This is a genomic window from Amycolatopsis thermophila (genome assembly GCF_030814215.1).
GTDB lineage: Bacteria > Actinomycetota > Actinomycetes > Mycobacteriales > Pseudonocardiaceae > Amycolatopsis_E > Amycolatopsis_E thermophila.
In genome coordinates, this window is sequence record NZ_JAUSUT010000001.1 from 5298002 (window position 1) to 5354035 (window position 56034).

Annotated in this window: 58 protein-coding genes (2 of these 58 only partly in view); 28 read left to right on the forward strand and 30 right to left on the reverse strand. The window is 72.0% G+C overall.

The annotated features are described in order from the left end of the window. A protein-coding gene (locus FB470_RS25990; protein WP_306995709.1) for a TetR/AcrR family transcriptional regulator crosses the window boundary here: on the reverse strand, nt 1-157 show its 5' portion. Its footprint begins 419 nt before the window's first position; only the first 157 of its 576 coding nucleotides appear in the window; it begins with the start codon at nt 155-157; its stop codon lies beyond the left edge, outside the window. A 70-nt stretch (nt 158-227) separates the two neighbouring features. Beyond that, a complete protein-coding gene (locus FB470_RS25995; RefSeq protein ID WP_306995711.1) occupies nt 228-2198 on the reverse strand; it encodes an alpha-ketoacid dehydrogenase subunit alpha/beta in 1971 nt (656 codons plus the stop codon). Between the two features lie 116 nt (nt 2199-2314). Between FB470_RS25995 and FB470_RS26000 the strand changes: the two genes are divergently transcribed. Genes FB470_RS26000 through FB470_RS26010 form a run of 3 tightly spaced genes read left to right on the forward strand, consistent with a single transcriptional unit; the run spans nt 2315 to nt 5299 of the window. Then, entirely contained in the window at nt 2315-3367 is a 1053-nt protein-coding gene (locus tag FB470_RS26000; RefSeq protein WP_306995714.1) for an alcohol dehydrogenase catalytic domain-containing protein, read from the forward strand. A 1-nt stretch (nt 3368) separates the two neighbouring features. Continuing rightward, entirely contained in the window at nt 3369-4538 is a 1170-nt protein-coding gene (locus tag FB470_RS26005; protein WP_306995716.1) for an acyl-CoA dehydrogenase family protein, read from the forward strand. After that, nucleotides 4535-5299 (forward strand): crotonase/enoyl-CoA hydratase family protein, encoded by a 765-nt coding sequence (locus FB470_RS26010; protein WP_306995718.1) that lies wholly within the window; start codon nt 4535-4537, stop codon nt 5297-5299. Before FB470_RS26005 ends, FB470_RS26010 begins: the two co-directional genes overlap by 4 nt. Nucleotides 5300-5332: 33 nt before the next feature. Here the strand turns inward: FB470_RS26010 and FB470_RS26015 are convergent, their stop codons facing one another. Continuing rightward, nucleotides 5333-5854 (reverse strand): MarR family winged helix-turn-helix transcriptional regulator, encoded by a 522-nt coding sequence (locus tag FB470_RS26015; RefSeq protein ID WP_306995720.1) that lies wholly within the window; start codon nt 5852-5854, stop codon nt 5333-5335. On the opposite strand from FB470_RS26015, the gene FB470_RS26020 reads away from it, so the two are divergent. From FB470_RS26020 to FB470_RS26050, 7 genes are read left to right on the forward strand one after another with little or no spacing between them, the layout of a single operon-like run. Beyond that, a complete protein-coding gene (locus FB470_RS26020; protein ID WP_306995722.1) occupies nt 5841-6851 on the forward strand; it encodes an SDR family oxidoreductase in 1011 nt (336 codons plus the stop codon). The genes FB470_RS26015 and FB470_RS26020 overlap by 14 nt on opposite strands. A 22-nt stretch (nt 6852-6873) precedes the next feature. Beyond that, complete coding sequence (locus FB470_RS26025) at nt 6874-9912, forward strand: FAD-binding and (Fe-S)-binding domain-containing protein (RefSeq protein WP_370876567.1); 3039 nt, start codon at nt 6874-6876, stop codon at nt 9910-9912. Between the two features lie 37 nt (nt 9913-9949). Beyond that, the gene (locus tag FB470_RS26030) at nt 9950-11731 is read left to right on the forward strand and encodes a thiamine pyrophosphate-requiring protein (protein ID WP_306995724.1); all 1782 of its coding nucleotides are present in this window, start codon (nt 9950-9952) and stop codon (nt 11729-11731) included. After that, complete coding sequence (locus FB470_RS26035) at nt 11728-12843, forward strand: enolase C-terminal domain-like protein (RefSeq protein ID WP_306995726.1); 1116 nt, start codon at nt 11728-11730, stop codon at nt 12841-12843. Before FB470_RS26030 ends, FB470_RS26035 begins: the two co-directional genes overlap by 4 nt. Continuing rightward, nucleotides 12840-13181, forward strand: coding sequence for a DUF6292 family protein (locus FB470_RS26040; RefSeq protein WP_306995728.1), 342 nt, complete (start codon nt 12840-12842; stop codon nt 13179-13181). The genes FB470_RS26035 and FB470_RS26040 overlap by 4 nt, the downstream gene beginning before the upstream one ends. Next, nucleotides 13169-14227 carry a glucose 1-dehydrogenase gene (locus tag FB470_RS26045; protein ID WP_306995730.1) on the forward strand — a complete coding sequence of 353 codons (1059 nt, stop codon included), beginning with the start codon at nt 13169-13171 and terminating at the stop codon, nt 14225-14227. The genes FB470_RS26040 and FB470_RS26045 overlap by 13 nt, the downstream gene beginning before the upstream one ends. Further along, nucleotides 14227-16035: a glycoside hydrolase family 15 protein gene (locus tag FB470_RS26050; RefSeq protein WP_306995733.1), complete on the forward strand. Its 1809-nt coding sequence runs from the start codon at nt 14227-14229 to the stop codon at nt 16033-16035. The genes FB470_RS26045 and FB470_RS26050 overlap by 1 nt, the downstream gene beginning before the upstream one ends. Before the next feature lie 82 nt (nt 16036-16117). Here FB470_RS26050 and FB470_RS26055 read toward each other — a convergent pair whose 3' ends face one another. The 3 genes from FB470_RS26055 to FB470_RS26065 form a co-directional block, all read right to left on the reverse strand. Then, nucleotides 16118-16549: an Hsp20/alpha crystallin family protein gene (locus FB470_RS26055; RefSeq protein ID WP_306999484.1), complete on the reverse strand. Its 432-nt coding sequence runs from the start codon at nt 16547-16549 to the stop codon at nt 16118-16120. 460 nt (nt 16550-17009) lie between these two features. Continuing rightward, the gene (locus tag FB470_RS26060; RefSeq protein ID WP_306995735.1) at nt 17010-17273 is read right to left on the reverse strand and encodes a hypothetical protein; all 264 of its coding nucleotides are present in this window, start codon (nt 17271-17273) and stop codon (nt 17010-17012) included. 129 nt (nt 17274-17402) lie between these two features. Beyond that, nucleotides 17403-18674, reverse strand: a complete 1272-nt coding sequence (locus FB470_RS26065) for a LuxR C-terminal-related transcriptional regulator (protein ID WP_306995737.1) — start codon at nt 18672-18674, stop codon at nt 17403-17405. Nucleotides 18675-18814: 140 nt separating this feature from the next. Here FB470_RS26065 and FB470_RS26070 point away from each other — a divergent pair, with 140 nt between their 5' ends. Both FB470_RS26070 and FB470_RS26075 read left to right on the forward strand, forming a co-directional pair. Next, a complete protein-coding gene (locus FB470_RS26070; RefSeq protein WP_306995739.1) occupies nt 18815-19900 on the forward strand; it encodes an S-(hydroxymethyl)mycothiol dehydrogenase in 1086 nt (361 codons plus the stop codon). After that, complete coding sequence (locus tag FB470_RS26075) at nt 19897-20523, forward strand: MBL fold metallo-hydrolase (protein ID WP_306995741.1); 627 nt, start codon at nt 19897-19899, stop codon at nt 20521-20523. The genes FB470_RS26070 and FB470_RS26075 overlap by 4 nt, the downstream gene beginning before the upstream one ends. A 36-nt stretch (nt 20524-20559) precedes the next feature. On the opposite strand, the gene FB470_RS26080 is transcribed toward FB470_RS26075, so the two are convergent. From FB470_RS26080 to FB470_RS26105, 6 genes are all read right to left on the reverse strand, one after another. Beyond that, nucleotides 20560-20991: an ATP-binding protein gene (locus FB470_RS26080; protein ID WP_306995743.1), complete on the reverse strand. Its 432-nt coding sequence runs from the start codon at nt 20989-20991 to the stop codon at nt 20560-20562. Between the two features lie 72 nt (nt 20992-21063). Further along, nucleotides 21064-21429, reverse strand: coding sequence for an STAS domain-containing protein (locus FB470_RS26085; protein WP_306995746.1), 366 nt, complete (start codon nt 21427-21429; stop codon nt 21064-21066). Nucleotides 21430-21500: 71 nt separating this feature from the next. Further along, a complete protein-coding gene (locus FB470_RS26090) occupies nt 21501-21749 on the reverse strand; it encodes a hypothetical protein (protein WP_306995748.1) in 249 nt (82 codons plus the stop codon). Between the two features lie 88 nt (nt 21750-21837). Next, on the reverse strand, nt 21838-22212 hold the full coding sequence (locus FB470_RS26095) for a hypothetical protein (protein WP_306995750.1): 375 nt from the start codon (nt 22210-22212) through the stop codon (nt 21838-21840). A 149-nt stretch (nt 22213-22361) separates the two neighbouring features. Further along, nucleotides 22362-23456: a sensor histidine kinase gene (locus FB470_RS26100; RefSeq protein WP_306995752.1), complete on the reverse strand. Its 1095-nt coding sequence runs from the start codon at nt 23454-23456 to the stop codon at nt 22362-22364. Then, a complete protein-coding gene (locus FB470_RS26105) occupies nt 23449-24141 on the reverse strand; it encodes a response regulator transcription factor (protein WP_306995755.1) in 693 nt (230 codons plus the stop codon). The genes FB470_RS26100 and FB470_RS26105 overlap by 8 nt, the downstream gene beginning before the upstream one ends. A gap of 90 nt (nt 24142-24231) precedes the next feature. Between FB470_RS26105 and FB470_RS26110 the strand changes: the two genes are divergently transcribed. After that, nucleotides 24232-24813 carry a M15 family metallopeptidase gene (locus tag FB470_RS26110; RefSeq protein WP_306995757.1) on the forward strand — a complete coding sequence of 194 codons (582 nt, stop codon included), beginning with the start codon at nt 24232-24234 and terminating at the stop codon, nt 24811-24813. A gap of 56 nt (nt 24814-24869) precedes the next feature. On the opposite strand, the gene FB470_RS26115 is transcribed toward FB470_RS26110, so the two are convergent. After that, nucleotides 24870-26654, reverse strand: a complete 1785-nt coding sequence (locus FB470_RS26115; RefSeq protein ID WP_306995759.1) for a sigma-54-dependent Fis family transcriptional regulator — start codon at nt 26652-26654, stop codon at nt 24870-24872. A gap of 174 nt (nt 26655-26828) precedes the next feature. On the opposite strand from FB470_RS26115, the gene FB470_RS26120 reads away from it, so the two are divergent. From FB470_RS26120 to groL, 8 genes are all read left to right on the forward strand, one after another. Next, nucleotides 26829-28466: a ferritin family protein gene (locus tag FB470_RS26120; protein WP_306995761.1), complete on the forward strand. Its 1638-nt coding sequence runs from the start codon at nt 26829-26831 to the stop codon at nt 28464-28466. A gap of 85 nt (nt 28467-28551) precedes the next feature. Beyond that, nucleotides 28552-29598 (forward strand): 2Fe-2S iron-sulfur cluster-binding protein, encoded by a 1047-nt coding sequence (locus FB470_RS26125; protein WP_306995763.1) that lies wholly within the window; start codon nt 28552-28554, stop codon nt 29596-29598. Nucleotides 29599-29618: 20 nt separating this feature from the next. Continuing rightward, entirely contained in the window at nt 29619-30719 is a 1101-nt protein-coding gene (locus tag FB470_RS26130; RefSeq protein WP_306995765.1) for an aromatic/alkene monooxygenase hydroxylase subunit beta, read from the forward strand. Continuing rightward, entirely contained in the window at nt 30716-31066 is a 351-nt protein-coding gene (mimD, locus tag FB470_RS26135) for a propane 2-monooxygenase effector subunit MimD (RefSeq protein WP_370876569.1), read from the forward strand. The genes FB470_RS26130 and mimD overlap by 4 nt, the downstream gene beginning before the upstream one ends. A 106-nt stretch (nt 31067-31172) precedes the next feature. Continuing rightward, nucleotides 31173-32204, forward strand: coding sequence for an amidohydrolase family protein (locus tag FB470_RS26140; RefSeq protein ID WP_306995767.1), 1032 nt, complete (start codon nt 31173-31175; stop codon nt 32202-32204). Continuing rightward, nucleotides 32204-32941 (forward strand): iron-sulfur cluster assembly protein, encoded by a 738-nt coding sequence (locus tag FB470_RS26145; RefSeq protein WP_306995769.1) that lies wholly within the window; start codon nt 32204-32206, stop codon nt 32939-32941. The genes FB470_RS26140 and FB470_RS26145 overlap by 1 nt, the downstream gene beginning before the upstream one ends. Continuing rightward, nucleotides 32938-33963, forward strand: a complete 1026-nt coding sequence (locus tag FB470_RS26150; protein ID WP_306995772.1) for an NAD(P)-dependent alcohol dehydrogenase — start codon at nt 32938-32940, stop codon at nt 33961-33963. The genes FB470_RS26145 and FB470_RS26150 overlap by 4 nt, the downstream gene beginning before the upstream one ends. A 40-nt stretch (nt 33964-34003) precedes the next feature. After that, a complete protein-coding gene (groL, locus tag FB470_RS26155; protein ID WP_306995774.1) occupies nt 34004-35653 on the forward strand; it encodes a chaperonin GroEL in 1650 nt (549 codons plus the stop codon). A 605-nt stretch (nt 35654-36258) separates the two neighbouring features. Here groL and FB470_RS26165 read toward each other — a convergent pair. Further along, complete coding sequence (locus tag FB470_RS26165) at nt 36259-36822, reverse strand: enoyl-CoA hydratase/isomerase family protein (RefSeq protein WP_306995776.1); 564 nt, start codon at nt 36820-36822, stop codon at nt 36259-36261. A gap of 320 nt (nt 36823-37142) precedes the next feature. Here FB470_RS26165 and FB470_RS26170 point away from each other — a divergent pair, with 320 nt between their 5' ends. Then, nucleotides 37143-38015 carry an alpha/beta fold hydrolase gene (locus FB470_RS26170; RefSeq protein ID WP_306995778.1) on the forward strand — a complete coding sequence of 291 codons (873 nt, stop codon included), beginning with the start codon at nt 37143-37145 and terminating at the stop codon, nt 38013-38015. On the opposite strand, the gene FB470_RS26175 is transcribed toward FB470_RS26170, so the two are convergent. From FB470_RS26175 to FB470_RS26205, 7 genes are all read right to left on the reverse strand, one after another. Continuing rightward, complete coding sequence (locus FB470_RS26175; protein WP_306995780.1) at nt 38002-38754, reverse strand: SDR family NAD(P)-dependent oxidoreductase; 753 nt, start codon at nt 38752-38754, stop codon at nt 38002-38004. The genes FB470_RS26170 and FB470_RS26175 overlap by 14 nt on opposite strands. Nucleotides 38755-39001: 247 nt before the next feature. Further along, nucleotides 39002-39823 (reverse strand): sugar phosphate isomerase/epimerase family protein, encoded by an 822-nt coding sequence (locus FB470_RS26180; protein ID WP_306995782.1) that lies wholly within the window; start codon nt 39821-39823, stop codon nt 39002-39004. A gap of 11 nt (nt 39824-39834) precedes the next feature. Further along, nucleotides 39835-40476 (reverse strand): nuclear transport factor 2 family protein, encoded by a 642-nt coding sequence (locus tag FB470_RS26185; RefSeq protein ID WP_306995785.1) that lies wholly within the window; start codon nt 40474-40476, stop codon nt 39835-39837. Further along, nucleotides 40473-40673, reverse strand: coding sequence for an SDR family oxidoreductase (locus FB470_RS26190; protein WP_370876699.1), 201 nt, complete (start codon nt 40671-40673; stop codon nt 40473-40475). The genes FB470_RS26185 and FB470_RS26190 overlap by 4 nt, the downstream gene beginning before the upstream one ends. After that, a complete protein-coding gene (locus FB470_RS26195) occupies nt 40579-41226 on the reverse strand; it encodes an SDR family NAD(P)-dependent oxidoreductase (protein ID WP_370876570.1) in 648 nt (215 codons plus the stop codon). Before FB470_RS26195 ends, FB470_RS26190 begins: the two co-directional genes overlap by 95 nt. Continuing rightward, a complete protein-coding gene (locus FB470_RS26200; RefSeq protein WP_306995788.1) occupies nt 41223-41933 on the reverse strand; it encodes an alpha/beta fold hydrolase in 711 nt (236 codons plus the stop codon). Before FB470_RS26200 ends, FB470_RS26195 begins: the two co-directional genes overlap by 4 nt. Then, nucleotides 41930-43183 (reverse strand): MFS transporter, encoded by a 1254-nt coding sequence (locus tag FB470_RS26205; protein ID WP_306995789.1) that lies wholly within the window; start codon nt 43181-43183, stop codon nt 41930-41932. Before FB470_RS26205 ends, FB470_RS26200 begins: the two co-directional genes overlap by 4 nt. Nucleotides 43184-43357: 174 nt before the next feature. Here FB470_RS26205 and FB470_RS26210 point away from each other — a divergent pair, with 174 nt between their 5' ends. The 5 genes from FB470_RS26210 to FB470_RS26230 all read left to right on the forward strand — a co-directional run bounded on the left by FB470_RS26210 (nt 43358) and on the right by FB470_RS26230 (nt 47984). After that, complete coding sequence (locus FB470_RS26210) at nt 43358-44107, forward strand: IclR family transcriptional regulator (RefSeq protein ID WP_306995791.1); 750 nt, start codon at nt 43358-43360, stop codon at nt 44105-44107. A gap of 71 nt (nt 44108-44178) precedes the next feature. Beyond that, nucleotides 44179-45303, forward strand: a complete 1125-nt coding sequence (locus FB470_RS26215) for an ROK family transcriptional regulator (protein WP_306995793.1) — start codon at nt 44179-44181, stop codon at nt 45301-45303. Between the two features lie 71 nt (nt 45304-45374). Further along, the gene (locus tag FB470_RS26220) at nt 45375-46694 is read left to right on the forward strand and encodes a DUF1479 domain-containing protein (RefSeq protein WP_306995795.1); all 1320 of its coding nucleotides are present in this window, start codon (nt 45375-45377) and stop codon (nt 46692-46694) included. 37 nt (nt 46695-46731) lie between these two features. Beyond that, nucleotides 46732-47529: a thymidylate synthase gene (locus tag FB470_RS26225; protein WP_306995798.1), complete on the forward strand. Its 798-nt coding sequence runs from the start codon at nt 46732-46734 to the stop codon at nt 47527-47529. After that, nucleotides 47526-47984, forward strand: coding sequence for a dihydrofolate reductase (locus tag FB470_RS26230; RefSeq protein ID WP_306995800.1), 459 nt, complete (start codon nt 47526-47528; stop codon nt 47982-47984). Before FB470_RS26225 ends, FB470_RS26230 begins: the two co-directional genes overlap by 4 nt. 339 nt (nt 47985-48323) lie before the next feature. Here FB470_RS26230 and FB470_RS26235 read toward each other — a convergent pair whose 3' ends face one another. The 9 genes from FB470_RS26235 to FB470_RS26275 all read right to left on the reverse strand — a co-directional run bounded on the left by FB470_RS26235 (nt 48324) and on the right by FB470_RS26275 (nt 55213). After that, nucleotides 48324-48455, reverse strand: coding sequence for a mycothiol transferase (locus FB470_RS26235; protein WP_306995802.1), 132 nt, complete (start codon nt 48453-48455; stop codon nt 48324-48326). After that, nucleotides 48407-48814 carry a mycothiol transferase gene (locus FB470_RS26240; protein WP_306995804.1) on the reverse strand — a complete coding sequence of 136 codons (408 nt, stop codon included), beginning with the start codon at nt 48812-48814 and terminating at the stop codon, nt 48407-48409. The genes FB470_RS26235 and FB470_RS26240 overlap by 49 nt, the downstream gene beginning before the upstream one ends. Nucleotides 48815-48985: 171 nt before the next feature. Further along, nucleotides 48986-49417: an MmcQ/YjbR family DNA-binding protein gene (locus FB470_RS26245; RefSeq protein WP_306995806.1), complete on the reverse strand. Its 432-nt coding sequence runs from the start codon at nt 49415-49417 to the stop codon at nt 48986-48988. 88 nt (nt 49418-49505) lie between these two features. Continuing rightward, nucleotides 49506-50177, reverse strand: coding sequence for a hypothetical protein (locus tag FB470_RS26250; RefSeq protein ID WP_306995808.1), 672 nt, complete (start codon nt 50175-50177; stop codon nt 49506-49508). After that, on the reverse strand, nt 50174-51148 hold the full coding sequence (locus FB470_RS26255) for an alpha-ketoacid dehydrogenase subunit beta (RefSeq protein ID WP_306995810.1): 975 nt from the start codon (nt 51146-51148) through the stop codon (nt 50174-50176). The genes FB470_RS26250 and FB470_RS26255 overlap by 4 nt, the downstream gene beginning before the upstream one ends. Further along, nucleotides 51136-52200, reverse strand: a complete 1065-nt coding sequence (locus tag FB470_RS26260) for a thiamine pyrophosphate-dependent dehydrogenase E1 component subunit alpha (RefSeq protein WP_306995812.1) — start codon at nt 52198-52200, stop codon at nt 51136-51138. The genes FB470_RS26255 and FB470_RS26260 overlap by 13 nt, the downstream gene beginning before the upstream one ends. Next, a complete protein-coding gene (locus tag FB470_RS26265; RefSeq protein ID WP_306995814.1) occupies nt 52197-53582 on the reverse strand; it encodes a M24 family metallopeptidase in 1386 nt (461 codons plus the stop codon). The genes FB470_RS26260 and FB470_RS26265 overlap by 4 nt, the downstream gene beginning before the upstream one ends. 42 nt (nt 53583-53624) lie before the next feature. Continuing rightward, nucleotides 53625-54404: an SDR family NAD(P)-dependent oxidoreductase gene (locus FB470_RS26270; protein WP_306995815.1), complete on the reverse strand. Its 780-nt coding sequence runs from the start codon at nt 54402-54404 to the stop codon at nt 53625-53627. A gap of 17 nt (nt 54405-54421) precedes the next feature. Further along, complete coding sequence (locus tag FB470_RS26275) at nt 54422-55213, reverse strand: SDR family NAD(P)-dependent oxidoreductase (RefSeq protein WP_306995817.1); 792 nt, start codon at nt 55211-55213, stop codon at nt 54422-54424. A 275-nt stretch (nt 55214-55488) separates the two neighbouring features. Here FB470_RS26275 and FB470_RS26280 point away from each other — a divergent pair, with 275 nt between their 5' ends. Beyond that, on the forward strand, nt 55489-56034 hold the 5' portion of the coding sequence (locus FB470_RS26280; protein WP_306995819.1) for a cupin domain-containing protein. Its footprint extends 195 nt past the window's final position; the window shows 546 of its 741 coding nt (coding positions 1-546); it begins with the start codon at nt 55489-55491; its stop codon lies beyond the right edge, outside the window.

A 56034-nucleotide genomic window follows, 5' to 3' on the forward strand; every position in this document is an offset into this window, starting at 1 on the left:
GGCTGTAGAGCACGGGCTGGCTGTACTCGACGCGCTCCGCGAGCCGGCGCGTCGTCACCGCCTCCCAGCCTTCGGTCTCGGCCAGTTCGCGGGCGGCCGCGATGATCAGCCGGTGGCGCTGGGCCCGCTCCCGGGCACGGCGCTCCTTGACGGACATGACGGCATCCCAGCAATGCCAGACATCCTGTCGGAAGCAAACCGGCCCGCCCCGGCTCCGGCGACGCGCTCTACCCGCGAACGGATTTCCGCACGGCCGCGGCGATCTTCTCCTGATCGGGCAACCACGCCCGTTCGAGCGCGGGCGCGTAGGGCGCGGGCGTGTGGGCGGCGCCGACGCGCAGCACCGGCGCGTCCAGGGTCCAGAACCCGCGCTCGGCGGCGACGGCGGCGAGTTCGGCGCCCACGCCGAAGGATTCGACGGCCTGGTGGGCGATCACCAGGCGGTTCGTCTTGGCCAGGGACCGCAGCACCGTCTCGGTGTCCAGCGGGGCGATGGTCCGCAGGTCGACGACCTCGACGCTGATGCCCTCGCGCGCCAGGTCTTCGGCGACGGCGACGCAGTCGTGGACGACCTTGGAGTACGACACGAGCGTGACGTCCGTGCCCTCCCGGCGGATCGCGGCCTTGCCGAGCGGCACCAGGTGGTCCGGTCGCGGCCGCGGGCCCTTGCGCCCGTACAGCAGCCGGTTCTCGATGAACACGACCGGGTTGGGGTCGCGGATCGCGGCGCGGAGCAGGCCGTAGGTGTCCGCCGGGGTCGAGGGCATCACGACGGTGAGCCCGGGGATGTGTGCGAGCAGCGCCTCCAGGCTCTGCGAATGCTGGCTCCCGGAGGATTTCCCCGCGCCGAACTGGGTGCGCACCACCAGGGGCAGGCTCACGGCGCCGCCGGTCATGAACCGCAGCTTCGCCGCCTGGTTCATCAGCTGGTCCAGGCACACGCCGAGGAAGTCCAGGTACATCAGCTCCACGACGGGCCGCAGCCCGGCCATCGCCGATCCCACGGCCGTGCCGATGATCGCGCTCTCCGAGATCGGGGTGTCGCGCACCCGGCCGGGGTACTTCTCAGCCAGCCCCCGCATGAGCCCGAAGACGTTGCCGCCCGCCGCGACGTCGATGCCCGCCAGGAACACATCCGGGTCGGCGGCCAGCTCGTGATCGAGGGCCTCGTGCACGGCGTCCATGGTGCGGAAGACCTCGCCGTCGGGTTCGGGCGGCTCCGGCACCGGCTCGCGGGGCACGCCGACGAAGTGGTGCAGGGTCTCCGGCGCCGGCTCGCCGGCGGCCTGCGCTTCCTCGACCGCCCGGTCGATGATCGCCTCCACCTCCCGGTCGATCGCGGCCACGCGGCCGGCGTCCAGGTGGGCGGCGAGCAGGGTGAGCGGATCGCGCGTCTTCCACTCCTCGAGCTCGGCGGGCGTGCGGTAGCGCTCCGGGTCGCCTTCGTAGTGCCCGTGCCACCGGTAGGTCTCCGCCTCGAGCAGCACCGGACCGGCACCGCGGCGAAGGTCGCCGACCAGGTCTGCCGTCGTCCGGGCGACGGCGAGGACGTCGTTGCCGTCGACGTGGGTGTAGTCGATGCCGTATCCGCGCGCCCGGTCGGCCAGCGTGGCCCGGTGCTGGTCGCCGGCCGCGGAGAACTCGGCGTAGTGGTTGTTCTCGCAGCAGAAGATGATCGGCAGCCCCCAGACCGCGGCGAGGTTGACCGCCTCGTGGAACATGCCCTGCGCCACCGCGCCGTCGCCGAAGAACGCGAGCACCACACCGGCGGTGTCGCGCAGCTGCGCCGCCGCGGCGGCGCCGGTGGCGATGGGCAGTCCGGCGGCGACGATCCCGTTGGCACCGAAGACACCCTTGCGCGGGTCGGCGATGTGCATCGAACCGCCCCGCCCCTGGCACGTTCCGGTGCTGCGGCCCATCAGCTCGGCGAACATCCCGGTCACGTCGAGGCCCTTGGCGATGCAGTGTCCGTGCCCGCGGTGGGTGGAGGTGATGACGTCCCGGTCGTCGAGCGGCCAGCACGCGCCCACCGCCGAGGCCTCCTGCCCGATCGACAGGTGCAGGAAACCGGGGATCTGGTTGGTGCGGTACAGGCGGGACGCCCGGTCCTCGAACCCGCGGATGAGCCGCATCCGCCGGTACATCTCGGTCTGTGCGGTGACATCGACGCCGATGTCGCTCGCCTGAGTGGAAGTCATCGCGTTCGTGCCCTTGTCGTCCTGGGGTTTCGGCCCGCCCCCTTGACATCTGGCGGGGAACCACGATTCTTGTACCGATTGTTCGAAAAAACAACCCGGACGCGAAGGTGGGTCGGATGCGGGCGTTGCGCTGGCACGGCAGAGGGGATCTGCGGCTCGACGAGGTACCGGAACCGCCCGCACCCGGGCCCGGTGAGGCGGTCGTCGCCGTGTCCTACACCGGCATCTGCGGCACGGACCTGCACGAGTACACCTCGGGCCCCAACCTGATCCGGACCACGCCCCACCCATTGACCGGCGCCACGCCGCCGATCACCCTGGGGCACGAGTTCAGCGGACGGGTCGCCGCACTCGGCTCCCCGGTGCCGGGTATCGAGGTCGGCACCCGGGTGGCCGTCGACCCGTGCCTGCGGTGCGGCACCTGCCGCTGGTGCCGCCACGGCGAGTACCACATCTGCGCCAAGGGCGGCTCGGTCGGCCTCGCCTCACCGGGCGCGTTCGCGCCGCTGGTCACCGTTCCGGTGGCCGGTCTGGTGCCGGTGCCCGACGGCGTCACCGACGAGCTGGCGGCGCTGGCCGAACCCCTCGCGGTGGGGCTGCACGCCGTCCGCCGGGCCGGGGTGCAACCGGGCGACACCGCGTTGTTGCTCGGTGCCGGACCGATCGGCATCGCCGTGCTGATGGCCCTGAAACTGGCCGGTGCCGCGGGAATCCACGTCAGCGAGCCGGTGCCCGACCGGGCGAAGCGCGCCGCCGAACTGGGCGCGACCGAGGTCTACGACCCGGCCGTCACCGACGTGCGACGCGAGGTGTTCCTGCGCACCGGGCGGATCGGACCGGACGTCGTGGTGGAGGCCACCGGACGGCCGGAACTCGTCGAACTCGCGGTCTCCACGGTCCGGCGCGGCGGCCGGGTCGTGCTGGCGGGGATCAGCGGCGGGGCGGCGTCGCTGCCGCTGAAACAGATCGTGCCGTTCGAGCGGACCGTGCTCGGATCGCTCGGCTACAACTTCGACATCCCGCGCGTGCTCGACCTGATCGCCACCGCGCGGCTGGATCCCGCGCCGCTGCTGACCGGCGTGTACCCGCTCGCCCAGGGGCTCGACGCGTTCCGCGAACTGGGCTCGGGTGCCCACCTGAAGATCTTGCTCAACCCCGAGGAGCGCTGACATGGATTTCGACCTGCCCGCGGAAACCGTGGACCTGCAACGGATGTGCCGCGACTTCGCCGCCAGGGAGATCGCGCCGTACGCGGCCGAGTGGTCCGAACGGTGCCACTTCCCGGTCAAGGTGTTCCGCAGCCTCGGCGAGCTCGGGCTGATGGGCATGCTCGTCGAGGAGGCCTACGGCGGCGCCGACGCGGGGCTGGTGTCCTATGTGGCCGCGATGGAGGCGCTCGGCGAGGCCGACCAGTCCGTGGCCGCGGCGTGGAACGCCCACTCCACCATCGCGACGCTGCCACTGGCCCGGTTCGGCACCGACGACCAGAAGAAGCGGTGGCTGGTTCCCCTGGCGACCGGCGAGAAGCTGGGCGCGTTCGGGCTGACCGAGCCCACGGCGGGCTCGGACGCGGCGGGCATCCGCACCAGGGCCCGCCGCACCGAGGACGGCTGGGTGCTCAACGGCACCAAGATGTTCATCAGCAACGCCGGTACCGAGATGAGCCTCGGCGTGACCGTGCTGGCCGTCACCGGATCGGATGGCAACGGCAAGAACAGGTACGGGACGTTCTTCGTGCCGGACGGCACGCCCGGCTACGCGAAGGGACAACCGCTGCGCAAGCTCGGGTGGCACGCCCTGGACACGCGTGAGCTCGTGTTCACCGACTGCTGGATCCCCGAGGACCACCTGCTGGGGGAGGAGGGCAACGGGCTGCGCCAGTTCCTGGAGGTGCTGGACGCCGGACGGGTCAGCGTCGCGGCGCTGTCCCTGTCGCTCGCGCAGGCCGCCCTCGACCTCGCGATCCGGCACGCGGGGGACCGCGAGCAGTTCGGGCGTCCGCTGAACAAGTTCCAGGCGGTGGGGCACAAGCTCGCCGACATGGCCACCGAGGTGGAGGCCGCGCGCTGGCTGGTCTACCGCGCTGCGTGGCTGGGCGACCAGGGCCGGCCCTACGCCAAGGCCGCGGCGATGGCGAAGCTGTACGCCTCCGAGGTCGCCAACCGGGTCGCGAGCGCGAGCGTGCAGATCCACGGCGGGTACGGTTTCATCCGGGAATCGGCGATCTCCCGGTTCTACGCCGACGCGAAGATCCTCGAGATCGGTGAAGGCACGAGCGAGGTGCAGCGCAACGTCATCGCGCGAACCCTCGTTCCGTCGGGCAAGGGAGTGACGCGGTGACCGACCCCGTGCTGGTCGACGAGCGGGACCACGTTCTGGTCGTCACCCTCAACCGTCCGCAGGCGCGCAACGCGATCGACTCCGCCGTGGCCGCAGCCGTCAGCGCGGCGCTGGACCGGCTGGAAGAGCGCGAGGACCTGCTGTGCGCGATCCTCACCGGCGCGGGCGGCACGTTCTGCGCAGGCATGGACCTCAAGGCGTTCCTGCGGGGGGAGCGGGTCGTGATCCCCGGGCGGGGCCTGGCCGGCCTGACCGAGCGCAGGATGACCAAGCCGGTGATCGCCGCCGTGGAGGGATACGCCCTGGCCGGCGGGTGCGAACTCGCCCTGGCCTGCGACCTGATCGTGGCCGCCGAGGGCGCCCGCTTCGGGATTCCCGAGGTCAAACGCGGGCTCGTCGCCGCGGCCGGTGGGCTGCTGCGCCTGCCGCTGCGGATGCCCTACCAGCTGGCGATGGAGCACGCCCTGACGGGTGATCCGTTCGACGCGGAGGTGGCCCACCGCCACGGGCTGGTCAACCGGCTGGTGCCCCCGGGACGGGCCCTCGAGGAGGCTCTCGCGCTGGCCGGCCGCATCAACGCCAACGCGCCGCTGGCGGTCCGGGTCTCCAAGGCGGTCGTCAGCCGGGCCTTCGACTGGACCGCCGAGGAGTCCTTCCGGGAACAGCAGGCGCTGGTCCAGCCCGTCTTCGAGTCCGCGGACGCGCGCGAGGGAGCTCGCGCCTTCGCCGAGAAGCGGGACCCGGTGTGGCGCGGCAGGTGACCGGACCGTGGTCACAACGATTGCGTGACGCAATCACTCCGTAGCGGCTCGGTCGCCCGGCGCGAGGAGTCCGTCGGCGGCGGTGGCGAACGCGCTGAAGGTCGTCGCGACCGCTTCGCGGGCGGCCGGGTTCATCCGATCCAGGATGGCTGTGAGGACGTCCCTGCGGTCGTGGTCGACGCGCTCGACGAGCTGGCGCCCGGCGGCCGTCGGTGCGAGCAGGATCTCTCGCTTGTTCAACGGATTCGGAGCCTTCGCCAGCAGTTTCGCCGCGACGAGGCGTTCACACGCCCGAGTGACCGAGGACGGGTTCATCCCGAGTTCGGCGGCCACCCGTCCCATCGTGACGGGGGTGCGCGCGACCACCGTCCGCAGCGCGCGGAACTGGGTCAGCGTCAGGCCCGCCGTGCCCCGTTCGACCGTCGCGTCGGCGATGCCGACCATCGCGCGCAGCGCGGCCAGTGCCGCATCCGTCTCCGTCGTTCCCTTGCACATTTGCGCCACGCAATTATGGTAGGGGAGGGAGCGAGAGGAGCGGAAGATGTCTTCACGCACCGAACACCCCGTCGCCGTCGTGACCGGCGCCAGTGGCGGCGTCGGCCGGGCCACCGCGCGTGAGTTCGCGGCCCGCGGCTACCGGGTCGCCCTGCTCGCCCGCGGTGAGGACGGGCTGGCCGCCGCCGCGGAGGAGGTCCGCCGGGCGGGTGCCGAGGCGCTGCCGCTCAAGGTCGACGTCGCCGACCCGGACGCCGTCGAGCGGGCGGCCGAGGAGACCGAGACGGCGCTCGGGCCGATCGCGGTCTGGGTGAACGACGCGTTCACCTCGGTCTTCGCGCCGTTCACCGAGATCGAGCCGGCCGAGTTCCGGCGGGTCACCGAGGTCACCTACCTGGGGTACGTGCACGGCACGCAGGCGGCCCTGCGCCGGATGCGCCCGCGCAACCGGGGCGCCATCGTCCAGGTCGGCTCCGCACTGGCCTACCGCGGCATCCCGCTGCAATCGGCCTACTGCGGTGCCAAGCACGCGATCCAAGGCTTCACCGAGTCGCTGCGGTGCGAACTGCTGCACGAGCGCAGCGAGGTGCGCGTGACGATGGTGCAGCTGCCCGCCGTGAACACCCCGCAGTTCGGATGGGTGCTGTCCCGGCTGCGGCGGCACGCGCAACCGGTCCCGCCGATCTACCAGCCCGAGATCGCCGCCCGCGCCATCGTGCACGCGGCCGAGCACCCGCGGCGCCGCGAGTACTGGGTGGGCGGCAGCACGGTCGCCACGCTCGTCGGCAACGCCGTGGCGCCCGGCCTGCTCGACCGCTACCTGGCCCGCACGGGCTTCGGGGCGCAGCAGACCGACCGGCCGCGCGACCCGGACCGGCCGGTGAACCTGTGGTCGCCCGCCGACCAGCGGCCCGGTTCCGACGCGGGCGCGCACGGCGAGTTCGACCGGCAGGCGCACCACCGCGCCCTCCAGCCGTGGGCGTCCCGCCACCGCGGGAGCCTCGCCGCCGCCGGTGGCATCGCACTCGCGGCCGTGGGCTGGGCCCTGCGACGCTGACACATCCGACAGAGGAGACGGTGTGAGCACAACCGATCTGCCCGACCCGGTGGTCCATCCGCGACACTCCGAAGTGGACCGTGTGCGACTGGCCGCCGCTCTGCGTTCCCGCGTGGACGGCGAGGTGCGGTTCGACGCCGGAAGCCGCGCCGCCTACTCCACGGACGGCTCCAACTTCCGCCAGGTGCCGATCGGGGTCGTCGTCCCGCGCACGCCGGAGGCCGCGGCCGAGGCGGTGGCCGTCGCCCGCGAGTTCGGCGCGCCGCTGCTGTCCCGCGGCGGTGGCACGAGCCTGGCCGGCCAGTGCACGAACACCGCGGTGGTGCTCGATTTCTCGAAGTACTGCCACCGCCTGGAGAGCGTCGACCCCGATGCGGCGACCTGCGTGGTGCAGCCGGGCATCGTGCTCGACGACCTCAACCGGCAGCTGGCACCGACCGGGCTGCGCTTCGGGCCGGAACCGGCCACCCACCGCAACTGCACGATCGGCGGCATGATCGGCAACAACTCGTGCGGCGCCACCGCGCAGCGCACCGGCAAGGTCGTCGACAACATCGCCGCACTGGAGGTGCTCTGCTACGACGGCACCCGGTTCTGGTGCGGCCCCACCGACGACGACGAGTACGCCGCGATCGAACGCCACGGCAACCGGCAGGCCGCCCTCTACCGGCAGCTGAGGCGCCTGCGCGACACCTACGCCGACGCCATCCGGGAGCGCTTCCCCGACATCCCGCGCCGCGTGTCCGGCTACAACCTGGATTCCCTGCTGCCCGAGCACGGGTTCGACGTCGCCGGGCTGCTGGTCGGCAGCGAGTCCACTTTGGTCACCGTGCTGCGGGCCGAGCTGAAGCTGGTGCCCGTCGTCCGGCACCGCAGCCTGGTCGTCCTCGGCTACCCGAGCGTGGACCGGGCCGCCGGCGCGGTGCCGGACGTGCTGCCGCACGAGCCCATCGCGCTGGAGGGACTGGACGCCAAGCTCATCCGGGACGAGCGGATCAAGCACCTCAACCCCGACGCCCTGGGCGAGCTGCCCGAGGGCCGCGCGTTCCTGATGGCGCAGTTCGGCGGCGCCACCCCCGAGGAGGCCGGCGAGCGCGCCCGCAACCTCGTGGCCGCACTGCCCGGCACCTCGTCCGAGGTGCTGGAGGACCCGCGCCACCAGGCCGAACTGTGGCAGGTGCGCGAGGCCGGTCTCGGCGCGACCGCGCACGTGCCGGGCAAACCGGACACCTTCGAAGGCTGGGAGGACTCCGCGGTCCCGCCCGAGCGGCTCGGCGACTACCTGCGGCGGTTGTCGGCGCTGTACGCGGAGTTCGGCTACGAAAGCGACACCGGGCCCGCACTGTACGGCCACTTCGGCCAGGGTTGTGTGCACACCCGCATCCCGTTCGACCTCTACACCGCCGACGGGGTCGCCACCTACCGGCGCTTCCTGGAACGCGCCGCGCGCCTGGTCACCGAGTTCGGCGGATCGCTGTCCGGTGAGCACGGCGACGGGCAGACCCGCGGCGAGCTGCTGCCCGTCATGTTCGGCACCGAGGTGGTGCGCGCGTTCGGGCAGCTGAAGGCGATCTTCGACCCGGACGACCGGATGAACCCCGGCAAGGTCGTGGCGCCCTACCCGCTGGACGCGAACCTGCGCCTGGGCGGCGACTGGTCACCGGCCGCCCCGCAGGACCTGTACTTCCGGTTCCCGCACGACGGCGGCTCGTTCGCCGAGGCGGCCAACCGGTGCGTCGGGGTGGGCCGCTGCCGCCAGCACACCACCGAGGGCGGCCAGGTGATGTGCCCGTCCTACCAGGTCACCGGAGAGGAGGAGCATTCGACGCGGGGCCGGGCGCGGCTGCTGTTCGAGATGCTCGACGGCCACGGCGACGGCCCGATCACCGACGGCTGGCGCTCGGCGGAAGTGGCCGGCGCGCTCGACCTGTGCCTGGCGTGCAAGGGCTGCAAGACCGACTGCCCGGCCAACGTGGACATGGCCACCTACAAGGCCGAGTTCCTGGCCCACCACTACCGCCACCGCCCGTGGCGCCGCCCGCGGTCGCACTGGTCGATGGGCTGGCTGCCGGTGCTCGCGCAGGCGATCGGCCGGGCGCGCCTCGGCCCGCTGGTCAACGCGGCCACCCACACGCCGCCGCTGTCCCGTCTGGCGACCGCGGCCGCGGGCATCGAGCGCCGCGAGATCCCGCTCTTCGCGGGGCAGACGCTGCAGCAGTGGACGGCCCGCCGCGCCCCCCGGGGCACCGGTGTGCGCGGCGAGGTCCTGCTGTGGCCGGACACGTTCACCAACCACCTGCACCCGCACCTCGGCCGCGCGGCGGTCGAGCTGCTCGAGGACGCCGGATGGCGGGTCGTGGTGCCGGACGGGCCGGTGTGCTGCGGGCTGACCTGGATCTCCACCGGCCAGCTCGCCACCGCCAAGAAGGTCCTCGGCCGCACCGTGCGCCGGCTGGCGCCGCACCTGCGCCGCGGCGGGCTCGTGCTCGGCCTGGAACCCAGCTGCACCGCCGTGTTCCGCGCCGACGCGGCCGAGCTGTTCCCGGAGGACGAGGACGTGCGGCGGCTGCGCGACCAGACGGTCACCCTCGCCGAGCTGCTGACCCGCCACTCGCCCGGGTACCAGCCGCCCGCCCGGCCCGGCCGGGCGGTGGCGCAGGTGCACTGCCACCAGCACGCCGTCCTCGGCTGGGACGCCGACCGGGAACTGCTGGAGCGGGCCGGTGTCGAGGTGGAGCGGCTGGACTCCGGGTGCTGCGGCCTGGCCGGGAACTTCGGGTTCGAACGCGGCCACCTCGAGGTGAGCGAGGCCTGCGCGGAACGGGTCCTGCTGCCCGCGCTCCGCGAAAGCGACCCCGGCACCACCGTCCTGGCGGACGGGTTCAGCTGCCGGACCCAGATCCACCAGCTCGCCGGGCGGCAGGCCCGGCACCTCGCCGAGCTGCTCGCGGGGCAGGCCCCGGACCGCCCGCGCCGTCCCGGCGCCCCGGCGCGGGCGGCGGTCCTCGGTGCGGCCGGACTGGCACTGGCCGGCGCCGCGCGCCTGGCCCGGCGCCGCTGACCCGAGCGCGGGCACGTCCCGCGGGGAGGAGTACGACATGACCCAGACCGTCGCGGACCACCTGCTCGCCCGACTGCGCGAGTGGGGGGTCGAACAGGTCTTCGCCTACCCCGGCGACGGCATCAACGGCCTCGTCGCCGCCCTCGGCAAGGCCGACGACCAGCCGCGGTTCGTCCAGGCCCGGCACGAGGAGATGGCCGCGTTCGAAGCGGTGGGGTACGCCAAGTTCAGCGGGCACGTGGGGGTGTGCATGGCGACCTCGGGGCCGGGTGCGATCCACCTGCTCAACGGGTTGTACGACGCCAAGCTCGACCACGTGCCGGTGGTGGCGATCGTCGGGCAGACCGCGCGCAGCGCGATGGGCGGGTCCTACCAGCAGGAGGTGGACCTGCAGGCGCTGTACAAGGACGTCGCCGGCGAGTACCTGGTCGAGGTCAACGTGCCCGAGCAGCTGCCCAACGCCCTGGACCGCGCCATGCGGGTCGCGCTGTCCTCGCGGGCGCCGACCGCGCTCATCGTCCCGGCCGACGTGCAGGAGCTGCCCTACACCGCGCCGGAGCACGCGTTCAAACAAGTCCCGTCCAGCCCGCCGGGTCTGGCGCGCCCGGCCCCCACACCCCCGGAGAGCGAACTGGCCCGGGCGGCAGCGGTGATCAACGACGGCCGCAAGGTCGCCGTCCTGGCCGGGCAGGGCGCGCGCGGCGCCGCGGACGAGGTCCGCGAGCTCGCCGAACGCACCGGCGCCGGTGTCGCGAAAGCGTTGCTGGGCAAGGACGTCCTGTCCGACGAGCTGCCCTACGTCACCGGTGCGATCGGGCTGCTCGGCACGCGGCCCAGCTACGAGCTGATGCGCGACTGCGACACGCTGGTCATCGTCGGGTCGAACTTCCCGTACAGCCAGTTCCTGCCGGAGTTCGGTCAGGCGCGGGCGATCCAGATCGACCTCGACGGCCGGTTCATCGGCCTGCGCTACCCGACCGAGGTGAACCTGGTCGGCGACGCGGCCGCGACCCTGCGGGCCCTGCTGCCGCTGCTGGAGCCGCGGCCCGACCGGTCCTGGCGCGAGACGATCGAGGACAACGTGCGGTCGTGGTGGGACACGGTCGACGAGCAGGCGCGCGTGCCGGCCCGACCGGTGAACCCGATGCTCGTGGTGTCGGAACTGTCCGCGCGCATCCCGGACAACGCCATCGTGACCTCCGACTCCGGTTCCGCCGCCAACTGGTTCGCCCGCAACCTGCGCATCCGCGGCACGATGCGGGCGTCGCTGTCGGGCACGCTGGCCACGATGGGCCCCGGGGTGCCGTACGCGATCGGCGCGAAGTTCGCGCACCCGCACCGCCCGGTGATCGCGCTCGTCGGGGACGGCGCGATGCAGATGAACGGCATGGCGGAGCTGCTGACGATCCGCCGCTACGCCGGCCGGTGGGCCGACCCGCGGCTGGTCGTGTGCGTGTTCCACAACAACGACCTCAACCAGGTCACCTGGGAGCTGCGCGCGATGGGCGGTGCGCCCAAGTTCGAGGAGTCCCAGTCGCTGCCCGACGTCGACTACGCCGCGGTGGCGCGCGACCTCGGCCTCGACGCGATCGCCGTGGACGACCCCGGCGACGTCGGGCGCGCCTGGGACACCGCCCTGTCGGCCGCCCGGCCCACCGTGCTGGACGTGCGCTGCGACCCGGAGGTGCCGCCGATCCCGCCGCACGCCACCGCCGCGCAGGTCAAGTCCGTCACCGAGGCGGTCCTCAAGGGCGATCCGCAGGCGTGGCACCTGGTCGCCGAGGGGGTGCGCACCAAGGCGCAGGAGCTGCTGCCATGACCGGCCCGCTCGTCGGCGAGGTCCGGGCCCGGGCCTACCGCATCCCCACCCCCGCGCCGGAAGCCGACGCCACCCTGTCCTGGGACCACACCACGATGGTCGCGGTGTGGGTCCACGCGGGCGGGGTGACCGGGCTGGGCTGGACCTACGCCCACGAGGCGTGCGTGCCGCTGGCCGAAGGGCCGCTCGCGCGCGCGATCCTCGGCCGGCCGGTGCTCGACGTGCCGGGGCGGTGGGAGGCCATGCGGAGCGCGGTGCGCAACCTGGGCCGTCCCGGTCTCGTCTCCTGCGCGCTGTCCGCCGTGGACATCGCGCTGTGGGACGCGGCGGCACGGCTGCTGGACCTCGGCGTGTCGCGGCTGCTGGGACGGGTGCACGACGAGGTCGCCGTCTACGGCAGCGGCGGGTTCGTCAGCCAGCACCTGCACGAGCTGCACAGCCAGCTCGAGGACTGGACCGGCCGGGGCATCCCGCGCGTCAAGATCAAGATCGGCGAGGACGCCGGCCACCGGCTCGACCGCGACCTGGCCCGCGTGCGCGCGGCGCGCGACGTGATCGGACCGGGCACCGAACTGTACGTCGACGCCAACGGCGGCTACACCCGTGGGCAGGCCCGGCGCGTGGCGCCCGCGCTGGAGGAGCTGGGCGTCAGCTGGTTCGAGGAACCGGTGTCCAGCGACGACCTCGACGGCCTCGCCGCGCTGCGCGACGAGATCAGCGCGGACGTGACCGCCGGCGAGTACGGTTACGACCTGGCCTACTTCGCCCGGATGGTGCCGGCGGTGGACTGCCTGCAGATCGACGTCACCCGCTGCGGCGGCTACACCGAATGGCGCCGGATCGCGGCCGTGGCGCAAGCCGGCGGGCTGGACGTCTCCGCGCACTGCGCTCCCGCGTTGTCCGCCCACGCCGGGGTGGCCACCGCCAACATCCGGCATCTGGAGTGGTTCGCCGACCACGAGCGCATCGAGTCGGCCTTCGTCGACGGCGCGCTGGCGCCCGAGGGCGGGCGCGCCCGGCCCGACCCCTCGGCCCCCGGCCACGGCTTCACCCTCAAGGAGGCCGACCTCGAGCCGTACGCGGTGGGCGCCACGGTGGGGAGCGCGTCGTGAAACCCGACCCGGACCACGCCCGCCAGGTCGCGCTGCGGTCCTACGTGGAACGCGTGGCGCGCGCACTCGGGGTGGAGGCGAGCGCCACCTGGTGCGAATACGACGATCCGTCGGCCGCGTACGTGGCGCTGGCCGACCTCAGCGCGGAACACCCGGGCCGCGCGCTGATGCTCGACTGGACCAGCACCGGCGGCTGGCGCCTGGCGGTCGAGCCCACCGCCGGTGAGGACCCGATCGTGCTCGAGGCCTGGCCCGAGCCGGTCGCACCGGAACCCGCGCCGCTCGCCGCGCTCGTCCGGCACGCCCTGACCCCGAGGAGGAGACCATGCGCGCACTGACCGTGCGGCCCGGGGAACCGAAGTCGCTGCGGGTGGCCGAGCTGCCCGATCCCGAACCCCGCGCGGGCGAGCTGCTCGTGCGCGGGCTCGCGCTCGGGGTGTGCGGCACCGACAAGGAGATCGTCGCCGGGGACTACGGCTGGGCCCCGCCCGGCGAGGAGCGCCTGGTGCTCGGGCACGAGTCGCTGGGCCGCGTCCTGCGCGCGCCCGCCGGGTCCGGGTTCGGCGAGGGTGACCTCGTCGCCGGTGTGGTGCGCCGGCCCGACCCCGTGCCGTGCGGGGCGTGCGCGCACGGCGAGTTCGACATGTGCCGCAACGGCCGCTACACCGAGCGCGGCATCAAGGAACACCACGGCTACGGCAGCGAACTGTGGACGGTCGAGGCGGACTACGCCGCCCGGCTCGACCCGTCCCTGGAACGGGTGGGTGTGCTGCTGGAGCCGACGACGGTGGTGGCCAAGGCGTGGGAGCAGATCGAGCGCATCGGCGACCGCTCCTGGTTCGAGCCGCGCCGGGTCCTGGTCACCGGCGCCGGGCCGATCGGGTTGCTGGCCGCCCTGATCGGTTCCCAGCGCGGGCTGGACGTGCACGTGCTGGACCGGGTCACGCAGGGCCCGAAACCGCGGCTGGTCGCCGAGCTGGGCGCCACCTACCACCACGAGGCCGCCGACGTCGTCGCCGCCCGGGTCCAGCCGGACGTCGTGGTCGAGGCCACCGGGGCGGGCAGCGTCGTCTACGACGTCGTGGAGCACACCGCCGCCTACGGCATCGTGTGCCTGACCGGCGTGTCCGCGGCCGGGCGCCGGATCGCGGTCGACTTCGGCGCGGTCAACCGCGAGCTCGTGCTGGCCAACGACGTGGTGTTCGGGTCGGTCAACGCGAACCTGCGCCACTACCGCCTGGCCGCCGCCGCCCTCACCCGGGCCGATCCCGGGTGGCTGGAGCGGCTGATCACCCGTCGGGTCCCGCTGCAGCGGGCCGAGGAAGCTTTCACCGCCGGGGACGGGGACGTGAAGGTGGTCGTGACGCTGAGCGAGGACGGGTGATGATCCCGATCGAGGACTACGCCCTGCTGGGCGACCTGCACACCGCGGCACTGGTCTCGCGCGCCGGGGCGGTCGACTGGCTGTGCCTGCCGCGGTTCGATTCCGCGGCCGGGTTCGCCGCGCTCCTGCACGACGAGCACGCGGGCACGTGGCGGCTCGCGCCCGCGTCCGGTGGCCCCGCGACCCGGCGGTCCTACCGCGGCGACACCCTGGTGCTCAGCAGCGAATGGGACACCGCCGAGGGCACCGTGCGGGTGGTGGACTTCATGCCGCCACGGCGGGACGGTCCCGATCTGGTGCGGATCGTGGAGGGCGTGTCGGGGCGGGTGCCGATGCGGATGACGCTGCGGCCGCGCTTCGACTACGGCGACATCGTGCCGTGGTTGCGCACCGAGCAGGGACGGCACGTCGCCGTCGCCGGGCCGGACGCGTTGTGGCTGTCCGCACCGGTGCCCGTCGAGCACTCCGGCGGCGCCTTCCACGCCCGGTTCGGGGTCGCGCCGGGGGAGCGGGCGGAGTTCGTGCTGACCCACCGGCCTTCCCACCTGCCGCGGCCGCAACCACCCGAACCCGCGCGCGCCCTGGCCGAGACCGAGGCGTTCTGGACGGACTGGATCTCCCGCTGCCGGTACCGCGGCCCGTGGGAGGGCGCGGTGCGGCGGTCACTGATCACGTTGAAAGCGCTGACCTACGCGCCGACCGGCGGGATCGTCGCGGCCGCCACGACGTCGTTGCCCGAGGAGCTCGGCGGCAGCCGCAACTGGGACTACCGCTACTGCTGGCTGCGTGACGCGACGTTCACGCTGCAGGCGCTGCTCGGCACCGGCTACACCGGCGAGGCGCGCGCGTGGCGGGAATGGCTGGTGCGGGCGGTCGCCGGCGACCCGGCGGACCTGCAGATCATGTACGGGCTCGACGGCGCGCGGCGTCTGCCGGAGTCGGAGCTGCCGTGGCTGGACGGGTACGCGGGTTCGCGTCCGGTGCGGGTGGGCAACGCCGCGGTGGGCCAGTTCCAGCTGGACGTGTGGGGCGAGGTGCTCGACGGCCTGCACCTGGTGCGCGAGGCCGGCGTGCCGGTGGAGCTCGACGCGTGGGACCTCCAGCGGGCGCTGCTGGACTACCTGGAGGGCCACTGGGACGAGCCCGACAACAGCCTGTGGGAGGTGCGCGGCCCGCGCCGCCAGTTCACCCACTCGAAGGTGATGGCGTGGGCCGGGGTGGACCGGGCCGTGCACACGGTCGAGGACCACCACCTGGACGGGCCGGTCGAGCACTGGCGTGCGCTGCGCGAGCGCATCCACGCCGACGTGTGCGCGCACGGTTTCGACGCGCGGCGCGGCACGTTCACCCAGTCCTACGGTTCGTCCGAAGTGGACGCCGCGCTGCTGCTGATACCCCGCGTCGGGTTCCTGCCCTGGAACGACCCGCGCGTGCACGGGACCGTCGACGCCGTGCGGGCGCAGTTGTGCCGCGACGGCCTGCTCCTGCGCTACCGCCCCGGCGAGGTCGACGGGCTGACCGGGGACGAAGGTGCTTTCCTCGCGTGCAGCTTCTGGCTGGCCGACGCGCTGCACGGCACCGGGCGGGTGGACGAGGCGCGCGCCCTGTTCGAGCGGCTTCTCGCCCTGCGCAACGATGTCGGGCTGCTCAGCGAGGAGTACGACACGCGGCGCGGGTGCCAGCTGGGCAACACGCCGCAGGCGTTCAGCATGGTGGGGCTGGTCAACGCCGCCCGCCACCTGTCCGGTGCGACGACCGACACGAACGCGACCGGCTCGCAGCAGCACATGCCGGGCCGGCCGGTCTGACGAGGATCGGGCCCCGCCCGCCGGGCGGGGCCAGGGGATGGGCCGGGCCACGCGGGCCCGGTGCTCAGCAGCCGACCGGTGCTCAGGCGTCGATCTGCCTGGGTTCGCTGCTGCCGGAAATGGCGATCTTGCGGGGCTTGGCCTGCTCGGCGACCGGCACCCGCAGGGTCAGCACCCCGGCCTCGTAGTGCGCGGTGATGTGCTCGGTGTCCAGGGCCTCGCCCAGGAACAGCTGCCGGGAGAACGTGCCGCGCGGCCGTTCGGCCACCTGCACCTCGGCACCCTCGGGGAAGGCCGGGTTGCGTTCGGCCTTGACGGTGAGCACGTTGCGCTCGACGTCGAGGTCGATCGAGTCCGGCGCCACACCCGGCAGGTCGAACTGCACCACGTACTCGTGGCCGGACCGGAAGGCGTCCATCGGCATCGCCGCCGGGCGGGCGGGGGTGCCGTTGCCGCCGAAGAACTGCTGGGTCAGCCGGTCCAGCTCCCGGAACGGGTCGGTCCGCATCAACATGACCATGCGCCTCCAATCTCCTTCCACTCACCGCCACCCCGGCGCGTCCTGGTGGCGGCTCGTCATCCTGACGACACTCCTTCAAACGCCGGGAGCAGTAAATCTTTTCCCGAGACTACAGATTTACTCTTCTTGCTGGTGCATGTTGTGCGTGGTAGTCCGGCCCCGCCGCCGGGGCGGCGAGGCCGGGGTTCAGGAAGGGAATGCCTCGTCTCGTTGCCGCCGCCGCCCGCGCCCGGCACGCCCTGTGCTGCCGGATGCCGGCTCGCGCTCCGCTCGAGGCGATGCCACGGGGTGCGTCACGAGACGCGGGGCCGGGACCGGTGTCCGCTCGGCCGGATGCGCACCGCGAGCACGCTCGTGCGGCTAGCGCCGGGGGAGGGGCGTCTGTCCGGGCGGGGGCGTCACACCACCACCTTTCGCTGCGTTCTGGCCGTAATCCCACACGACAGTGCCCGTTTCAGCACGGCGGATCCCGCTGCCGGTGCCCCGCTCTCACCGCCGGTACCGGTGCTGGGCCGGCGCGGCCGGCCACCGTCCGCGGCGCACGGCCCGGCCGTCGCGGACCCGGATTCCCGTGCCGCCGCACCGGCGGCCACGGCGGGAAGTGGGCGAAGTTGGCGGTCATGATCGCGGCGAACTCCGCGTCCAGCCACGCCTGGTCGGCGCAGATCAGGTCGGCGAACCCGGTGCCCGCCGAGGCCTGGCGCGTGGTGTCCGTCATCGTCGATCACTCCCCGGCAACGTCGTCGTAGTCGCAACCAGGTCATGTACCGCAACTACTATTTCTATAGCTCGCACTGGAGATTCTGTCAAGCATTCGGTGTAGATAAATCTCGGGCCGCTCCCGGCGTCAGGGTGCGGCCGGCGCGCCGAGGCCGGCGCTGAGGGCCACTGCGGCCGCTTCGCCGCGGGAGGTGACTTCCAGCTTCTGGAGCACACCGGTGACGTGGAACTTGACGGTGCTTTCGGTGATGCCGAGTTCGCCGGCGATGGCCTTGTTGCGCTTGCCCTGCGCGAGCAGCGCCAGGACCTCGCGCTCGCGCCGGTTGAGCGTGGTCAGCCGCGTCCCGCCGGAGGGTTCGGCCGGCGGGTCGAGCGGCAGGTCGATCGTGACACGGCTGCCCCAGCCGGGCGCGGCGTCGAGGTCGAGCCCGGCTCCCAGGGTGCGCGCCCGGCCCTGGAGCTGGCGGCGCAGGGCGGCGGTGTCCAGCTCGCCCGAGCCCTGGTCGCGGACGTCGACGTGCAACGCGGCGTCGTCGCAGGTCCAGGCGATGCGCAGGCGGGCGAGCCGCGGCTGGGCGGCGAACGCCAGCACGGTCGTGCAGGTCATCGCGCGGGCGGCGTGGGCGATGTCGCCCGGCAGCGGCCGTCCGTCGCGCGACGGTGCGACGAACTCGATGCGCGCCTCGTGGTGGCGCAGCATCTGCCGGATTTCCGTGCGCAGCCGGGTGAACGCGGCGGGCGGGGGTTCTTCGGACAGCGCCCGGTCCGATTTCTGCGCCGACCGCAACGCCACGAGCGCGGCGGAGGCGGAATCGGCCGCGGCCAGCCGCGCCCGTCCGTCGTCGAGGCCGGTGGAGCGCAGGGTGGTCAGGATCGAGACGAGCACGGCCTCGTGCGCGGCGGCCATTTCGGCGAGCGTGCGTTCCCGTTCGCTCGAGGCGGCGCGGGACTCGGCGAGGTAGTCGGGGCTGGCCTGGGCCACCTGCTGCCGGATCGAGGTCGCGACCAGCCCGAAGATCGCGGCCAGCAGACGCGGTTCGGGCAGGCGCCGCCGCGACGTCCGGGGGACGAGGACCAGGAGCGTGTCGGCCACGTCCCGCACCACCCACACCGGCCGCTGCTCGCCGGCGACGAGCGCGGTCGTGGTCACCGGGAGCCCGGGCTCGACGGCGGAGGAGATCTCCTCCAGCTCCCCGATGGTGACCTTGTTGATCATCTCCAGGTCGCCCGCGACCTTGCGGGGGCGTCCGGTGCACTCGCGGGTGAAGATGACCAGTGCGGTGTGCGGCCACCGTTCGGCCAGGAACTTCGACAGGCGGCGGGCGATCTCGTGCAACGGGCCGTCGACCACGTCCCGCAGAGCCACGAGATCGGCCGCCGGGTCCCGCGCATCGGTCATGGCGGAACTCTAGCCTGCCGGGAAGTCGAGGTTTTACTGGTCCGACGACCAGGTCGCGTGCGCTCGCGGGGCCGGTTACCGTCGCGACAGGCCTGCCGGCACGTGCAGGCCTGTCCGCCGACGACGAAGGAACTGCCCCGATGCCACAGACGGTTCGCGGTGTGATCGCCCGCTCGAAGGGAGCTCCGGTCGAGCTCACCGATGTCGTGATTCCCGACCCCGGACCGGGTGAGGTCGTCGTCGCGATCGCGGCGTGCGGCGTCTGCCACACCGACCTGACCTACCGCGAAGGCGGCATCAACGACGACTTCCCGTTCCTGCTCGGCCACGAGGCGGCGGGCACCGTGGAATCCGTCGGTGCGGGCGTGGAGTCGGTGCGGCCGGGCGACTTCGTCGTCCTGAACTGGCGCGCGGTCTGCGGGCAGTGCCGGGCCTGCAAGCGGGGCCGGCCGCAGTACTGCTTCAACACCTTCAACGCGAGCCAGAAGATGACCCTGACCGACGGTACCGAGCTGACCCCGGCGCTGGGGATCGGCGCGTTCGCCGACAAGACCCTCGTGCACGCCGGGCAGTGCACCAAGGTCGACCCGGCCGCCGACCCGGCGGTCGCCGGTCTGCTCGGCTGCGGCGTCATGGCCGGCCTGGGTGCGGCGGTCAACACCGGTGCGGTGGGCCGCGGCGACTCGGTGGCGGTCATCGGCTGCGGTGGCGTCGGCGACGCGGCCATCGCGGGCGCGCGGCTGGCCGGGGCCGGCACCATCATCGCCGTGGACCGCGACCCGAAGAAGCTCGAGTGGGCCGTCGAGCTCGGCGCCACCCACACCGTCAACGCCACCGAAACCGACGTCGTCGAGGCCGTCGCCGAGCTGACCGGCGGGTTCGGCGCCGACGTGGTGATCGACGCGGTGGGCCGGCCGGAGACCTGGAAGCAGGCGTTCTACGCCCGCGACCTCGCGGGCACGGTCGTGCTCGTCGGGGTGCCCACCCCGGACATGCGCCTGGAGATGCCGCTGCTGGACTTCTTCTCGCGGGGCGGGTCCCTGAAGTCGTCGTGGTACGGCGACTGCCTGCCCGAGCGGGACTTCCCGGTGCTCGTCGACCTGCACCTGCAGGGCAGGCTGCCGCTGGAGAAGTTCGTGACCGAGCGCATCGCCCTGGAGGACGTCGAGAACGCGTTCCACACGATGCACGCCGGTGAGGTGCTGCGCTCGGTGGTGGTCTGGTGAGCTTGCGGATCGACCGGGTCGTCACCTCCGGTGTCTTCGCGCTCGACGGCGGCACGTGGGAGGTCGACAACAACGTCTGGCTGATCGGGGACGACGACGAGGTCGTGGTGGTGGACGCCGCGCACGACGCCGGGGCGATCACCGCGGCCGTGGGCGGCCGAACCGTGGTCGCGGTCGTGTGCACGCACGGCCACAACGATCACGTGACCTTCGCCCCGCAGCTGGGCAAGGAGCTCTACGCGCCGGTGCTGCTGCACCCCGGCGACCAGGAGCTGTGGGACATGACCCACGCCGGCCAGGCGTACTGGAAGACCTCCGACGGCCAGCGCATCGCCGTGGCCGGGACCGAACTGGAGATCATCCACACCCCGGGGCACTCGCCCGGCTCGGTGTGCGTGCACCTGCCGGAGGCGAAGGCGCTGTTCTCCGGCGACACGCTGTTCGCCGGCGGGCCGGGTGCCACCGGCCGGTCGTTCTCCGACTTCCCGACGATCATCGGCTCGATCCGCGACCGCCTGTTCACGCTGCCCGAGGACACCCGGGTGCACACCGGTCACGGCGACGGGACCACGATCGGCACCGAGGCGCCCCACCTCGCGGAGTGGATCGCCCGCGGACACTGACCCGGACTGCGGTGCCCGGTGGTGCCGGCCTGACGGTCAGGCGCACGGATCCCAGGGATAGGCGGCACAATCGATGGCGGCCCACACGGTCTTGCCGCCGTCCCGGGGCCGGCTGCCCCAGTCGTCGGTCAGCTTGGTGACCATCGCCAGGCCCCGGCCCCCGGGCTCGCCCGGGCCGGGGCGGGCCGGGACCGGGTGAACCGCGGAGTGGTCGTCGACCTCGATGCGGATCCGGCAGGGATCCGCGTCCCGCCGGAGTCGCAGCCGTCCGGCGCCGCCGCCGTGCGCGTAGGCGTTGGTGAGCAGCTCGGTGGCGACCAGCTGCACCGCGGCGAGGTGGTCCTCCCCGAGATCGGACAGGGCTCTCGCCGCCCAGTGGCGCACCGCCACCAGTGGCGGCAGGCTGCCGGGTCCGAGTTCCAGCGTCAGCGGTGGCTCAACCGTGTCCGTCATCGAGTGCGTCGTCATCCCCACTCCGTCCTGTCTGCTCAAGACGGTCGCTGGTGGCTACCCTGCTGGCCGCGCGCCAAAACCGCAACTTCATCCGGAACAGGGCAGGGCGTGCGCCAGATCGGGGAAGATCGGCAGGACGCGATCGAGCTCGCCGAGCTCGATCACCCGCCGGGGGAGCCCCGTGGCGACGATCCGGAGCTGGGACCTGCGACAACCGCGCTGGTGAGCCTGGAGCAGGACACGCAGTCCGCACGCGGCCAGGAACTCCACGCCGGACAGGTCGACGACCAGCACTCCGGGGGCCTGGTCGAGCGCCGCGGTGAGGGCGTCGTCCAGCACGGGCAGCGACTCGAGGTCGAGCTCGCCATCGACGCGCAGCACGACGGCCGGCCCCGACCGGTGCACCCGGACCAGGCAGGAAACCGGACGCGAAGGGTGAAGGTGCGTGTTCATCGTGACGTCATCATCCGCCGTAGGGCACACCTGAGCGCCGCACCGCCATCCCCATCACCCCATCGGAGCAATCAGGGAGCGGTGCGGCCCGTGAGGTCTTCGAATTCGGTGGCCAGTTTTTCGTGGCGGACCGCTTCGTCGAGGAAACCCGCGACGAACAACTGCCGGGCGAGATCGACGTGGATCCGGGCCATCTCCTGAGCCGATTCGTGCACCTGCTCGCGCACTTCCCGGAGTGCCCGGCTGGTGCGGAGCAGACTGCGCACACCGAGCCCGCCCGCGATGAGCAGAACACCGGCGGCCAGCAGGTTCACGGTCACCGAACCGGATCCCGGGAATCGTCGAGCGCGGCGGTTTCGGAATTCGAGTCCATGAGTTCCTGCTTGGTGCTCGGTTTCGCGGTGCCGGTCAACGACGCAGTGCGCGGATGATCAGGTGGCCGACGACGGCGTAGACCAGCGCAGCGAGGCCGTAGTTCATGATGACGCCGATCAGCGCGTCGTCCGGGGTGAACACATCTCCCAGGCCCAGCACCAGCGCCTTGGCGAGCACGTAGATGGCGTGGACGAAACCGTTGTGGTGGTTGGCGTCCAGAACGACGAACAGCACGTGCAGGGCGAACACGAGTGTCACCAGCCCGACAATGACGCGAATCAGATTCGCAATCGTGTCGGCGGTGCGTTCGTCGCGGCGGCCGCGGGCGCGGTATTCGTCGGGCTCCGGGTAGTGCTGCTGCGCGTATCGTGGGCGGCCGTCGTATTCACCGTGCGGCTGGTAACTCATGGCCGCGAAGTCTCGCAACCAACATCGAAAAAAACAACCCTTCTGGCGCAGCGTGGCGTGAGTTGATGACCGTACAAGTGCCGTCCGCAGGGATGACGCCGGACAGCGCCGCACGCACCGGGGCGGGTTTCTGTGTCCTCCCGCACAGCTCAACCGCCGGCGGGTGGTGCGGCGGGAAGTTGCACGGTGGCGAGGAGCCCGCCACCGGAGCGGGGGGCCAGGGTGAGGGTGCCGTCGTGCGCCCGGGTGATGCTCTTGACGATGGCCAGGCCGAGGCCGACACCCGCGTCGTCGGTGCGGACGCGCTGGGTCCCGCGCTGAAACGGCTCCACGAGCGTGGACACCACGTCCGCGGTGAGCTCCTCGCCGGTGTTCGCGACGGTGAGCGCCACGGCCCCGGGCAGAACGCTCGCGGTGACCCACACGGTGCCGCGTTCGGGCAGGTTGTGGACGATCGCGTTGTGCACCAGGTTCGTGGTCATCTGCAGCAGCAGCGCGTACGAGCCGAGGACCGGGGTCAGGTCACCGAAGGTCTGGATCGTGAGGCCGCGTTCCCCGGCGAGGGGGAGGAGCGTTTCGGTGGCCTCTTCGGCGATGAGGGACAGGTCGACGCGCTCCCGGGTGAAGGACCGCCGGCCGGCGCGGCTGAGCAGGAGCAGGGCTTCGGTGAGGTCGATCGCCCGGGTGTTGACGGCGCGGAGGCGGTCGATGAGTTCAGCGGTGTCGCGTCCGGGGTCGTGGCGGGCCACGTCGAGGAGCGTCTGCGTGATCGCCAGCGGGGTGCGCAGTTCGTGGGAGGCGTTGGCGGCGAACCTCTGCTGTTCGGCCACGTCGGCTTCCAGTCGCGCGAGCATCGCGTCGAAGGCGTCGGCGAGTTCGCGGAACTCGTCCGTGCGGCCCGGCAACCGGATCCGGTGGGACAGCGATCCGCCCGCGGCCCGGCGTGTGGCGTCGGTGATGCGGGACAGGGGAACGAGCATCCGTCCGGCGAGGATCCACCCGCCGAGGAAACCGAACACCAGCAGGAACCCCAGCGCGATACCCACGGCCGGGGCGAAGCTGCGCAGGAGGAACTCCTGGCCGGGAAAGTGTCCGCCGGGCGCCCTGATCCCGTTGCCGCCGGGGACGTAACGCAGCAGGACCATCCACACCACCGCGAACGTCAGGATCCCGGCCAGGATGAGGAATCCCGCGTAGCTGAGGGTGAGTTTGAGGCGAACACTCGGACCGGGTGCCCTATCCACGGTCCCCTCCCTCGGCTGGGGTGGCCGGCCGGGCGATGCGGTACCCGACGCCGGCCACGGTGGTGATGATCCACGGCTCGCCGAGGCGTTTGCGCAGTGCCGAGACCGTGATGCGCACCGCGTTGGTGAAGGGGTCGGCGTTCACGTCCCACGCCCGCTCCAGGAGCTCTTCGGCGCTGACGACACCGCCCTCGGCCGCGACGAGGACTTCGAGCACGGCGAATTGTTTCCGGGTGAGCGCCACGTAGCGTCCGTCGCGGTGGACCTCGCGGCGGAACGGGTCCACCCGCAGCCCCGCGATCTCCCGCACAGGCGGCCGGTTGTGGGCGCGCCTGCGGTCGAGCGCCCGGAGGCGGAGGACGAGTTCCCGGAGTTCGAAGGGTTTCGTGAGGTAGTCGTCGGCGCCCAGGGCGAACCCGGAGACCTTGTCGTCGAGCCGGTCGGCGGCGGTGAGCATGAGGATGGGCGTCCCGCTGCCGGAGGCGACGATGTGCTCGGCGATCTCGTCGCCGGACGGGCCGGGGATGTCGCGGTCGAGGACGGCGATGTCGTAGGCGTTGACGCCCAGCAGTTCCAAAGCGGTGTGACCGTCCCCGGCGATGTCGGCGGCGATCGCCTCCAGGCGCAGGCCATCGCGGATGGCGTCCGCCAGATACGGTTCGTCCTCGACGATCAGCACGCGCATATTCCCCCGATGGTAGGGATCAGGGCATATCGCCGGCGTATCGAAAACCGGATACGCGCCGGCAACACGGCGTTGCCTTGACTCGACGGCATGAGTCACAGCGCACGAGCAACGTCCCGCCGTGTCCGTTCGGCCGTCCTCGCTGCCCTCGCGGTCCTCGGCGCGGCGCTCATCGGTGTCCGCGTCCACCAGGCGCGGGTGCCCTCGTCCGTCGAGCGGACTGGACCGGGCGCGGCGGACGGCGTCGTCCCCGAGGGGGTGACGGTCTTCGACGACGAGTTTCCCGCCGTGGCCAACCTCGACCCCGGTCTGCTCGGCGCCCTGCGCCGCGCGGCGACCGACGCGGGCGTGGAGTTCGTCGTCAACAGCGGCTGGCGGTCCCCGGAGTACCAGGAACAACTCCGCCGCGAGGCGGTCTCGAAATACGGCTCGGAACGGGAAGCCGCCCGGTGGGTGGCCACCGCGGACACCTCCGCTCACGTGACGGGCGAGGCGGTCGACCTCGGGCCCGCGCAGGCGACGGCGTGGCTGGCCGAGCACGGCGCCGGATACGGGCTGTGCCAGGTCTACCGCAACGAACCCTGGCACTACGAACTCCGCCCCGACGCCGTCGACCACGGCTGCCCGCCCCCATATGCCGACGCCGCGCACGACCCCCGGATGCGCCGGTGAGCACCGGTGTGCCGGCGAGGTTCCGCCCACCCGGCCGGTCCCGCAGGCGATCCCGCTCAGAAGGCCGGCACGATGCCGAACGCGCGGATCTTCCGGTAGATCGTCGCGCGGGACATACCCAGGTCGGCGGCCGCCAGCTCCTTGTTGCCCTGGTGCGCGGCGAGGCTGCGGACGATCGCGTCGCGTTCCATGCTCTCCAGACGGCTGAGCCGGCGGCGGGTGACGGTGCGGCATTCGGCCGGCAGGTCGTCCACCTCGATCGTGCCCGTGCGGCGCCGCCGGGAGACCTGCGCCAGGACCTCGTCGAGCTGCCGGACGTTGCCCGTCCAGGGCACCCGCATCAGCTGGCGCATGCAGGCGTCGGACGCTTCGAGGTCGCGGTTGCCGGCGTGGCGCGCCAGCAGGGCGGGCACGAGGCGGTGCAGGTCCTCGATCCGGTGGCGCAGCGGCGGCACCTCGACCGTGTGCGCGAAGAACGGCATCAACCAGCCGTGCAGCTCCGAGCCGCGCGGGTCCTCACCGATCGTGACGGCCACCCAGGCCGGCGCCTGTTCCGGCGGCGCGGCCTGCCAGGCGGTGAACAACTCGGTCAGGCGCTGCATCCCTTCCTCGGTGAGCGCGTCGACGTGGCGCAGGATCACCGCCGGTGGATTGCCGCCGCTCACCTCGTCGGCCAGGCCCTGCGCCCACGCCTCGTAGTTGCCCACCGGCGCGCAGTCCAGCACCAGCTGGCGGCCGGGAGCGTGCCGGCGCGCGACGGCCTGGGCCAGCGCCGCCTTGCCGGTGCCGCGCTCGCCGGTCAGGACCAGCCAGTTGCGGCCGACGATGCTCGCCTCGGCGGCGGCGCACGCCTGCCGCCACCCCGGGCTGGTGCCGACGAGCCCGGGAAGGTGCAGGTCGGCGTGACCGGCGGTGCGCCGGGGCGCGGCCTGGTTCTTCACCCGGAACAGCCCGCCCACCAGGCTCGAGCCGTGGTGCACCGGGCGGTACTCCAGCCGGGCGACGACGCCGGACGGGAGATCGGCCAGGACCGTGGCGGGTGTGGTGGTGCCGGCGACGTCGGCCGTGTGGGTGATCAGCGCCGCCCGGTCGGCCGCGTCGTACAGCTCCTGGGCGTGGTTGTTGACCATGACCACGTCCTCGTTCACGGCCAGGATGGCGCCCGAGCCGCGCCGGCACGCGGCGAGGTACTCGCGGAACAGGGCCAGCTCGCGCGCACCGGCCCCGGCGAGCATGGCCTCCTCGATCCGCTTGGCTGTGGTGCGGGCGAGCGTGAGCAGCAGCGGGCCCGGCGCGCCCGTCCAGCTGGTGAGATCGAGTACGCCGACCAGGTGACCGCGGATCGGGTGGTGGATGGGCGCGCCCGCGCATTCGAACTCCGCGAGACCGCTGTTGAAGTGTTCGAACCCGGAGACGAGCACGGGTTGCTGGCATTCCAGCGTGGTGCCGATCCCGTTCGTCCCGATCGAGGACTCGGCGTAGCTGAAGCCGGGCGCGAGCGAGATGCGGTCCAGACCGGAGTGCAGCGCGCGGTCCGGGCTGGACCGGCTCACCACGAGCCCGTCGGCGTCGGTGAGCAGGATGGCGACCGGGTGATCGGACAGCTCGGTCGTCAGGTTGTCCAGGATCGGCTTGGCGGTGCGCGCCAGGAGGCTGTCCTCGTCGCGGTCGGTCACGAAGACGGGGTCCGGCTCGTCGGCGCTGATCCGGTGTTCGAGCGCGCGCCGCCACGACGCGGAGATGATTTCCCGCACGCCCGGCACATCGGGCACCCGGCGCGACAGGAACTCCTCCCGCAGCGCACTGACCTGCGATTCCGACCGGCGTCCTGGCCTCGTCACCACCGTCTCCTTCGACGTCACGTGCTGGGGGACTGCACTGTTCACCCATCGTGGCGGAGATCTCGCACCGCCTTGGTCTCACATTGAGACAGAACTCACCTGCGATGCGCAACACACTCTCCCCCGTCAGTGACGACGGCCGGCGGCGCGATCCCCGGTTTCGAGGAGGCTGAATTGAGCAGGCAGAGTCTCACCAAGGCGCACAACAAGATCACGGAGTTGTCCTGGGAGCCGACCTTCGCCACCCCGGCGACGCGCTTCGGGACCGACTACACCTTCGAAAAGGCCCCGAAGAAGGACCCGCTCAAGCAGATCATGCGGTCGTACTTCCCCATGGAGGAGGAAAAGGACAACCGCGTCTTCGGCGCGATGGACGGCGCGATCCGGGGCAACATGTTCCGGCAGGTGCAGCAGCGCTGGCTGGAGTGGCAGAAGCTGTTCCTGTCGATCATCCCGTTCCCGGAGATCTCGGCCGCCCGCGCGATGCCGATGGCCATCGACGCGGTGCCGAACCCGGAAATCCACAACGGACTCGCGGTGCAGATGATCGACGAGGTTCGCCACTCGACGATCCAGATGAACCTCAAGAAGCTGTACATGAACAACTACATCGACCCGGCCGGCTTCGACATCACCGAGAAGGCGTTCGCGAACAACTACGCGGGCACCATCGGCCGCCAGTTCGGCGAGGGGTTCATCACCGGTGACGCGATCACCGCGGCCAACATCTACCTGACGGTCGTGGCGGAGACCGCGTTCACCAACACGCTGTTCGTCGCGATGCCCGACGAGGCGGCCGCCAACGGCGACTACCTGCTGCCGACGGTGTTCCACTCGGTGCAGTCCGACGAGTCCCGGCACATCAGCAACGGCTACTCCATCCTGCTGATGGCCCTGGCCGACGAGCGCAACCGCCCGCTGCTGGAGCGCGACCTGCGCTACGCCTGGTGGAACAACCACTGCGTGGTGGACGCCGCGATCGGCACGTTCATCGAGTACGGCACCAAGGACCGCCGCAAGGACCGCGAGTCCTACGCGGAGATGTGGCGCCGCTGGATCTACGACGACTACTACCGCAGCTACCTGCTGCCGCTGGAGAAGTACGGCCTGGTCATCCCGCACGACCTGGTCGAGGAGGCGTGGAACCGGATCACCAACAAGTTCTACGTCCACCGCGTGGCCCAGTTCTTCGCCACCGGCTGGCCGGTGAACTACTGGCGCATCGACGGCATGACCGACGCCGACTTCGAGTGGTTCGAGGACAAGTACCCGGGCTGGTACAGCCAGTTCGGCAAGTGGTGGGAGGCCTACAACCGGCTGCGGTACCCGGGCCGGAACAAGCCGATCGCGTTCGAAGAGGTCGGCTACGAGTACCCGCACCGCTGCTGGACCTGCATGGTGCCCTGCCTGATCCGCGAGGACCTGGTGGTGGACAAGGTCGACGGCCAGTGGCGCACCTACTGCTCCGAGACCTGCGCCTGGACCGACAAGGTCGCCTTCCGGCCGGAGTACGAGGGCCGGGAGACGCCCAACATGGGCCGCCTCACCGGGCAGCGCGAGTGGGAGACCCTGCACCACGACCGCGATCTGGCCGACATCGTCGCCGACCTGGGCTACGTCCGCGACGACGGCAAGACGCTGATCCCGCAGCCGCACCTGGACCTGGACGACCCCAAGAAGCTGTGGACGCTCGACGACATCCGCGGCATCCGGTTCGCCAGCCCGAACGTGACGCTCAACCAGATGAGCGACCAGGAGCGCGAGGAGTGGGCGGCGGCCTACCGCGCCAACCCGAACGTCACGGTCGCCTGACGGCCTGAGGACCCGCGGGTGGCGGTGGCGCCCTGCCCCGGTGTGCCGCCACCGCCGCCCGCTTCCCCGGAGAATCGAGAGACCAATGGCCGACAAGCACCGCATCTCCTTCGAACCGGTCGACATCGAGATGGAGGTCGGCGAGGACGAGAAGATCCTCGACGCCGCGTTCCGCCAGGGCATCCACCTCATGCACGGCTGCCGCGAGGGCCAGTGCTCGGCGTGCAAGTCCTTCGTGCTGGACGGCGAGATCCAGATGGAGCGCTACTCGACGTTCGCCTGCAACGACGCCGAGGTCGAGGAAGGCTACGTGCTGCTGTGCCGGGCGCACGCCTTCAGCGACTGCACCATCGAGCTGCTCAACTTCGACGAGGAGGAGCTGCTCAACTCGGCCCCGCTGCAGCGGATCAGGACCGAGGTCCTCGAGGTCGTGCCGCACACGCACGACATCGTCGGGCTCAAGCTCAAGCCGGTCGACCCGCCCGCCTACGAGTTCAAGCCCGGCCAGTACGCCGACCTCACCATCCCCGGCACCGACGAGCACCGGTCGTTCTCGATGGCGACCATCCCGTCCACCGGGGACCACATCGAGTTCGTCATCAAGAAGTACCCGGGCGGCCGGTTCTCCGCGCTGCTCGACGACGGGATCGCGGTGGGCGACACCATCGAGCTGACCGGGCCGTACGGCAACTTCACGCTGAAGAACGGGCACGTGCTGCCCCTGGTGCTGATGGCCGGGGGTGCCGGCATGGCTCCGGTGCTCAGCCTGCTGCGGCACCTCAGCGAGACCGGCGACACCCGCCGGATCCGGTTCTACTACGGCGCCCGCACCCCCGCGGACCTGTTCTACCTGGACGAGATCCGCGCGCTGGGTGAACGGTTGCCGGACTTCGGGTTCGTCGTCGCGCTCTCGGAGTCCGCCGAGGGTGCCGACGCGCTCGGGGTCGCCGCGGAAACCGGGATGGTCACCGAGGTCGTGGAGGCCAGGGAGCCGGAGCTGCACCGCAGCGAGGTGTACCTGTGCGGCCCGCCGCCCATGGTGGACGCCGCGCTGGCACTGGCGGCCCGCCAGGGCGTGCCCGACGACCAGGTGTTCTACGACAAGTTCACCACGTCGGTTCGTGACGAGTAGACATCGCAAGGAGACAACACATGACGAGCAGTGCGAAGACGCGCAGCTTCCCGAAGGTGGAGTTCACCGACTCCGAGGCGGGGGCCCTGGAGTTCCCCAGCTCGAAGAGCCGGGCCTACAACTACTTCAAGCCGGCCAAGCTGCGCGCGACGGTGTACGAGGACGTGACCGTCGACGTGCAGCCGGACCCCGAGCGGCACCTGAGCCAGGGCTGGATCTACGGCTTCGCGGACGGCCCGGGCGGCTACCCGCAGGAGTGGACGGCCGCGAAGTCGTCGAACTGGCACGCCTTCCTCGACCCGAACGAGGAGTGGGAGCAGACCATCTACCGCAACAACTCCGCGGTGGTCCGGCAGGTCTCCCTGTGCCTGGAGAACGCCAAGCGCGCGGGCGCCTACGGCAACTGGAACACCGCCTGGCAGAAGTTCATCGCCCGCAACCTCGGCGCCTGGATGCACGCCGAGAACGGCATGGCGCTGCACGTGTTCACCTCGATCCAGCGGTCCGGCCCGACGAACATGATCAACACCGCGGTGGCCGTGAACGCCGCGCACAAGATGCGGTTCGCCCAGGACCTCGCGCTGTTCAACCTGGACCTGTCCGAGTCGCTGGACACCTTCGACGGCTCGGTGCACAAGGAGGTCTGGGCCTCGGCCGAGGAGTGGCAGCCCACCCGCAAGGTCGTCGAGGAGCTCACCGCCGTCGGCGACTGGGCCGAGCTGCTGTTCGGCACCAACGTCGTGTTCGAGCAGCTGGTCGGCCAGCTCTTCCGGTCGGAGCTGGTCATGCAGATCTCGGCCACGAACGGCGACTACATCACCCCGACGATCGTCGGCACCGGCGAACACGACTACAGCCGCGACCTCGGCTACACGCGCGCGCTGTTCCGGCTGCTCACCCGCGACGAGCGGTTCGGCGGGACCAACCGGGAGCTGTTCGGCCAGTGGCTCGCCAAGTGGGTACCGCCGTGCCTGGAGGCCGCCTACGCGCTGCAGCCGATCTGGTCGCAGCCGGCCGAGAAGGCCCGCACGTTCGCCGACTCGCTCGCCGCCACCAAGGAGAAGTTCACCCAGCTGCTCGAGGAGATCGGGCTGGACACCCCGAAGGAGTTGGACAAGTGAGCGAAACCATGCAGTTCGGCTCGCAGGCCGGATCGTCGAACATGTGCGGCGTCACGCTGATGAACACCCCGGTCGGACGCGTGGTCGCCGACGTGATGGGGGCCAAGGAGGGCGTCACGCTGGTCGAGTACCCGTCGATGATCCGCGTGGACGGCACCCGGCTGCTCGAGTTCGACTACGACGAGCTGACCGAGGCGCTCGGCGAGCCGTTCGACGGGTCGATCTTCGAGGAGATCAGCTCCACCCACTACGGCCGCATGGTGCACCTGGACGACCGCACCCTGCTGTTCGCCAACCCGGAGGACGCCGCCGAGTACATCGGCTTCGACCTCGCCGCGCACGGCTGACGACGGACAGCCCCCGCACCTCGTGGTGGCGGGACGGGCCGACGCGGCCGTCCCGCCACCACGGTTCCACCGAGCACCACCACAGCGAAGGGTGAGGACCTCTCCGATGTACGAGAAGGACGGCGAGAAGTACTACGTGGTCGACGGGCACGTCCACATCTGGGACGGCCGCGAGTCGAACCACAAGAACGTGCACGGCAAGCAGTTCATCGACTGCTTCTACGACTACCACAAGAACCTGAGCCCGGAGGAGGTCGTCTGGGACTACGACACCTACACCTACTACGGTGCCGAGCGGTTCATGAAGGATCTCTTCGGAGAGGGCTACGTCGACCACGCCATTTTCCAGGCCACCCTGCTCAGCGACTTCTACCGCACCGGGTTCGGCCAGACCGACGAGGCGTTCGGGCTCACCCGGCAGCACCCGGACAAGCTCACCTACAACCACGCCTACGACCCGCGCAACGGCGAGGCCGGCCTGGAACAGCTGCGCCGCGACGCGGAACGCTTCGGGCTCAAGGGAGTCAAGCTCTACACCGCCGAGTGGCACGGCGACTCGCGCGGGTACAAGCTCGACGAGCCCTGGTCGCGCCGCTACCTGGAGGAGTGCCTCGAGCTCGGCATCCGCAACATCCACGTCCACAAGGGACCGACGATCCGCCCGCTGGACCGGGACGCGTTCGACGTCGCCGACATCGACAAGGTCGCCACCGACTACCTCGACCTCAACTTCGTCGTCGAGCACGTCGGGCTGCCGCGGCTGGAGGACTTCTGCTGGATCGCCACGCAGGAGTCCAACGTCTACGGCGGGCTGGCGGTGGCGATGCCGTTCATCCACTCGCGGCCCCGCTACTTCGCCCAGATCATCGGGGAGCTGCTCTACTGGATCGGCGAGGACAAGATCCTCTTCGGCAGCGACTACGCCCTGTGGACGCCGAAGTGGCTCGTGGAGAAGTTCGTCGACTTCCAGATCCCCGAGGACATGCCGGAGTACCCGGCGATCACGACGGACCAGAAGAAGAAGATCCTCGGTCTCAACGCGGCCGCGCTGTACGACCTGGACGTGCCGCGGCACCTGCGCCTGCCGACCCAGGCCGGCGACGCGGACGCCGAGGTCGCCGCGGGAGCTGGTGCCTGATGACCCAGACCGCCGTGTCCGTGGAGGCCGAGGTCCTCGCGGCACTGTCCACGGTGCTCGATCCCGAGCTGGACGAACCGGTGACCGAGCTGGGTTTCGTCCGTTCCGTGGCGATCGACGACGAGGGAGTGGAGGTGCACCTGCGGCTGCCCACGTCGTTCTGCGCGCCCAACTTCGCCTACCTGATGGTCGCCGACGCCTACGACGCGCTGTCGGCCGTGTCCGGGCTGGGCCGGGTCCGGGTGCTGCTCGACGACCACCACGACTCGGACAAGATCAACAGCGGTACCGCCGCCGGGCTCGGCTACGTCGGCACCTTCGGCGTGGAGGCGGAGGACAGCCTCGACGAGCTGCGCCGGACGTTCCAGCGCAAGGCGCACCTGGCGGCGATGGAACGGTGCTGCCGGTCCGCGCTGGCCAGCGGTGCCTGGACGGTCGAAGAGCTGCCCCTGCTGGAGCTGTTCGACCTGCCCGAAGGCCGTCTGAAGTCGGCCCTGCTGCGCCGGCGCGAGGCCATCGGGCTGCCCGTCCACTCGCACGCGCGGGTGATGGTGGACCACGAGGGCAACCCCGTCACGCGCTCCGACGTGGCGCTGCGGTTGCGGCTGGCCACCACCACCCGCGTGTCCATCGAGGGCAACGCCCACTTCTGCCGGGGCCTGCTCGCCACCCGGTACGCCGGCGTCGATCCCGCCGGCTCCGCCCCGGTCGTCACCAACACCAGGAGCCACCCATGAAAGCCGCACAGGTCACCGGCTACCACTCCGCCCTCGAACTGCGCGACGTCGACGAGCCCAAGATCACCGGTCCGCTGGACGTCGTGGTCCGGGTCGGCGCGGCGGGCGTCTGCCGGACCGACATCCACATCCTGGAAGGGCAGTGGGCGGAGAAGTCCGGCGTCACCCTGCCCTACACGATCGGGCACGAGAACGCCGGCTGGGTGCACGCCGTCGGGGACGCGGTGACGAACGTGGCGGTGGGGGACAAGGTCATCCTCCACCCGCTGATCACGTGCGGGCTGTGCCGGGCCTGCCGGCTCGGCGACGACGTGCACTGCGAGAACTCGCGGTTCCCCGGCATCGACACCAACGGCGGGTACGCCGAGTACCTGCTCACCTCGGCCCGGTCGTGCGTCAAGCTCGACGACAGCCTCGAGCCGGCCGACGTGGCGGCGCTCGCCGACGCGGGGCTGACCGCCCAGCACGCCGCGGCGAAGGCCGCGAAGGTGCTGCGGCCGGGCGAGGTGTGCGTCATCATCGGCGCCGGCGGTCTCGGTCACATCGGCATCCAGTGCCTGAAGGCGATGAGCGCGGCCACGCTGGTCGTCGTGGACCGCAACCCCGCGGCGCTCGACCTGGCCGAGGAGGTCGGCGCCGACGTCACCGTGGTGGCCGACGGCAACCACGTGAACGAGGTGCTGGAACTCACCGGCGGCCACGGGGCCGAGGCGGTCCTGGACTTCGTCGGCGAGGGCGGCTCGACGTCGGAGGGCGTGCGGATGCTGCGCCGCGCGGGGAACTACTACGTCGTCGGCTACGGCGAGAACATCGACGTGCCGACGATCGACATCATCTCCACCGAGATCAACTTCATCGGCAACCTCGTGGGCTCCTACACCGACCTGCAGGACCTGATGGTGCTCGCCGCGCAGGGCAGGGTGAAGCTGCACACCGCCCGCTACCGGCTCGAGGAGTTCCAGCGGGCCATCGACGACCTGAGCGCGGGCCGGGTCCGCGGCCGGGCCATCCTCATCCCCTGAACCGGAGTTCTTCCCCTGGCACGGAAAGGAAGTGGGAATCATGGCGAAGCAGCTGCGGTTCAGCGTCGAGGCGCGGCGCCGGCTCGAGCTCGGCGTGAACACGCTGGCCGACGCGGTGAAGGTCACCCTGGGGCCCAAGGGCCGCAACGCGGTGCTGGAGAAGCTGACCGGCCCGCCGACCATCACCAACGACGGCGTGACGATCGCCAGGGAGGTGCAGCTGGCGGAACCCTTCGCCAACATGGGCGCCCAGCTGGTCAAGGAAGTCGCGATGAAGACCAACGGGGCCGTCGGCGACGGCACCACCACCGCGACGGTGCTCGCCCAGGCCATGGTGCGGGAGGGGCTGGCCGCCCTGGGCGAGGGAGCGAACCCGATGCGGGTGCGCCGCGGCATCGAGGAGACCGTCGAAGCCGTCGTGGAGTACCTGCGCAAGTCCGCCACCCAGGTGTCCGGTGAGGCCGAGCTGGAGCGGATCGCCACGCTCGCGGCCAGCGACGACGAGCGCATCGGACGCGTGATCGCGCAGGCGCTCGCGGCCGTCGGGCGGGAAGGGGTGGTCGAGGTCGAGGAGTCCGACGAGCCCGGCCTGGGGGTCGAGCTCGTGGACGGGATCGAATTCGACCACGGCTACACCTCGCCGTACATGGTCACCGACCGGGAGCGGATGGAGGCCTCCTACGACGAACCGGCCATCCTGCTGACCAACAAGAAGATCAGCCAGGTGCAGGAGCTGATGCCGACGCTGGAGGCGGCCCGCCGCCTCGACCGGCCGCTGGTGATCCTCGCCGAGAACGTGGACGGGCCCGCGTTGCAGATGATCCTCAACGGCAACGTGCACGGCACCTACCGGGCGGTGGTCGTGCGCGCGCCCGGTTTCGGGCACCGGCGGGTGGCCGAGCTGGAGGACCTCGCCGCCGCGCTGGGCGGCCGGGTGGTCAGCGAGGACTCCGGGCTCGCCCTGGCCGACGTCACCGAGGCCGACCTCGGCCGCTGCGAGCACATCACGATCACCGAGGACACGACCACGATCATCGGCGGCGCCGGTGACGAAGCGGCCGTGCGGGCGCGGATCGGCCAGCTGGACAAGCAGCTCAAGCGGGCCCGGATCGAGCACGACCAGGACAGCCTGAAACTCCGCATCGCCCGGCTGGCCGGCCGCATCGCGGTGGTCCGGGTCGGCGCGGCGACCAGTGTCGAGCTCAAGGAGCGGATGCTGCGGGTGGAGGACTCGCTGGCGGCGGCCAGGGCGGCGCTGGAGGAGGGGGTCGTGGCCGGCGGCGGCGCGTCGCTGGCGCAGGCCGCGCGGTGCGTGGACCTGGTCGGCCTCGACGGGGACGCGGCGCAGGGCCGGGAGATCGTCCGGCGGGCGCTGGGGGAGCCGCTGCGGTGGATCGCCGCCAACGCCGGCTACGACGGCGAGGAGGTGCTCGCGCGGGTGTCCGAAATGGACACCGGCGGCGGGTTCGACGCGCTCACCGGCTCCTACACCGACCTGTTCGCCGCCGGGGTCGTCGACCCGCTCAAGGTGACCCGGTCGGCGCTGGAGAGCGCGGCGTCCATCGCGGCCCTGCTGATCACCACGGAGACCGCGATCGTCGAAGAGGTGCTGGTGAACCCCGGCGCGATCATCGCCCCCGGGACCGGTGACCTCGCCGAGGGCATGGTCCGCCCGTCGAACATCTACTGACCGGCACGGCGCGAGGCCCCACGCACGCCGGTGCGTGGGGCCTCGTCCCGGTCCTTCACCCTCCACGGCGAGCGTGCAGCCCGCTTTCGGCTGCCGGGGTGCACCCGGCGGTCGTGGATGTGGTCGAGTCCGATGAGGCCGGGCAGGTGCTGGTGGCCGCGGTGCGGGTCCGGCGGCGGGAACGTGACCGGTGCGGGATGCGCGCGCGGCGATGGCCCCGACGCGGTCCGGAACCGGCGGCGGTGGCGTGCAGTGGACCTGGAACTGTGCAGGCGTTCGTCGAGTCTGACGCACCCCGGGTGCGGTGTCGTGTGCATGGGGTAGTGGTCAGCCGGGCATACCCGGGCCTTCGACGACACCGTCGCCTGCTTGCGACCACGGCGCAGAATCGGGATCGACGGGACCAGCTACAAGAAGAACCACAAATACCTCATGGTGGTCGACCACGACACCGGCCGGGCGGGTGTGGGCGGCGGCCGGCGACAAACCGACGCCGGCCGCGTTCTTCGAGCTACGCGGGCCGCAGCGGTGCGCGCGGATCACGCATGTCCGGGCGGACGCGGCCGCCTGGATCGCCCAGACCGGTCACTGCCCAGTCCCGTGTGTCATCCGGCCAGCGCGGTGCGCGCCGTGGCGTGACCGACGGCCAGCCGGATCAGCGCGTCCGGGGCGCAGTGGACGTCGGCCAGCCCGGCCGCCACCGCCGCGCGGGCGCCGTAGCGGATTCCCCGCGGCGGCGCGGGGTGGACCACCCCGCCGGAGATGATCCGCAGGTCCGCGGCTTCGGCCAGGCGGTACCCGGCGCCGACCGCGTCACCGTTGACGGCGGCCACCACGGGAAGCGGATGGGCGCGCAGCGCGTCCAGCACCAGGGGCAACCGCTCCAGTGCCGCGGCGCGCGCCGGGACGCCCACGGGCTCGACGTCGGGAGCGAACACGTCGTGAGCACCGGTCAGGACGACCGGGTGGCCGGGGCCGATGTAGGTGAGGGCCGCGGCGAGCCCGTCGAGCAGCTCGGCGCTCAGGGCCCCCGGCGCCGTCCGGATGCGGACCACCACCGCTCCCGACTGGTAGTGCAGGTCGAGCATCATCGCCTCCTGAGCAGCGCTTCCGGGCAGGAACCGTCCTGTGGGGACGATACCGATGCGGCTCGCCTTCCCCTGTCTCACATTGAGACCTCCGTGCGGCGGCCGCTGTGGTGTGCTTCGATCCGTGGCCGGCCCGGACGTCGAAGGGATGGTGGTCCCGGTGCCATCGGGAATGGCGATCCAGTCGCACGATCACGAGCACGCCGGGTGCCTGGACCGGGCGCGCGAGAGCCTGGCCCGCTCCGGCTGGCGGATCGAGACCCCGGCGGGAAACGGGCGGACCCGCCCCGACACGGCTTTGCCGGCTCCGGCTCTTGCCACTGAGCGGCAACACCTCCTGTGAGCCCCGCCGCGGCGGCGGCAGTGTGGACGGTGGAACACCGACACCACAAGGGACAGACATGCCTCGGGACACCGTGCGCCTGGGTGACGTCGAGCTGGCCTACCGCATCGCCGGTGACGGGCCGGAACTGGTCGTGCTGGTGCACGGGTGGCCGCAGACCGGGGCGTGCCGGCGCCGGGTGATCGAGCCGCTGGCGGAGGGCCGCACCGTCGTCGCCCCGGACCTGCGCGGCTACGGGGACTCGGGGCCGGCCGGGACGGGGTACGACAAGCGCGCCACCGCGGCCGATCTCAGCGGCCTGATCCGCCACCTCGGGCACACCTCGGCGGTGGTGATCGGGCACGACCGTGGCGCCCGGGTCGCCCACCGGTGGGCGCTGGACCGTCCCGGGGAGGTGGATGCGCTGGTGCTGCTGGACATCCTGCCGACCCGGGTCGTCATGGACACGTTCGACCGCGACTCGGCGAGTGCGATGTGGCACTGGTTCTTCCACCGCAACGCCGAGCTCGCCGAGACACTGGTCGCGGGCAACGTCGAGGCCTACCTGGGCCACTTCTTCGCGCGGGTCCGTGCCTCCGGCGCGGTCGACGAGGAGACGTTCCGCCACTACGTCGCCGCGTTCAGCGAGCCCGGTCACCTGCGCGCGTCCTTCGCGGACTACCAGGCCGGTTTCACCACGGACCTCGACCTCGACGAGGCCGACCACGCCCGCGGCGTGCGGTTGGCGGCCCCGCTGCTCGTCCTGTGGGGCGCCGAGGGTGGTCTCGCCGGACGCGACGTCGTGCGCGTCTGGCAAGACCACCACCGCGATCCCTCCGCGGTGACCGGGCACGCGGTGCCCGGAGGGCACTACGTCCCCGAGGAAGCGCCCGAGGAGCTGGTGCGGGCGGTCGGCGCGTTCCTCGCCCGGACGCGGGTCACACCGCGGTGAGGCCGCCGTCGACGAGGATCTCGACACCGGTGATGTAGGAGGATTCGTCGCCGGCCAGGAACAGCACGGTGTCGGCGACCTCGCGCACGTCCCCGGCCCGCTTCATCGGCACGCCGTCGATCTGCCTGGCCCGCCACACCGGATCGGCCGAGCCGCGGGAGGTGCGCATCGGCGGGAGCATACCGGGAGCGACCGCGTTGACGCGGATCCCATCGCCGGCGTGCTGCACCGCGGCGGTCCGCGTCATCGACCGGACGGCGGCCTTGGACGCGCCGTAGCCCAGGTGGACGCCGAGCTGGCCGATCGAGGCCGAGATGGAGGACAGGTTGACGATGGAGCCGCCGCCGGAGCGGGCCATGGCGGCGGCGCCGTGCTTGATCCCGAGGAACACGCCCTTCGCGTTGACCAGCATGAGCTGGTCGAAGAACGCGGTGCTGGTGAGGTCGGGGTCGAACGTGCCGCTGATCCCGGCGTTGTTGACCAGGACGTCGAGCCGTCCGAACTCCTCGACGACCTCGTCGATCGTGGCGGCCCACGCGGCCTCGTCGGTGACGTCGAGGTGCACGTAGTGCGCGGTCCCGCCGGCGGCCCGGATCTCCTTGACGGTCGTGGCGCCGTCGTCGTCGGTGATGTCGGCGACGACGACTGTCGCGCCTTCGCGGGCGAACGCCTCGGCGGTGGCCCGGCCCATCCCGCTCGCCGCGCCGGTGATCAGCGCGATCTTGTCCTTCAGGCGCATGGGGTTCCTTTCCGTGGTCAGACGCCGATGCGTGTGCGTCGTTCGTCCGTTGTGGACGGGTTTCGTCCCTCGGTGGTGCCGGCGCCACCAGGGCGAGCATGACGGCCGCGCACGCCATCGTGACGGCCACGGTTGGGGTGGCGGCCGGTGGCCGCGAGCAGGCGCCCGGCCGGGCCGCCGGGTCCGGCGTGCCGGGCGAAGCTCGCGGTGACCGCCTCGGCCCCGGTCTCCTCCGGGAAACCGGTGATCACCGGGCCTGCTCCAGGTTCGTGCGCCAGGGCGGGACCGGGTAACCGGCGCGGTCGAGCACCTCCGCACCCGCGCCGTACGCGAGCCGGGCGGCGTCCGCCGTCGGCAGTGCGTCGAGCTCGTCGGAGAAGACCTCGACCGACACCGGCGCGGTGACCCCGTGCTCGCGCAGGGCCCGCAGCACGCCGGCCGTGTCGCCGGCGCCCCGGCCGGGCAGCAGACGCCGGTGGCGGGCCTCCTCGGTCAGGTCGGGGCCGGGTTCGGGGAGCACGTCGCACAGCTGGACGGTGACGATCTTCGACGCGGGAACACCGGCCAGATCCTCCGGCCGCCCGCCGGACCGGAGCCAGTGCCACAGGTCGAACGTGACGCCGCCGTTGCGCCGGTCCGCGGCGGCGACGACCTCCCACACCTCGGGAAGCGTCCGGACGTGGCTGTAGGGCAGGAACTCGAACCCGACCAGCACACCGTGTTCCGCGGCGCGGTCGCACAGCGCGGCGAACGGCTCCACCAGCTCGGACAGGGGGTGCTCGGAGAACATCGGGACGTTGAGGTGACGCACCCCGATCTCCGCGGCGAGGCGGAACATCGCCTCCTCCGCCGGGTCCACGCCCGCGGCCCAGTCCCAGGTGTGCTCCAGTTCGAAGACCCGTACGCCGTGGTGGTCGAGCAGATCGCGGATGTCCGCATCGGACAGTCCGGCCCCGAGGTAGTCGCCCACGCGCAGGCCGATGCCGGTGAACCCGGCGGCGGCCGCGGCGGCGACCCGGGTGGGCAGGTCGGCGAACCGCAGGGTGTTCGCGCTGCAGTTGAGGAACATCGAACGCCCTTTCAGTGCGGGTCGCCGGGCGTGGCCGAGCCGGCCAGCCACTGGGCGCCTTCGTCGTAGAGCCGGCCGACCGCGTCCCCGGTGAGCCCGGGCAGTCCCGTCCGCACGGTGAAGCCGGCCTTGGTCTGCACGTAGCCGAGGTGGCGGTACCCGGCGGGGAAGCGGGCCAGCAGGTCGCGGTCCAGCTCGAGCCGGGCCGACGGGTCCACCGGGTCCAGGCGGTCCTTCTCGTAGATGGGCTGGCGCCGCACGATCTTCCACTCCCCGTCCAGCCGCAGGCAGAAGTCGTAGAAGCGGCCGGTGCACACCACGTCGACCTCGATCCCGTCGACGCTCGCGCGCTGGTTGATCGTCATCTTCGTCTGGGCCACCGCCCGGTCGACGGCGACGTCCGCGGTGTGCCCGCCGAGGAAGTGCAGGATGCTCACCCCGCGGTCGAACCCGGCCTTGCTGGCCGCGATGAACTCGGCCGCCGGGCCCTGGAACCAGGTCGCGGACATCCAGCCCTGCTCCGGGTGCCACACCGTGGCGAACCGGTCCCAGTCGCCGGCGTCGCGCCACAGCGCCCAGTTCTCGGTGAGTTCCCGCAGTGCGAGCTTCTCGGCCCGGTCGGTCGGCACGGTGTCCTCCTGGTGAGTGGTCATGGGATGTGCGGCGCGAGGTGCGTCCCGGCCGTCACGTGCAGGGTTTCGCCGGTGATGGCCCCGGCGCGGGCGGAGAGCAGGAACGCCACGGCGTGTGCGATGTCAGCCGGTTCCACGAGCCTGCCCAGCGGTGAGGCGGCGGCGAACCGGCGCGCGTAGGCCTCGACGAACTCCGCGTCGCCCTTCTCCGCGTTCAACGGGGTGCGCACGAAGCTCGGCGCCACCACGTTTGATCGTGACCCCGAGCGCCCCCAGTTCCCGGCACGCGGTGCGGGTCAGGCCGACGAGACCGGCCTTCGACGCGGCGTAGGAGGGGGCGGTGGCGCCGCCGAGCCACACGCGCGAGCCGATCGACACCACGCGGCCGCCCCCGAGGCGGCGCCAGTGCGGGATGCAGTGCTTGATCATCAGCGCCGGGCCGGTGAGGTTGACGGCCTGGGTGGCCTGCCAGGCGGCCGGGTCGAGGCCGGCCAGCGAGTGCTGGGGTTCGATGCCGGCGTTGTTGACCAACGCGTCGACCCGCCCCCAGGTCGCGTCGACCTGGCCGACGGCGGCCCGCACGGACTCCTCGTCGGTGACATCGGCTTCGACGCCCAGCACGCGGGACGGCTCGCCGAAGTGGTCCGTGGCCTCCGGCGCGCCGCGGCGGTCCAGCAGCGCGACCCGGAACCCGTCACCGAGGAGGACTTCCGCGATCGCGGTGCCGAGCCCGCCGGCGCCGCCGGTCACGATCGCGACGGGCGCGCTCATCCGCACACCTTCCTCGCGAACCCGGTGATCTCGTCCGCCACCACCGCCGGCATCGACAGCATCGGTGAGTGGCTGGCCTCCAGTTCGCTGGTGGAATCGACGCGGGCGGCCATCATCCGCTGCACCCGCGGTGTGCACGCGCGGTCCAGCGTGCACACCACGAAGTGCGACGGCACGGTCCGCCACGCGGCCCGCGACACGATCGTCGACCGGGTGCTGGTGTGTTCGGGCGTCAGCCGCGCGGCCGCGCTCGCGGCATCGGCGGGGGAGCAGTCGTGGTAGAACGCGTGCCGCGCGACGGCGGGGTCGATGACGAGGTGGTCGCCGACCTGGCGGATGTCGTTCACCCCCGCCTGCGATCCGGCCGCGGCGTCGTTGACCGACGCCACCGATTCCCCCGGCTCCAGGCAGAACGCGCTCACGAACACCAGTCCGCGCACGTTCGGCGCGTCCCCGACCTCGCCCAGCAGCGCGCCGGAGTAGGAATGGCCGACGAGCACGACGTCACCCGGGATCCCGGCCTGGACGCCCGCGAGGTGGTCGCAGTGCCCGGGGAAGGTCGGGTCGCCCGGCGCGCGGTCCTCGCCGGGCAAGGTCACCGGGACGGACCGGTAGCCGTCCTCGTGCAGCAGAGTCGCCACACGCTCCCACGCCCAGCCTCCGTGCCACATGCCGTGCACGAGGACGATGGTCGGTGCGGTGCTCATCGAAGTGCTCCTTCCGTCGTGGGGACCGTCCGGTCCGCCGCGCCCTTCTGCTTGTCCCGCAGGCAATGGGTGAGCCCGATGCCCGCCACGTAGATCCCCGAGATGACCCAGATCGTGCCCTCGATCCCGAGCGGCCCGGTCAGCCCGGCGACCACCGGTCCCAGGAACTGGCTCACGCCCGCGCCCAGGTTGAGGATCGCCACGGCGCCGCCGATGTGCTGCGGCGCCAGCGACGGCAGAATCGCCGACAGGGGCACGAATCCGGCCAGCGCCGCCCCGTAGACCACGGCCACGCCGAGCACCGCCCAGAAGTTGGGGCCCAGCCACTCCGGCACGTAGTAGAACGCGGGCACGGTGACCGCGCAGGCCAGGCCGCCGAACCACGCCACGGTCCGCACCCGGCCCACGCGGTCGGCGACGTAGCCGAACACCGCGTTGGCCAGGACGTTGACCAGCAGCATCGTGCCCCACACGGTCTGCCATTCCGCAGTGGACAGTCCCACGTCGCGCACCATGTGGGTGGTCAGGAACACGACGAAGGCGTAGAAGCCCAGGGTGTTGATGATCCGCACGACGCCGCCGATGCCCACCTTGGGGCGCCGCGCGACGATGGTGAACGCGCCGACCATCGAGCGCAGGCTCGCGCCGAGGTCGGCCCGTTCCCGCCGGCGCGCGCGGACGCCGAGGACCAGGATGATCCCACCGGCACCGATGAACGCCAGCGACGAGGCGAGCGTGGCGAACTCGCCGATGAGCGGGATGGCCAGGCCCGCGTAGTAGGACCCCAGCACGCCGAGGCCGAGCATGGAGAAGAACCAGTACCAGCCGACCGCCTTGCCCATCACCGCCTCGGGGGTGTCGAGCGCGACCCACACGAGGAAACCGTAGGCGAACAGCGGGTATCCCAGACCGCGGACGCCGAAGCCGGCCAGCATCAGCGTGAAGTCGCCCTGGGCCAGCGCGAACAGGAACGCGACCTCGAAGGTGACCCAGATGGCGAACCCGGCCAGCATGACCCGGCGGGGGCCGAACGCCTCGGCGAGCGCACCCGAGAGCCACGCGGCCACGGCGACCACGAACCCGTAGACGCCCCACAGCAGCGAGACCTGGCCGGCGCCGAACCCGCGTTCGTCGAGGAAAGGCGACAGGAACCCGGCTTCGATGCCGTCGCCGACCATGAAGAGGGTCAGTGCCGCGAAACCCCAGCGGAGGTTCGGGACGATGCCCTGCCGCGCCCAGAATCCGGTCATCGCGGCGACCACGCAGTGGCAGGACGCGTGCCCGCGTCGTGGATGTCGTTCACCGTCAGAACCTCCTCGTTCCGTCCTTCGCGTGTCGCGGTGGTGCAGCGATCCTCAGGCGCGGACGACGTGGCGGACCAGCCTTCGTTGCCACTCAGTGGCAACCGCGGGTAGGTTCGCGAGGTGGCCGGCCGAACGAACTCACCCGGGGAAAGCGTCTCCCGCAGGTTGCTCACCGTCCTGGACTGCTTCGACGTGGCCCATCCCGCGCTGACGCTGACCGAGATCGCGCGGCGCAGCGGGCTGCCGATCTCCACCGCCCGCCGGCTGATCACCGAACTCCGGGACTGGGGCGGGCTGGAACGCCTCGACGACGGCCGGTACCGCATCGGCATGCGGTTGTGGACGATCGGCACGCTCGCGCCGCAGCAGCGCGGACTGCGCGAGGCCGCGCTGCCCTACATGCACGACCTGTTCCAGGCCACCCAGGAGAACATCCAGCTGACCGTGCTGGAGGGGCACCAGGCCCTGTGCATCGAGAAGATCTCCAGCACCAAGGCCGTTCCGACGCTGACGCAGGTGGGCGGCCGGCTGCCCCTGCACGCGACCGGTGTCGGGAAGTGCATCCTGGCCTTCTCGGGCAAGGAGCTGCTGAAGTCCCTCGCCGAGGCCGGCCTGCCGCGGATGACGCCGCACACGATCACGCAACCCGGCCGGCTCGCGACCGCGCTCGCCGAGGTCCGCAAGACCGGCGTCGCCTACTCCTACCAGGAGATGACGCTGGGCGCGGTGTCGGTCGCCGCGCCGATCCTCGCCCTCGACGGCCGGGTGCGCGCGGCCCTGGGCATCGTGGCGCACTCCCGCGCCGCCGTGGACCGGCTCGCGCCCGCGGTGCGCACGGCGGCGCTGGGGATCGCGCGCTCGACCCGGTGAGGCTGCCGCCGCGCGAGCGCGGGCCCGCTGTCGCGCCGCGTCGGTAGCTCTCCTTACTAAACTCGCCGGGTGTGGCCACCGCGAAGCCTTCGCTCGATCTGTTGCGCACCCTGACCGACGAGCACGTGCTGCGCGCGCTCATGGACCATCGGCGCCTGACCCGCGCCGAGCTCGCGAAGATCACCGGCATTTCCAAGCCGACGGTGTCGGAGAGCGTGCGGCGCCTGTCGGAGGCGGGGGTGCTCCGCGACACCGGTGAGCGCACGACCGGGCGGGGACGGGTCGGGTCGTACTACGCCCTGGCCGAGGATGCCGGGCTCGCCTTGGTCGCGAGCATGGCCCCGGAAGGTGTGGTGGCCGAGTGCGTGGACGGCCACGGCGATGTGGTCGCACGGGCCTCGCGTGCGGTGTCCCGGCCCGCGACGCCGGCCGAGGTGACGGCGGCGCTGCGGAAGACGGTGACCCAGGTGGCGAAGGAGGCCCGCGGGCCGCTGGTGCTCAGCGCGGTGAGCGCGGCCGACCCGGTGGACCGGCGTACGGGCCGGCTGGTGCACCTGCCCGACGCGCCGTTCCTGATCGGCGAACTGTCGCCCGTCGACGTGCTCGGTCCGCTGGTGGCCGGGCCGGTGCGGGTGGACAACGACGTGAACTGGGCGGCCCGGGCCGAGCGGGAGGCCGGCGCGGCCGCCGGTCTGGACGACTTCGCCTACCTGCACCTGGGCGCCGGCCTCGGGTGCGCGGTGGTGAGTGACGGTGAAGTGCGGCGCGGGGCCTGCGGGCTGGCGGGGGAGATCGCGCACCTGGTCACCGAGGGGCCGGACGGCCGGGCCGTGGCCTTCACCGAGGTGTTCGAGGTGCTCGGGCTGCGACAGCAGGGCACCGCGGCGATCGACGTCGCGGCGCTGCTCGAGGCGCTCGCCGGGGACGTGCTGGACGCCCTCGCCGCGGCGATCGGCGGAGTCCTCGCGGCTCTGCTGGCGCTCGGCGATCCCGGCGTCGTGGTGCTCGGCGGGGAGTGGGGCAGCCATCCGGCGCTGATCGACGCCGTGGAACGCCGCCTGCGCGAGAAGCCCCGGCGCGTTCCGCTCCGGCCGGCCGAGGTGGTCACCGAACCCGCCCTGGCCGGCGCGCGGTCCCATGCCCTGGTCGAGCTGAGGTCCCGCCTCGCGGCGCCCCCGCCGGGCGCGGATCGGTGAGGACTCTTGCCCGGGCCGGACGGGATCGCTAGCCTCACCTCTAGTTAGGATTCCTTACCAAAGGAGGCGGAGTGACCACCGCACCGCTCACCGCGCCGGAGCTGCCGCACTGGGAGTCCGTGCCGGAGGACCTGCCCGGGGCGATCCGGGAGGTCAAGGCCGCGCTGCGCGCGCGCATCGAAGCCTCCGGCCGCACGGTCGAGGAGGTGTTCGCCGTCGTCGAGCGCCGCGTCGCCGAGCGGATCGCCGGGATCCGGGCGGACCAGCGGCGGGGAGAGGGCGTGTGGCCGGTCATCGACTACACCGACATCGCCGCCGGCACGGTCAGCGAGGCCCAGCGGGCGAAGGTGCGGCGGCGTGGCTGCCTGGTCGTGCGCGGGCACTTCGAGCGCGAGCAGGCGCTGGACTGGGACGCGGACATCGTCGGGTACGTCGAGCGGAACAGGTTCTTCGAGAACTACCGTGGCCCGGGCGACGACTTCTTCGGCAGCGTCGGGTCCACGCCCGAGATCTACCCGATCTACTGGTCGCAGGCGCAGATGCAGGCGCGGCAGAGCGACCGGATGGCGCGGGTCCAGGCGTTCCTCAACTCGTTCTGGACGCACGAGTCCGGCGGCGTGCGGTGGTTCGACCCGGAGCGGGACGCGCTGTACCCGGACCGCATCCGGCGCCGACCGCCGGGCGCCGACTCGGCCGGGCTGGGCGCGCACTGCGACCCGGGGACGCTGGACCTGTGGATGACCAGTGCCTACCAGAAGGCGTTCCGGCACCTGTTCGACGGATCGGTGGAGCAGTACGACCCGTGGGACGCGGCCCACCGCACCTCCGGCCCGCAGTACCCCGGCTCGACGATGTGCTCGGTGTTCCGCACCTTCCAGGGCTGGACCGCACTGTCCGATATGGACCACGACCAGGGGGTGCTGCACACGGTTCCCGTCCCGGAGGCGATGGCCTACCTGATGCTGCGGCCGCTGCTGCCCGACGTGCCCGAGGACGACATGTGCGGCGTCACCGTCAACCAGGTCTTCCCGGCCGGGCACAAGTGGCACGCGGACCTGGTGGACGCCCTGACCGGAATCCCGGACGTGCGGGCCGGGGATTCGGTGTGGTGGCACTGCGACATGATCCACAGCGTCGCGCCGGTCACCGGCCAGAAGGGCTGGGGCAACGTCATGTACATCCCGGCCGCGCCGTGGTGCCCGCGCAACGAGGAGTACGCCGCCGGTGTCCGGGAGGCCTTCCTGAGCGGGTCCAGCCCCGCGGACTTCCCCGCCGAGCACTACGAACGGACCTGGACGGGCCGGTTCACCTACGACCAGCTGAACGACACCGGCCGCCGCGGTCTCGGCTTCGCCGAGGGCGTGTCCGCCGAAGACGCGGAGAAGCCGTAGCGCCGAGGCCGCAACGGCGTCGTCTAGGCTCGCGGGCATGCCGGACACGCAGTACGAAGACCTGCTCCGCCACGTCCTGGACACCGGAGCCCGCAAGGCGGACCGCACCGGGACGGGCACGCGGTCGGTCTTCGGGCACCAGCTGCGGTACCGCCTGTCCGACGGATTCCCGCTGATCACGACGAAGAAGGTGCACTTCCGCTCGATCGCCTACGAGCTGCTGTGGTTCCTGCGCGGCGACTCGAACGTCAAGTGGCTGCAGGACCACGGCGTCACGATCTGGGACGAGTGGGCGGGGCCGGACGGTGACCTGGGTCCGGTCTACGGCGTGCAGTGGCGCTCGTGGCCGACCCCGGACGGCGGGCACGTCGACCAGATCAGCGAGGTGCTGCGCACGCTGCGGGAGAACCCGGACTCACGGCGGATCGTCGTGTCCGCGTGGAACGTCGCCGACATCCCGCGGATGGCGCTGCCGCCGTGTCACGCGTTCTTCCAGTTCTACGTGGCCGAGGGCCGCCTGTCCTGCCAGCTGTACCAGCGCAGCGCGGACCTGTTCCTCGGTGTGCCGTTCAACATCGCCAGCTACGCGCTGCTGACGCACCTGATCGCCGAGCAGGTGGGCCTGCGGGCCGGTGACTTCGTCTGGACCGGCGGCGACTGCCACATCTACGACAACCACGTCGACCAGGTCCGCACCCAGCTCGCCCGCGAGGCGCGGCCGTTCCCGACACTGCGGCTGCGGCCGGCGGAGAGCCTGTTCGACTACACCTACGAGCACTTCACGCTCGAGGGCTACGACCCGCACCCCGGCATCAAGGCACCGGTGGCGGTGTGATCGGGCTTGTCTGGGCGCAGTCGGCGAACGGAGTCATCGGCCGCGACGGCGCGCTGCCGTGGCACCTGCCCGAGGACCTCAAGCACTTCCGCACGCTCACCGCGGGCGCGACGGTGCTCATGGGGCGCCGCACGTGGGAGTCGCTGCCGCCGCGGTTCCGGCCGCTGCCGGGCCGGCGCAACCTCGTGCTGTCGCGCACGCCGCAGGAAGGCGCCGAGACGTTCCCCGGCCTGACGCCGGTGCTCGACGCGGTGGCTGGTGACGTGTGGGTGATCGGCGGCGCGGCGGTGTACCGGGCGGCGCTGCCGTTCGCGGACCGGATCGTGGTGACCGAGATCCAGGAGCCCTTCGACGGCGACACGCACGCGCCCGAGGTGGGCCGCGCGCCGGACACGGTCGGCGAGTGGCAGGAGTCCGCGACCGGGCTGCACTACCGATTCCTGACCTGGGGCTGAGATTCGGGCCCCGGCCGGGGTGCTCGGCGGCAGCGGGCATCCGCGTGCCGGCGCTGGAGCTCGCCCGCGAGGCCGGTGGCCGGATGCGCCCGGGCGCTGGTGCTCATGCGCGGCACCGGCGGCCGTACCGGTGTGCGGTACGAGCACCGCGCCGTCCAGCCGGGGCCCGGTGGCCGCCATGCCGCGCGACTTCGGGCCGGCGGGTTCCACCGCGCGGCCGGCCGGTTGTGGCCTGGGGGCCGGGTTCCTTGCGATCCTGGGCGGCGCCGGCTCGGCTGATCGAGCCGCGGTGTGGCCACGGTTCTGGGCGGCGTCGGCGTGGCCGGCTGTCCCGCGGGTTCAGCGCCCGGTCGCGCCGTCGATCTGCTCGCGCAGGATGTCGGCGTGTCCGGCGTGCCGGGCGGTCTCCTCGATCAGGTGGGTCAGCGTCCACCGGCGGGACGGGCCGGGCGGCCGCGCTTGGCCGGGCACGGGCCCGGAGCGGTGAGGTCGGCCCAGGTGGCGATCCGCTCGTCGGCCGCGTCGTTGGTGTCGCGGTAGGCGTCGAGGATCGTCTGCGCGGTCTCGTCCGCACCGAGGTGGAAGGTGGCCTGCCAGTCTGCGGTGTCGCGACCGAGGAGCCAGTACCGTTCCACCGCGGTGAGGTGCTTGACGAGGCCGAGGAGGTTCGTTCCGGACGGTACGCCCGGCGCGCGGGCCTGTGCTTCCGGCACGCCCTCGGCCTTGGCCGTGACGGCGGCGCGCAGGTGGTCGAGGAACCCGGCGAGCACGTCGCGCTCGCCGGGTCCCGTCGGTGGTGGGCCGGTGTCGCGCTGCACTCTGGCGGTCATGTCATCAGTCTCGCGGTGATCCGGACTCGGCGCCCGTGAAGTTGCCGGCCCGGCAAAAACGAGCACGCCGGTGTCAGACGGCGAACAGCAGCGTGAGAATGAAACCAGGGGGGCCGTGGCAAATCGAGTGGCGCTGGAGCTGCTGCCGGAGATCCGAAGGCCCCGCCCCGGTCAGTCCTCAGTGGACGGCAACCCGTGCGCCTCGAGCCAGGCCTTGGCCCGCCGGGGCGACGCGCGGGCCAGCCACGCATCCTGCACGATTTCGGCCAGCTCGTCGTAGCTCAGCTCGCCGATCCGGGCCTCCCGCAGCAGGACCGACGGGTGCCCGTCGAAATGGGGCGTGGTGAAGAAGGGGTACCCCTCGTCCGCGACGAGGGCTTCCTTGTCCGCCTCGGAACCGACCCAGAACACGATCACGTCCGGGTAGCGCTCGCCGGTCACCGGATCCGCCGCGTCCGGCCGCGGGTTGCGGAAGAACACGAACGACCTGCCGCCGACCTGGTAGACCGGCCTGCCCTGGGATCCGACCACGCGCTCCACGTGCGGCATCCCCATCGCCAGGTCGTGCACGTCCTGCACGCGAGCCTTCCGGGTGTTCCCCATGCCGCGAGCCTAAGCCGCGCCGGCGGGAACCCGCAGCACGCCGGCGCCGGCGGGCCCGCGAAGGGCGGAGCCCACCGGCACCCCGCGATCAGGTCTCGCGGCCCGCGTAGCGTTCGGCCGCCGTGACCACCGCGCCGAGCAGTGACGCGGCATCCGTCCCGGTGGACACCAGGGTCAGCGGGACCGTGGTGCGGCACCCGATGGTGCACTCGCCCGTCGCCAGGCGGACCGGGACGACCGCGGGGCTGGGTGCTCCGGCGGCGATCACGACCTCGCCGTCGGCCGCGGAAGGCACGAGGCGGATTCCCGGCGCGGATCCGAGGACCAGGCGAACACCGCCGGAAGCGGCCGGGGCCCGGGCCGCCGTGAGCGCGGTGGTGATCCGGTCCCGGTCGGTCACCGGCGGCAGCTCCCGGCGCCGCCCGCCGCTGTCCAGCACCAGACGGGTCAGCGCCTGGTCCTGGGTCTCCTGCCAGGCCCGGACCACGGCGGCCGCCAGGCAGACCGCCAGGTCGTCACCGGCCAGTTCGCGGACCCGGGCATGGGCGTGCGCGACCACGTGCCCGTCCGTCCCGCCACCGGCCGGAACCGGATCGGGCACGGCGAGGAGCGTTTCGAGGATCCGGCGGGTCAGCCGGTGCGGGCCGACGTCGAACGACCGGGGATCGACACCGCGTTCGTGGAGGAGACGGCGGACCGCGGGTGACCACGGCCCGCCGCGCGGGGTGGCCGGACGGGGGTGCGCGACGCCGGCGGTCATACCAGCCTCTTCCGGATGGTCTGCACGATCCGCTCCACCCCGGGGATCACCGAATCCTCCAGCGCGGCGGCCGAGGGCAGGGGCACGTGCGGTGTCGTGATGCGCACCGGAGGCGCGTCCAGGTCCCAGAACACCTCGTCGGAGGCGATGGCGACGAGCTCGGCGCCCCAGCCGAGCAGCTGCGGGTTCTCCTCGACGGTGAACAGCCTGCCGGTGCGCGACACCGACTCCAGGATCGTCCGCGTGTCCAGCGGGACCAGCGACCGGACGTCGATCACCTCGAGGTCGATGCCCTCGCTCGCCAGCATTTCGGCGGCCTCGAGGGCGCGCGGGACCATGAGCCCGAGCGCCAGGACGGTGGCGTCGGTGCCGGGACGGCGGATCACGCTCGTGCCCAACGCGTCGACGATCTCCCCGTCGGGCACGTCGGCCTTGCTCGCGTACATCCCCTTGTGCTCGAAGAACAACACGGGGTCGTCCGACCGCACGGCCGCCGCCATCAGCCCCACCACGTCCCGCGGCGTCGAGGGGGTCACGACCTTCAGCCCGGGCACCGCCATCGCCCAGTTCTCGATCGACTGCGAGTGCTGCGCACCGAACCGCAGGTTGCCGCCGTTGCCCGTCTTGATCACCAGCGGGAGGGTGACCTGGCCGTTGGTCATGTACCTGGTCTTCGCGATCTGGTTCACCACGATGTCCCAGGTGACCGCGAAGAAGTCGGCGAACATGATCTCGGCGATCGGGCGCAGGCCCGTCATCGCCGCGCCCATCGCCGCACCCAGGATGGCCTGCTCGGCGATCGGGGTGTCGATCACCCGCCGCGGGCCGAACCGCTCGAGCAGCCCCGGCGTGGTCTTGAACACGCCGCCCGCGCCGGCGACGTCCTCGCCGATGAGCAGGACCCGTTCGTCGCGGTCCATCTCCTGGGCGATGCCGCGCGCGACCGCGGCGCGGTAGGTCAGTTCCGCCATGACGATCCTCCGTCGGCCCACACGTCCGTCAACGCGGACGCGATGTCGGGTTCGGCACCGTTGCGCGCGATTTCGGTGGCCTCGTCGACGGCCGCCGCGACCTCCCGGTCGATCGCGTCGAGCTCGGCCGCGGGGACGCCGAGCCGTCCGAGCCGTCCGCGGTAGAGGGTGATCGGGTCGTAGTCGAGCCACGCCCGCACCTCCTTGTCCGGCCGGTACTTCCCGGGGTCGGCACGCGAGTGCCCGCCGTGCCGGTAGGTCACGGCCTCGATGAGGCTCGGACCCTCGCCGGCCCGGGCCTGCGCCAGCAGCTCCTGCGCGGCCAGGTGGACGGCGTCCACGTCGTTGCCGTCGACGGTGCGGGACGCGAGCCCGTACGCCGCCGCCCGATCCGCGGCAGGCCGCGGGACCGCGGTGATGTCGCCGATCGGGGTGTACTCCATGTAGTGGTTGTTCTCGCAGACGAAGACGACGGGCAGCGAGTACACCGCCGCGAAGTTCAGCGCCTCGTGGAACGCGCCGATGTTGGTCGTGCCGTCGCCGAAGAAGCACACGGTCACCTGCCCGCTCCCGCGCAGCTGGGCCGACAGCGCGGCCCCGTTGGCGATCACCAGGTGCGCGCCGATGATCGCGTACGAGCCGAGCACGCCGTGCTCGACGCTGGTGAGGTGCATCGAGCCGCCCTTGCCGCCGAGCAGCCCGTTCGCGCGCCCCATCAGCTCGGCCAGCACCGGGGCCATCGGCACCCCGCGGGACAGGGTGTGCGCGTGCCCGCGGTAGGTGGCGAACGTGTAGTCGTCCGGGCGCATCGCCGCGCCGAACCCGGCGGAGATGGCTTCCATGCCCAGCGACAGGTGGCTGGTTCCCTTCACCAGGTTGCGCATGAACAGGTCGTAGGCCCGTTTCTCCAGCTGCCGAAGCTCCTGCAGCCGCCGGTAGAGTCCCAGCCGCGTGGACCGGTCGAGGGCGGCGTGGTCGAAGTCGCGGTTCTCCATCGGCGGCAGCACCGGCGCGTGCTCACCGTAGGGATGGGTTTGCAGCGGCCAGCTCACGCGCTCGCCCCCCCACGCCCGGCCGCGGTGTTGAGGTGCGACTGGGATTCGCGGACCGTGGGCAGCGGCCCGCCGACGGCCAGGTAGCGGGGTCCGGCCACCAGCAGCTCCTCGGCCGGGAACTTGGTGATCACCTCGCAGCCCTCCGGCGTCACCACCAGTTCCTCCTCGATGCGGGCCGCGCCGATCCCGTCCGCCGACGGCCAGTAGGTCTCGAGGGCGAACACGTTGCCGACCTCCAGCACCTCGGGGTGGTCGCGCGACACCAGCCGGGAGAAGATCGGCTTCTCCCAGATCGACAGGCCCACCCCGTGCCCGTACTGGAGGGCGAAGGCGGCTTCCTCGTCCGGGAATCCGAACTCCTGCGCGCGCGGCCACACCGACACGATGTTCGCCGTGGTGGCACCCGGCTTGACCAGCGCGATCGCCTGGTCCATGTACTCGCGGGCGCGGACGTAGGCGTCCCGCTGGGCCCGGCTCGCCGACCCGACGGCGAAGGTGCGGTAGTAGCAGGTGCGGTAGCCCTGGTGGCTGTGCAGGATGTCGAAGAACGCGGGGTCCCCGGGCCGGATGACGCGGTCGGAGAACACGTGCGGGTGCGGTGAGCAGCGTTCGCCGGAAATCGCGTTGACCCCCTCGACGTACTCCGAACCCAGGTCGTAGAGCCGTTTCGCGACCAGGCCCACGGCTTCGTTCTCCCGCACCCCCGGACGCAGGAACTCGTACAGGTCCGCGTAGGCGGCGTCCACCATGGAGCACGCCTGGGTGAGCAGGGAGATCTCGTCGGCCGTCTTGACCCGTCGCGCCTCGAGGAAGACCTGCTGGCCGTCGGCGACGGTGACCCCGGCCCGCTGCAACGCGGCCAGCACCGGCATCTCGACCACGTCGACGCCCAGCGGTTCGCCCAGCAGGCCGAACTTCTCCAGCTCGCGCTTGATCTTCGCGGCCACGTCGTCGGCGATTCCCGCGCCGGCGTGGAACGCGCCGCGCAAGGTGGAGATGCCGGCCCGGGCCCCGGACTCGGCGCGCGGCCGCACCGCGCCGTGGTGGGGCGCGTGCGGGTCGGCGTCCGCCTCCGCGGTCGTGGTGGACAGCCACGGGTTGAACAGCTGGTGGTGCTTGGCCGCCGACCCGAAGTCCCACACGATCGGATCGGAGTTGCGGGTGAGCAGCGCGAACCGGATCAGCTTGTCCGTGGCCCAGGTGCCGATGTGCGTGGCGGACATGTAGCGGATGTTGGCGAAGTCGAACGCCAGCACCGCGCCGAGCGCGGACTCGTCCAGCTGCTCGCGCAGCCGGGCGAGCCGCTCGGCGCGGAGCCGGCCGAAGTCGATCCGGGTCTCCCAGTCGACGCTGTTGGGCCCGTAGGTGGCGATGGGCATCGGGGTTTCCTTTCCTGCCTGGGAAGTCGGGGTGCGAGGAGGTCAGACGAGCACCATGCCGCCGTCGACCGGGAGCACCTGGCCGGTGATGTAGTCGGAGCCGGGACCGGCGAGGAAGACCGCGACCGGCACGACGTCCTCGGGCTCGGCCGCCCGGCCGAGCAGGATGTCGCCGGCCATCGAGGCGAAGCCGGAATCGCCCTCGCCGATGCCGGCCAGGTCGCGGTCGAGCTTGTCCCACAGGGGAGTGCGCACGACACCGGGGGAGAACGCGTTGACCGTGATGCCGTGCGGCGCCAGGGCGCGCGCACCGGCCTGCGTCAGCGAGATGACCGCGGCCTTGCTCGCGCTGTAGGGCGCGAAACTGGGGAACCCCTGCCGCCCGGCGATGGACGCGGTGTTGACGATCTTGCCGCCGCCGCCCTGCCGCAGGAACTGCCGCGCCGCCTCCTGGCAGCCGATCACCACGCCGAACGCGTTCACCCGCATGATGCGGTCCCACACGGACTCGGTGATGTCGAGGAACTTCTCGGGCTCGTTGAACCCGGCGTTGTTGAAGTAGGCGTCGAGCCGCCCGAACTCCGCGGCCGCCCGGGCGATCGTGGCGCGGACCTGGTCCCGGTCGGTGACGTCGGTGCGCACCGCGATCGCCCGTCCGCCACCGTCCCGGATGGACTCCGCGACCAGCCCGGCTTCGGCGTCGTCGAGGTCGGCCAGCACCACGGCGGCGCCTTCGGCGGCCAGGCCGTGGGAGAGCGCCGCGCCGATACCCCGGGCGGCGCCCGTCACCACGATCGTCCGGTCGTCCAGTCGTCCCGTCATGTCGAGGTCCCTTTCGGTCAGTGGAAGACGACGCCGCCGTTGACGTCGAGCGAGGCGCCGGTGATGTAGGAACTGGCGGGCGAACTGAGGTAGACGACGGCGTCGGCGATCGTCTCCGGTGCGCCCGCTGCGCGGAGCGGGATCTTGTCCCACTCCGTCTTCTTCATCTCGTCGAAGGTGACGCCGCGTTCCTCGGCCTCCCGCCGCAGCGCCTGCCGGTGCATGCCGGTGTCGATGTTGCCCGGGCACACCGTGTTGGCCCGCACCAGCGGCGCGAGTTCGTCGGCCAGCGCCTGGGTGAAGACGATCAGAGCCGCCTTGGACGTGCAGTACGACGAGAACAGCGCGCGCCCGGAACGTCCCCAGAACGAGGCGACCGACACGATCGTGCCGCCACCGCCGGCGCGCAGCAGGGGCACGAACGCCCTGCTGACCAGGAACGGCCCGGTGAGGTTCACGCCGAGGACCCGGTTCCATTCGGCGAGGGAGAGATCCTCCACCGCCGCGGCGTCCTGCAGCACACCGGCGACCAGGGCCAGGTGGTCCAGCCGCCCGAACCGCTCGGCGACCGCGCGGGCCATCGCGGCGACCGACGCCTCGTCGGTGACGTCGGCGACGAACGAGTGGAAGGTCCTGCCGGGGAAGGCCCGGGCCGCGGCCCGCGTGGTCTCGTGCACCCCGGGGTGCGCGTCGACGAGCGCCACGTCGGCGCCCGCTTCCGCGTAGCGGTGGACCGTCGCGGTGCCGATCCCGCCCGCGGCGCCGGTGACCAGCGCGACCTGACCGGCGGGAAAAGTCAGCGAACCCATGATCGGTGCTCCTTGGTGGTGAAGGCGACGAGGTGCCGGACCGGCGGCGGGGCGGAACTGTTCGCGACGCTGTTCGCTGTCACTGAACGCCCGGCGGGCAGCATGACACAGCGATGGCCGGTCTTGTCAAGTGCCGCTGTGATTGCGAGTGCTGGGAAGGCTGAGTGGACCGTCCAGACCGGCCCGCTCGGTGTACAGTGGCATTGCACGTATGTATGCTCGGCATGTTCGACGGCAACGACCGGTCACCGGCCGGGGACGGCGAGGGTGGAATCGTGGACGACAAGATCGGCCCGGCGCTGCGGGAGGCCCGCATCGGCAAGGGTCTCAGCCTGCGCAGCGTGGCCACGGCCACCGGCATCTCGGCGAGCCTGCTGTCCCAGGTCGAGACCGGGAAGTCCCAGCCCTCGGTGAGCACCCTGTACTCCCTGGTCAACTTCCTCGGTGTCTCGCTCGACGAGCTGCTGGGCATCGACGTCCCGCGGAACCCGCCGTCCGGCGGGGTCTCCACAGTGGACAGCGAGGTGCGGGGCGGCCGGCCTTCGCCGGTCCAGCGCGCCGCGGACAACCCGGTCCTCGACATGGACAACGGAGTGCGCTGGGAGCGGCTGGCGGGTGGCGACCACGACCTGGTCGACCCCCTGCTGGTGACCTACGCGCCGGGCGCGAGCAGTTCGGTCGAAGGCCGCCTGATGCGGCACAGCGGCGTCGAGTACGCCTATCTGCTGTCCGGGGAACTCACGCTGCAGCTGGAGTTCGACCGGTACGTCGTGCACGCGGGCGACTCGTTCTGCTTCGACTCGACCCGGCCCCACCTCTAC

Coding starts and splice junctions, on each gene's coding strand:
- FB470_RS26175 (WP_306995780.1), bottom strand. CDS start 38,754: ATGCGCCTGAAGGACAAGATCGCGCTGATCACCGGCGCGGCGAGCGGG.
- FB470_RS26035 (WP_306995726.1), top strand. CDS start 11,728: ATGACCGGCCCGCTCGTCGGCGAGGTCCGGGCCCGGGCCTACCGCATC.
- FB470_RS26020 (WP_306995722.1), top strand. CDS start 5,841: ATGTCTTCACGCACCGAACACCCCGTCGCCGTCGTGACCGGCGCCAGT.
- FB470_RS26030 (WP_306995724.1), top strand. CDS start 9,950: ATGACCCAGACCGTCGCGGACCACCTGCTCGCCCGACTGCGCGAGTGG.
- FB470_RS26180 (WP_306995782.1), bottom strand. CDS start 39,823: ATGTTCCTCAACTGCAGCGCGAACACCCTGCGGTTCGCCGACCTGCCC.
- FB470_RS26150 (WP_306995772.1), top strand. CDS start 32,938: ATGAAAGCCGCACAGGTCACCGGCTACCACTCCGCCCTCGAACTGCGC.
- FB470_RS26055 (WP_306999484.1), bottom strand. CDS start 16,549: ATGTTGATGCGGACCGACCCGTTCCGGGAGCTGGACCGGCTGACCCAG.
- FB470_RS26070 (WP_306995739.1), top strand. CDS start 18,815: ATGCCACAGACGGTTCGCGGTGTGATCGCCCGCTCGAAGGGAGCTCCG.
- FB470_RS26130 (WP_306995765.1), top strand. CDS start 29,619: ATGACGAGCAGTGCGAAGACGCGCAGCTTCCCGAAGGTGGAGTTCACC.
- FB470_RS26080 (WP_306995743.1), bottom strand. CDS start 20,991: ATGACGACGCACTCGATGACGGACACGGTTGAGCCACCGCTGACGCTG.
- FB470_RS26065 (WP_306995737.1), bottom strand. CDS start 18,674: ATGACCGATGCGCGGGACCCGGCGGCCGATCTCGTGGCTCTGCGGGAC.
- FB470_RS25995 (WP_306995711.1), bottom strand. CDS start 2,198: ATGACTTCCACTCAGGCGAGCGACATCGGCGTCGATGTCACCGCACAG.
- FB470_RS26240 (WP_306995804.1), bottom strand. CDS start 48,814: ATGACCGCCAGAGTGCAGCGCGACACCGGCCCACCACCGACGGGACCC.
- FB470_RS26105 (WP_306995755.1), bottom strand. CDS start 24,141: ATGCGCGTGCTGATCGTCGAGGACGAACCGTATCTGGCGGACGCCATC.
- FB470_RS26140 (WP_306995767.1), top strand. CDS start 31,173: ATGTACGAGAAGGACGGCGAGAAGTACTACGTGGTCGACGGGCACGTC.
- FB470_RS26265 (WP_306995814.1), bottom strand. CDS start 53,582: ATGCCCATCGCCACCTACGGGCCCAACAGCGTCGACTGGGAGACCCGG.
- FB470_RS26085 (WP_306995746.1), bottom strand. CDS start 21,429: ATGAACACGCACCTTCACCCTTCGCGTCCGGTTTCCTGCCTGGTCCGG.
- FB470_RS26170 (WP_306995778.1), top strand. CDS start 37,143: ATGCCTCGGGACACCGTGCGCCTGGGTGACGTCGAGCTGGCCTACCGC.
- FB470_RS26095 (WP_306995750.1), bottom strand. CDS start 22,212: ATGAGTTACCAGCCGCACGGTGAATACGACGGCCGCCCACGATACGCG.
- FB470_RS26045 (WP_306995730.1), top strand. CDS start 13,169: ATGCGCGCACTGACCGTGCGGCCCGGGGAACCGAAGTCGCTGCGGGTG.
- FB470_RS26050 (WP_306995733.1), top strand. CDS start 14,227: ATGATCCCGATCGAGGACTACGCCCTGCTGGGCGACCTGCACACCGCG.
- FB470_RS26125 (WP_306995763.1), top strand. CDS start 28,552: ATGGCCGACAAGCACCGCATCTCCTTCGAACCGGTCGACATCGAGATG.
- FB470_RS26275 (WP_306995817.1), bottom strand. CDS start 55,213: ATGGGTTCGCTGACTTTTCCCGCCGGTCAGGTCGCGCTGGTCACCGGC.
- FB470_RS26245 (WP_306995806.1), bottom strand. CDS start 49,417: ATGGGGAACACCCGGAAGGCTCGCGTGCAGGACGTGCACGACCTGGCG.
- FB470_RS26005 (WP_306995716.1), top strand. CDS start 3,369: ATGGATTTCGACCTGCCCGCGGAAACCGTGGACCTGCAACGGATGTGC.
- FB470_RS26225 (WP_306995798.1), top strand. CDS start 46,732: ATGCCGGACACGCAGTACGAAGACCTGCTCCGCCACGTCCTGGACACC.
- FB470_RS26185 (WP_306995785.1), bottom strand. CDS start 40,476: ATGACCACTCACCAGGAGGACACCGTGCCGACCGACCGGGCCGAGAAG.
- FB470_RS26200 (WP_306995788.1), bottom strand. CDS start 41,933: ATGAGCACCGCACCGACCATCGTCCTCGTGCACGGCATGTGGCACGGA.
- FB470_RS26110 (WP_306995757.1), top strand. CDS start 24,232: ATGAGTCACAGCGCACGAGCAACGTCCCGCCGTGTCCGTTCGGCCGTC.
- FB470_RS26270 (WP_306995815.1), bottom strand. CDS start 54,404: ATGACGGGACGACTGGACGACCGGACGATCGTGGTGACGGGCGCCGCC.
- FB470_RS26060 (WP_306995735.1), bottom strand. CDS start 17,273: ATGACGGACACCACGCGCCAGGCCTCGGCGGGCACCGGGTTCGCCGAC.
- groL (WP_306995774.1), top strand. CDS start 34,004: ATGGCGAAGCAGCTGCGGTTCAGCGTCGAGGCGCGGCGCCGGCTCGAG.
- FB470_RS26205 (WP_306995789.1), bottom strand. CDS start 43,183: ATGACCGGATTCTGGGCGCGGCAGGGCATCGTCCCGAACCTCCGCTGG.
- FB470_RS26195 (WP_370876570.1), bottom strand. CDS start 41,226: ATGAGCGCGCCCGTCGCGATCGTGACCGGCGGCGCCGGCGGGCTCGGC.
- FB470_RS26255 (WP_306995810.1), bottom strand. CDS start 51,148: ATGGCGGAACTGACCTACCGCGCCGCGGTCGCGCGCGGCATCGCCCAG.
- FB470_RS26145 (WP_306995769.1), top strand. CDS start 32,204: ATGACCCAGACCGCCGTGTCCGTGGAGGCCGAGGTCCTCGCGGCACTG.
- FB470_RS26250 (WP_306995808.1), bottom strand. CDS start 50,177: ATGACCGCCGGCGTCGCGCACCCCCGTCCGGCCACCCCGCGCGGCGGG.
- FB470_RS26000 (WP_306995714.1), top strand. CDS start 2,315: ATGCGGGCGTTGCGCTGGCACGGCAGAGGGGATCTGCGGCTCGACGAG.